The following is a 51,504-nucleotide window of genomic DNA, read 5'->3' as shown; positions in this document are numbered from 1 at the left end:
TGACGACGACGGCGCCATGGTGCTGCCGCCCGAAGGCGCCCGCCTGACGGTCGCATTCGGGTGGGCAAAGGGCGCGGGCGTGACGCTGGGCCTTGTTAACAAGGGCTCCTTTGTCGTTGATGAAGTGCGGTTTTCCGGGCCGCCGGATACGGTGACCATTTCGGCCCGATCCGCCGATTTCGCGGGTGCCTACCGCAAGCGGAAGAACCGCAGCCATCACGGCCAGACGCTCGGCGCCATTGTCGCGCTCGTTGCCAGGGACAATGGCCTCAAGGCCTCATGCCACGCCGATCTGGCCGCGGTCGTCGTCACCGCAGCGGAACAGGCCCACAAGAGCGACATGGAGTTTCTGCGCGATCTGGGGCGCCGCTATGACGCGATTGCAACCGTGAAGGCCGGGACACTGATCTTTGCCCCCGTCAACGCCCGGACGACGGCCAGCGGCAAGGCCATTCCTTCCTTCACGCTGACACGGCGCAAGGCCGATCACGTGGACTATCACCGCGCCGCGCGCGATGGCGCCCAGGACGGCGCAGAGGCGCAATATTACGACCAGGACAGCGCCGCCCGCAAAACGGTGTCGACACCCGGAACGCATCGCAAGAGGCTGAAAAAGGTCTATGCCAGCCAGGCCGACGCCCGCGCGGCGGCCAATTCCGAACGCAACCGTCTGGCTCGCGCGGCGGCCACCATGAGCTTCACGCTCGCGCTGGGGGATGCCAGGATCGGCGCGAACACCTCGGTCACCGTCACAGGGTGCAAGTCGGAAATCAACAAGCGCGCCTGGCGGGTGACCTCGGTGCGGCATGAACTCGATGGGCAGCGCGGCTTTACCACCGCGCTCGAAATGGAAGGGGTGTAATACACCCATACGTGTATGGGTGTATACGTGTCAGAACCTGCGCAACATCCCGATGACTTCGCCCAGGATGCGCAATTCGCCGGGCTCGACCACCTCGTCGGCAATCGTGGGGTTGTCGCAGATGATGCGGACACCTTTCGAGGTCGGCCGAAGCCGGGCAATCATGCCCGCCCCGCAATACAGGATCGTCCATATCTTGTCGGCGCGGTCCAGCGTGGTCCGGGTCGTGTCGACCAGCAACAGGTCGCTGTCCAGCAGGGTGGGCTGCATCGTGTCCCCGATCCGTTGCACGACCATGATCGCCTTCGGGTCGGTCGGGGTATAGGCGGCTAGCATCGCCCGGCTGAAGAAATGAGGCCGGACCTTGGCCGGGATCTCGTTGTACATGATCCCCTGCGATGCTCCCAGGTCGATTTCCCGCAAGCATACCATGTCATGCCGGGATAGTTCCTTCTGGACGTCGTCGTCCTCGATGACGACGAGGGACACGCGGGCCTTCCGAAATTCCTCTGACGCCATCATTTCCGGCAGGATTTCTTCAGAAATCGGGTTTCCGTCGAGATCGCGCATATCGATGCGCTCGTTTGTCTCGGCCAGCAGCCAGGGCAGATTGACCTGAAGCACCCGCGCGATGGCCCCGAAGTGCTGCGTGCGGCGGATTTTGCGGCTCATCATCTGGTTAATCAGGCTGACCGACGCCCCGATGCCGTTCGCCAGATCGGTTTGGCCAAAGCCCAGGTCGGACATGCGCGCCTTGATGCGCGTCAGCCGCTCGACAGTGATTTCCAGTGCCTTCGCCTTCACGGCCTTGCGAGCCGTTTGCAACTTTATGACATTTTCCGTTCCCATGGTTCCAATCCGCCTTGTGGTATTAATTAAAAAGCGCCATGCAGATTTCGCCATGTTTTTACGCGACTTATCCTCCCGTCACGCGCCAACTGTTTGGCGAAAGCCGATTCGGCACTGGCTTGGGCACGGCATAATCGCCCGGATGGGCACAGCACAGTCTAATCTCACTGAAATCAGACTCAGGTTTCCGCCTTAATAATTCAGTGGCGCCTGTTTCCGACCAATGCGGCGACGGTTTCAGTGCCGTCTATGCACAGGCCATTAGCCAGATTGGTCCCAAAATTATCACGGATTTAAATCTTCATCCGCTTGAGGGTTTACCATGAATCGTTTGCCGTCCGATATTGTCATCCCGCTTGCCCCCACGCGCGATGGCAATTTGCGCTGCCCGCACTGCAAAATGCCGGGGCATCGGCGCACCAGTGAAGAAGTCTCGATCACCCTGCGCTCGATGCTGTTCGCCTGCTCGAACCCGCATTGCGGGCATACATGGCGCGCGTCGCTGTCCTACGATTACGGCATTTCCCCCTCGTGCGTGCCCGACCCGGAAATGGCGGGCCTCGAACTGCGCACGCCGCGCCGGGAAGACGTGATGGCCGCCGTGCGCGTGGCGATGCGCCGGGAAGCCCCCGACCCGAACCAGTTCGAAATGTTCGCCGCCTGAAAGGATCGATCATGCGCGCGCAAGCCTCCCTGCCCTCCCGCCAGATGCCAGCCCCTCCTCACCGTGCCCGCAAGTCGGGCATGACGCCATGGGAACTGGCTTACGAAACCGTAGCCCAGGATCTCGCCCGGTACGGCGCGGCCTTCAGTGCGTCCGCGACTGCCGAAGAGATCGGCGTGCCCCCCGATATGGTCCGGCGCCTTGCCGCGCTGGCCATGGTCAAGCGCGATATGGTCGCGCTGGGGCTGCTCGATTTCGAGGATGCGATCCGCATCGGCAGCGAGGGCCTTGCCGCCTCGCTGCGCCTTTCCGGCAAGGACCACGGCAACCCCGATGCACCGGCCACCGTGCATCCGCGCTTTGCCCAGGCCAGCGCCTTGCGCCGGTCGGCCATCGGCGCGCCGGATACACGCCATGTGGCCGCGCCGCGTACATCCTGCCCTCGTTGCGGGACTCGATCGGATTGGGGCTGTGTCCATCAGCACGTTGAAATTGCTGAATAAGGAAGCCGCAATGCTTGGCGAATTCGTTAATCTGGTTGATCTGCTGAAGAAGGACTGCCCGTGGTTTGATGAGGCTGCGGCCCTGTTCCCCGATGTGAACATGCACGCGCTTGTCGCCATGGGATGCCGCATGGAGCTGGTCGGGAACGCCCTTCTCCTGTCGGCGGATTGCCTGCATATCATGCCGCTTCTGGGCGGGGTCGACGCTGTCATGGCGGACCCGCCCTATTCGAGCGGCGGCCTTCATCAGTCCGCCCGTTCGGCAGCGCCCTCACTCAAGTACCAGTCGCCCAGCGGTCGCGGCCTCTATCCCGAATTCTCGGGCGATAACCGCGATCAACGCTCTTATGCCTATTGGTCGACGCTCTGGCTCGGGGAAGCCCGCGATGCGGTGAAGCCCGGCGGCCTGCTCGGCATGTTCACCGACTGGCGCCAGTTGCCGGTTTCGACCGATGCGGTCCAGTCCGGGGGATGGACCTGGCGCGGGATCACTGTCTGGGACAAGACCGAAGCCACCCGCCCGCGCCGTGGGGGCTATCGCAACCAGTGCGAATATCTGGTCTGGTGCAGCAACGGCGCGATGGGCAAGGAAGGCCACTGCGCGCCGGGCGTCTTCCGCCGCGCCACCCAGAGCGAAAAGAAGCACCATATCGCGGGCAAGCCTGTCGGTCTGCTCGAAGACCTGCTGTCGATCTGCGGCGATCTGGTCCTCGATCCGTTCATGGGCAGCGGAACCACCGGTATCGCTGCGGTGAAGACGGGCCGCCGGTTCATCGGCATTGAAATGAACCCGGACTATTTCGAGGTCGCCCGCCAGCGGATCGCGGAGGCGCAGGGCCTGACCGTGGAGGCACTGGCCGCATGATGCCGGGCGCGCCCTTCCCGCCACCGCAATCGAGCGCAAGCGTCCTGCTCTGGCATCCCCGTGCGGGCGCCTACCTGCGCCGTGGCGGTGAAGGCTTCACGCGGCGCCTGACGCATGCGGCGCGCGTGACGCGCGAAGAGGCGCGCCAGATCAAAGCCAGTGGCCATCTGGGCCATCTGGAAATCGAACCCTGGCCGGAAGGCCCCCAACCGATCAGGCCGGGCGCAGTGCCCGGCCTGCGCCGGGCGGCATGGGCGGATCTGACAGATGAAGACTTATTGCGCCGTGCGGTGCTGGCCCTGCTCTCAGGGGGGAAGCGGCCAGCCTGGACGGTGGTGATGGATGCGCTGGTGCTCAACAGCGCGGCTGCCGTGAAGCTTTGCAGGCGGCTGAATATCGAGCAAATCGAAAGGACGGATCGTTGATTTTCAAGACCCTTCTGGGGGCGTGTGCATGTCCCCCCTTGCCTGTGCAATCGAATCCCGATAACGCTAATCCCGTCGTCACGAAAAAGGTGACGCTGCGGGTTCGAAGCCGCAAGAGTTTTTCCAGCGCCTACCCGCGCCACCAGTCCGATTCTGGTGCGCTTTTTTATGGTCGGGCGTACCGCGGGGGCGTTGAGCCCGCCGGTAAAGCTGTGACTCCCGGTCTTCGAACCCGGTATCGCCCGACCGCCAAAAAATCCTTTGATTGTCGGGCTTTTGCTGGGGGCACGAGCCGATGACCACGATGAATAATGAGCCGTTCACGAGCGAACAGACGCTCGAACTGGCCGTATCCTCAAAAGTCAGCATGCCTGAATCGACGAAGCTTTCGCTCGATAACCTGTTCGAGGCGCTCGACGTGATGGCCACCATCACCAGCGTTCCCGAAGAGGATCGCGGCACCGAACACGAAGCGGCGGAATTCGCGCCGATCTTCAGTGCCTTCGCCGATCTGGGCAAGCGCCTGATGACCGATGCCCACCTCGAATTCACCCGGAAATCGGCATGACACAGCCCACGCCAAAGATCATTCGCTTGCCCGAAGTGCGCCGCGTTTCCGGTCTTAGCACCACGTCGATCTACCGCCTGATGAGCCAGGACAAGTTCCCGCGCCAGCGTTTGATCAGCGTGGGCGCCGTGGGCTGGCTCGCCGCCGAAGTCTTCGAGTGGGTATCCACGCGACCGAAGGTTCAGACGTAACTTCAGGTGGCTTTTGTGGGGGCGTCATGCCCCCACCACTTTTTCAAAACGCCCGGTTTTTCGCTTAAAAGGTTCAGAAGGTTGTCGGACACCTCTTCCGCCAACAAGCCGTGCCAGTTAATCTGCAAATGTCTTATTTACAGATGCTTGCGGCCAGTTTTTCCGGTTTTGCGTCCACAGTTGTCACTGTTTGTTCTCATGCATCGCCTCTGCCATATGGCTTAGCCTATGGTATGTGATTCTGAGGATATGGTATGGGCATGCTGAGCGACACCAAGGTTCGCGGGGCCAAGGGCACAGGCAAGGCCTACAAGCTTTCGGACGGCGAGCAGCTTTACCTGCATGTTTCGGCTGTCGGCGGCCGGGTCTGGCGCATGAACTACCAGTTCGGCCGCAATGCTCAAGGCAAGCCGGCGCAGAAGACGCTGACGATCGGCCCCTACCCTGCCATTTCGCTGAAGGACGCGCGGGACGCCCGCGATCTGGCCAAGTCGATGCTGGCCAAGGGGATCGAGCCCAGGCCTGGGGATCTGTTCGAACGGGGCGCGGGGCATGATACGCGGCCCACGTTCAAGGGTGTTGCCATGGCATGGCACAAGCTCCAGATGCAGCGGTGGTCGAAGGTGCATGCCAAGGATGTCCTCGACTGCCTTGAAAAGCTTGTGTTTCCGGTAATCGGCGATCTCGCCATCGAGGATATCCAGTCGCCCGAGGTGCTCAGGCTGCTTCAGAAGATCGTGGATGGCGGCGCGATCGAGACCGCACACCGGACGCGCCAGCGGATCAGTGCCATATTCGTCTATGGTATCGCCACGAATCAGACCGTGCGCGATCCGGCGGCCAGTCTGGCCATCGCCCTGCCCCGCAAACCCAAGGCCAAGCCACAGCCGGCCATCACCGACCTGCCGGCGCTTCGCCAGATGCTCGTCGACTGCGAGGCGGAACGGTGCCGCGCGCACACCAAGCTGGCGCTGCGCCTGCTGGCCCTGACAGCGGTCAGGCCGAACGAGATCCACGGCGCCCGGTGGGATGAGTTCGAGGATCTCGATGGCGAGGAACCCTTGTGGCGGATCCCCGCGCACCGGATGAAGGGCGACGTGGACCGCAAGGCGGAAGAAGATGGCGACCACCTCGTCCCGCTGGCGCCTCAGGCGGTAGACGTGCTGAAGGCCATGATGCCGCTGACCGGCGACCTTGAACTGATTTTCCCGTCCGACCGCCATGTGCATCGGCCCATGAGCGAGAACACGCTGCGCGCCCTGCTGATCCGGGCCGGATACTACCAGCGCCACGTTCCCCACGGGTTCCGCTCGGCGTTCTCGACGATCATGAACGAGAGGGTGGAGCGCGCATGGCGTGAGGCCGGGCATGCGACCGCCTCCCCCGACCGCGCGATCATCGACCTGATGCTGGCCCATGTGCCCACGAACCGGGTGGAAGGCGCCTATAACCGCGCGGCCTACATGCCGCGTCGGAGAGAACTGGCGCAGGAATGGGCCGACATCCTGCTGGCAGACATGTGGCCGCCGGCGATCCATATCGGCCAGCCCATGCGCTATGGTGTGGCCGGGGCAGGACGCCCCGGCCACTGATCCGTTACGTGACGCTGCCGCGCGCCCAGGCGTCGACCTCGCTTTCCCGCCACCGGGCGCACTTGTGGCCCAGCTTGCGCTGATCGGGGAACTCCCCTTTGCGCATCAGGGCATAGATATAGGAGCGCGACAGCGACGTGCGGGCCATCACCTCGCGGATGGTCAGGAGCCTTTCGGGCGGCGGGGCGCTCATGTGCCCTTCCCCCGCCCCTTGAGGTGGCTGCATTCGGCAGTGTCCCATGGGGGCATGTGCTTCTGGCACTGCGCGAGGGCGCTGTAGCGCTCGATGCAGCCGGACAGGAGCAGGCACAGCACGGCCATGCGGGCCGCGCGCCAGTGCTGATGGGCCGGACGGTGGATCATACCCGCCCTCCTTTCAGGCCAGCCAGCGCCTGGGCGACGAGGAACGGGATCGCGATCAGCGAGGCGAGCAGGATCAGGGCGCGCGAGGCGCTCCTGATCGTGAGGCCGGCGCGGTGCCTGTGGGGGGCGACGGGCGCGCAGGCCCGGCATGCGCAGCCGAACGGATGGACGGCGTTCGAGGGGCGAGCGGCCATGGTCAGTCGAGCCCCAGCGCGTTCTTGTAGATATCGGTGATGCTTTCCATTTCGCGGCGGTCGTCGGGGCGCATCTTGCGCAGGCGGACGATGAGCCGCATGACCTTGGTGTCGTAGCCGGTGGCCTTGGCCTCGTTGTAGACGTCGCGGATGTCGTCGCTGATCCCTTTCTTTTCTTCTTCAAGCCTTTCGATGCGCTCGATCAGGTGGCGCAGTTGCTCTTCGGTGGCGTTTGGCTGGGACATGGGATGCTCCTTGGAAGGTCAGGCGGCGATCTGGTGGCCGCGATGGGGTGTCTGGGTGGAGTGATCGGGCAGGCGCGGCGTGAACACGCGGCGGCCGGTCTGCGCGCAGAGGGAGCAGATCCGCGGATCGGCCTGCGCCCATGTGCAGTCGAAGCCCTCGACATCGAGCTGCGGGGTCCATTCGTCCCACCCGCAGGCCCGGCACAGGCGCGGGTGCCGGTCGGCCGGGGTGTCGCAAAGCTGGCGGTAGACCGTCAGGCTGAGCGGGAACGCGCGGGTCATGGACCACAGCCGCTTCATGCGGATGCCGACCGTCTCGATGCGGCGGAAATTGCGCTCGACATCGGCCTGGTGCTCGCCATGGTGCCAGAATGGCCGGGCGGCCTGCGCGATCGAGAGCCCGGCGGCCTCGCGGCGCATGCGGATATAGTCCCAGGGCATGACCGCCGCCCAAACGGGATCGGGATCACCGATCATGGACAGAAGGGAGGGAACGCTGCGCATGGTCGTCCTTTCGCTTTCAGGAATGGGAGGCCGTCGCGCGCGAGCGATCGTGGAAGACCCAGCAGCGGACCGGGGGCACGCCCTCGTTCCGCGAATTGACGGCGGTCTGCTCGACGAAGCGGCGGTTTTTGGAGGTCTTGAGGGCGCGGATCAGCTCGGCATGGGTGGGCAGCTCGAGGCGCTTTTCGGCGCAGCGGGCCTCCATTTCGTTGAGGCGGACCGCGATGATGCCCTCGGCATGGCGGCGGTGGTGGTTGATGTGGCCGCTCGCCGCTGTCGGATCCTCGTTCTCCTCGAGGTAGTCGAACCGCTCCCAGAACAGGGTGACGATGGGGTCTTCGCTGTTCACGGCCAGTTGCCGCTCGGTCGCCATCTCGACGATGAACCTGGCCGTGGCGGCCTGCTGCTCGTCGGTGATCGGGAGCAGCGCGCGCAGCGCATCGAGGAAGGCGAGCAACTGCCCGTGGGTCTTGGCGAGGCGGTTGGTGCGGATGCCCGGCATGGCGAGCAGCTCCTCCTCGTATTGCGCAAAGGCCTGCCGGAAGCGGGCCATGACCTCGTTCTCGCGCTTGGCGGCGTGGACGATGAAGCCCGAGACGGTCTCGATCGGCCACTGCTCAAGCCGCTCGGCCGAGGCCTTGGTCTGGGCCGACCAGCCCGTCATGTCGAAGCCGAGCGACATGATGCGTTCGAGCACGGCCCGGCTCGCATTGACCGGCTCGTTCTGTTCGATGACGATCGCGCCCCGGAACGGCGGCTCGAAGGTTTCCATGCCCCCGTTGCGCACCCCGCGTGCGCGCACGGTGCGCCCGTTGTAGGCGGTCTTGAGTTCTTCCCACTCGAACTTGCGGGCGTGGCTGGCTTCCTCGCGGCGGTCGCCCTCGATCAGCACGACCGGCAGGTTGCCCACTTTGCCCAGGTTGCGCGCCATGGCGGCGGGCGTGGCCTTGGCCGGGTCAAAGCCTTCGTAGTTCTCGCGGCCCAGCAGCTTCCAGAGGAACTCGACCAGCGTGGTCTTGCCGGTGCCGGGCAGCCCGTGCATTTCGAGGAACGGGAAGCTCTTCATTTCGGTGCGGACCTGCTCGGCAAACAGCGATCCGAAGAAGAAGCTCAGGCACACCAGCCCCTTGGCGCCATAGGCGGTCCACAGATCGGCCAGCCAGCTGGTGTCGAGCCGGTCGGCGTCATACTCGATGTCGAGCAGCCGTTCCGAGGTGCCCAGCTTGATCGCCTGCTTGCCGATCTGGAAGAAATCGTCGTCGTTGGGCCGGAACACGCGGCCATTGGCGACCGCCAGTTGCCCGAAGACATAGGCCTTGGCCTCGCGGCAATAGCCGGTGAAGCCGAGCGGGCGCACGTCGGGCAGATCGGGGGTCTGGTGCTGGAGGATGCGGGTCAACTGGGCGACGTTGCCGGTCCACACCCCGCCAAAGGCGAACAGCCGGTCTTCGAAGTTCGAGGACTTGCGCAGCTGGGCGGCGGTAAAATCGCCCTTGACCGGCGCGCGCTTGCTGCTCGGATAGCGGATATCGAGGAAGAACTTGGTCTCGTCGGTCGCCTCGTCACGCTGGCGATAGAGGACGCGGAACGCGCAATTGGCGATTTCCTCGACGCCCAGCGCCTCGCGCGAGGCCTCCATGCGGATGATCGCCTCTTCCCGGCTGTCGATGTCCTTCAGCTCGCGGGTGCGCCCGCGCCGGTATTCGTCGATCTTTTCCTGCACGACCGAAATGTCGATCGAGCACCAGTAGGTCCGGTTTCCGAAATTGAAGTGGAAGCTGTTCCAGCGGTGCTTTTCCCAGATCAGGTAGGCCTTTTCCTGCGCGCTCCGGGCCAGCAGCACCTGCCCGTGCCACAGGTAGTCGGCACGGTGGCCCTCGCCCAGGCGGTCGAGCCGGAGCAGGTCGTTCCAGTCCAGTTCCTTGCCTGTCTCGTCCTCGCCCATGGGCAGCGCGGCGCTGGCGTCCCAGCGGTCGTTGCGGGCCTGCTTGACGAAGTCGCGGTTGCCCTTGGTGCCGGCGGGGCCAACGTCGAAGGCAAAGATGATCTTCGGGCTGCGGTGCGGCTTGTCCGAGGCGGCGATATGCGTGCGCAACTGGCGCAGGAACTCGGACGGATAGTTGTTCGACGACATCGTCGAGGCCGCGCGCTGGCCCGCCTGTTCGAGCGCCCAGGCATTGAAGATGCCCTCGGCAAACCAGATGCTGGCCGCGTTGGCGAAGTCTTCCATGGTGAGGTCGGGCCGGAACCACGCCTGCCCCTTGTAGGACTTGCGCGGGGCGAAATGGGCCTTGCGGTCAAACCGGCCTGGCTGGTCGATCAGGCGTTCCCACCAGCTTCCGCCCGGCAGCGGGAAGCGGACGGTGGCCGAGCCGATGCCCCGCCCCTCGTCGCGGAAATATTCCTGAGAATAGGCATCGCGCATGCCCATGAGGTTGAGGCCGCGCGCATCGGTCAGATAGGCATCGGCGGCGGCATGGGGGTTTTCAGGCGTTTTCTTGAAGCGCTTGGACCATGTGTCGAAGACCTCGGGATAGAGGTCGCGAATGGAGGCCTCCCAGCCACAGCGGTTGGCCCGGCCACACTTGAGCACCCACGGGCTTTCTGCGCGGGCATAGACCTCGCGCCCGTCGCATTCGGGGCACTTGCCGCCCTGAAGCCACTCGCCCTGGTCCTTCTTCCACTGGAAGTCGGTCTTCAGGAGGGGCATCAGTTCGCGGCGAATGTCGTCTCGCATCTGCATGGAAATTCTGGTCTTTCTGGAGGGATCGGGCGCGGCGCGCGCTTATGCCGGCAGCATGATCCACAAGGCGGCGAAGAGGGCGAACAGGGCTGGCAGGGCGGCCACGAGCACGAAAAACTCGGCTCGCTCGGCACGCGGCAGGGCCCGCCAGAAGCCCCACCATGCGGCGAAGGCAGAAGGCGGGGCCCGGAATGGACTGGATGGGGTGGGCAGCATGGGGATGCTCCGGTCGAAGGGGCGGAAAAAGGCAAAGCGGGGGCGTGCCCGGAAGCGAACCGGGTCTGAGGTGAGCAGGCGGGAGGGTGTCAGGCCGCGCGGGCGGCCTGATGTTCGGGCCGGATCAGGGGGTGATGGCGGCGGTGTCGGGTTCGCTGGGGGGGCCGTCGTCGTTGGCGGCGCGGTCGTTGGCGGCGCTGTGCCATTGGGTCAGGGGCAGCTTGTGGCGGGGCATGGGGAAGCGGGAGGGCCGGGTCGTGCGGATGGCCTCCATCGACACCACGAACTGGTGCCCGCAGGCATCCGGGTTGCGGCAGTGATAGTAGACCTCGCGGTAGACGAGGCTTTTTTTGCCGACCGAGCGGGCAAAGGCGCGCCCGCCGCAGGCCGGACAGCAAACGTGTGGAAGTTGGACAGGACGCCCGGACATTATCGCATTTCCCCAGTGGCTTCGCGTCCGGCCCCAGTGCCGGGCAGAAGGGCTTTGAGCCGACCGAGAAGGCGCGGGAACAGCGCGTCGGCTTCTTCGGTCTCGGCAATCGCGCGATAGATCTGCGCGGGCGTGGCGCCGGGATGCAGCGCCTGGATGCAATGGCTGATGGCGTCGCCCGTCTCGCGGGTGGTCGCGGCGATGTCTTCGGCCAGCGCGGTGCGGCAGGCCACGGCATCGACCAGCGCGACATCGAGTTGCAGGCCATAGCTGGACAGGATCGGGCCATGATCGCCCCCGGCGGCGATGAACGCGCGGTCGAGCGCCAGCGCCTGATCGAGCGTGGGCGTGCCATGGCGGTCGCTCTCGCTCCAGTGGCGCACGGTGCGGACCGAGCGCCCGGTGACTTTGGCCGCAGCCTCCCACCCGATGGCGGCGGCAATCGTGGTGATGGCCCGCGAAAACGAGAGCGGCGTGCGCAGCTTGGTCATGCCGCCACCTTCGCGCGTTGCGCTTTGCCGGGCTGATCGCAAACGACGGCAGCGCCCCCGTTCGCTACATCAGGCGCAGGGCGACCAAGGGGAAAGACGACGTGTTCGGCGGTGAGCGGGAGACCTTGGGCCAGCCCCTTCTCCAGAACTTTGGCCTGCGTTTGCGCCGGAATATGCCCCGCGCGCTTCCACGCCATGACCTTGCTGGGGCTCTCGCCGAGCGCCCGCGCCATGGGGCGGATGCCGCCGAACAGGGTGAAGATTGAGCAAAGCTGTTCCATGGACAGCTTTGTCTAAGATTAATGTACACATGTCAACATTTAAAACGGACATAAGGTGTCCAGAAAACATGTACGCAAGGGGTATGTCATCCGTAGCCCCTCTCTTGAAGCAACTGCGACTCACCGCCGTTCCGTCGATTTCGCTGCGAAAGACGGCCGAAAAGCTTGGCGTTGGGCCATCGACCTACGCGGTCTACGAAAACGCGAACCTGTACAAGAAACCCCACCTCCCGATCGATCTTGCCCGTAAGCTGGCGGCAATTTTTGCGGATCATGGCATTGAGCCTGCGGAGGTTATGAAGCTTGCGGGCCTTGTCGGAGAGGAAGTCGCCCCCGAAGCTGCCGCCGTCGAAGCTGCCCGCCCGACGATTCAATATGTTCCGTTGCAGGTCGCCCTGCCTAGTGAAGGTGCGCTGCGCGATATGTTCCATAGCCTGCTGGCTCTGGTTCCAGAGGGCGCATCGCGGGCCGAAATCGCCGAAATTCTAGCTCGATGGCTGCCAACTGGCTTCGCAGGGATCGGCCCCTATCTCCCCGATCCTTCGGCAAACGCCCCGACTGTGCCCGAATTTCGGCCTCCAGCAGCCCCCGCAAACGATCACGCATCGCCACAAGCGTAGCGCACCCCACAGTACAAACCGGACACCCACACGCACACCCAGGCATAAGCCGAACCTCAGCCGCACCCACTCTGTCTCACCTCGATTCGTTCACATTATGTTCTATCTGGCGCAATATGCGACTGTAGGAAAGGGAAAAAATTCCTAAAGCGTAAATCATTGTGAAGACCCGGTCCCGAGCATGGCCAGCCAAACAAATCTCCCGCCTGCATAGTGGGCTATGGGGCATTGGCAGCCATTCTTCCCTGTGGTGCATATCGGCAGCTTCCGCCCAATAGATGCCGTTGCCTAAATTTGGCAGGCTGCTAGGCCAAGAACATGAATTACATGTTCCTCGTAGTTGCGATCATTGGTGAGGTCATCGCCACCTCGTTTCTGAAACAATCCGAAGGCTTCACGCGCCCTGTCCCTACGCTGATTATGGCCGCAGGGTATGTATGCACTTTCTACTGTATGTCCCTCGCTCTGCGCACCATTCCCACTGGTATCGCTTATGCTATCTGGTCCGGGGTTGGCATCGTTCTGGTCACCATGATCGCATGGGTCGTTCAGGGGCAAAAGCTGGACGCCGCTGCGCTCGCAGGCATGGCCCTCATAGTCTGCGGTGTTCTCGTGATGAACTTGTTCTCTTCTACCGGTGCCCACTGACCCTGAAGCGAGAGAACGTCCGCTTTCCACCAAATTTCGACGATAAGCGCCCATCCGGACACGACCTCATTGCGGACATTCGGCGTGGCGCTAGATTGGGTGAATGACCAGCATCGCGGACCTCATCCCTGAGCTTAGCCTATGGAACAACGGCGCGGGCATTTCTCCCGATGGCTGGATTTTCAGCGAAGGCCGGGCCGACCACGCATTGGGATTCTGCTCCTTTCTATGGCCGAATTTCGAGGTATTCGGGGATTATGTCCTTCGTGCGCCGGTTGACGTTGAGCGACTGCGTGGTTGGGAGAAGGTCAGCGACATTTCTCGCGGAGACATAGAGACCGCGATGAACGCATACCTTCTGGACGACGTGTTCCCTCAAGATCAAACCAATGGCGAATTGAAACAGGCGCAATGCGAACGCCTTGCCGGCATCATGGCCGAAATGCTCGCGGCGAAGCTGGCTCGTGAGTTTCCTGACCGCCGCTTCTCTGCGTTTGCTATGGGGGGGGATGACTTCGGTGTTTCGTTTCACCAAGTCTGACGTCCGCTCACCCGCCCTTTCTGCCACAGTGACTGTCACGCGGGAAGGTCGATAGCCACCCTTTGTACATGAGAGCCCGGAAGGGCAGCTAACCACCAAAATTGGCTCGTCCCCCCCTACCCCGCCACCTCCATCTTCAACTCGGTGATGAAGCCGCCTGCGTTGTCGAGGCGGTGGGTTACTTCGGTGATCAGCCATGGGGTGGCGTCGATCTCGGGTTTGAAGCCGGTGAGGGTGACGCGGGCTTCGGGGATGGCGTCGGGGCGGCCCAGGGCGAGGCGCATGTCGAGGGTGGCGGGGGCGCGTTTGAGGCGGGTGTGTTCGGCGGTGGCGGCGCGGCGGGCGGTGGCTTCGTCGGGATAGGTCTTGCGCAGGGTTTTCGCGCCTTCGGCCTTGCCCATGGTAACGGCCCGGTGGCGGGCGGCCTTGCGGTCGTGCCAGTGGGCGGTGACACCGGCCTGCCCGTCGCGCGTCTGGCGCTGCCATGAATGCCCATCGCCGCTGCAGCGGGTGAGCGCGAGGGTCGGCAGGGGCTGGCCCGTGCTGGTGGTGCCCGCGCCCTTGCGCGCGAAGATCAGGGTGCCGGTCTTGATGGTGGCGACGGCATCGTTCTCGCGGCCGAGACGGCGCAGGAAGGCGGTGTCGCTCTCGCGGCTCTGGTGGAGCGCGGGCAAGGCGATGGCGGCCAGATCGGGCGCGATGCGCAAGGCCAGGGCGTTGCGCCCGGCGATGTCCTGCAAGACGGTGCCCAGCGTGGTGTTCGCCCAACTCTGTTCGCGGCGGTTGCGGATCGCGCTGGTAAAATCGGCGGCGCGCGCGCGGATGCGGATCTGGTCGGGCGGGCCGCTGTGGTTCACCTCGTCGACCTTGAAGCTGCCCTTGTGGACGAGGCCGGGGGCCACGTCGCGCCCCTGTTTCCACCCCAGCATGACCAGCAGGCGCGCGCCCTCGGGCGGGATCGCCAGCAGGCCATCGGCATCGTCGAGCACGATGTCGAGCTGGTCGGCCTCGTCGCCGCGCTTTTCCGAGATGGCCAGCGAGACCAGGCGCGGGCGCATGCGTTCGGTCAGGTCGATGCCGTCGAGGGTGACGCGCCAGTCGGGGATGTTGGTGAGGGCTTGGATCATGCCATGCTTCCGGCGGGATCATCGACGCGCAGAAGGTCGATGGCAAAGTCGATCCGCAGCGGGCGGCCATCGGCCATGAGCCCGGCGTGGCGCTCGTCGATCGCCTCGATCACGAAGCTGCCGAAGACCAGCCCGCTGCCATCGAGCAGGGGCAGCGCCTCGCCCTGATCGGCCATTTCGCGCAACTGGTCGAGCGAGACGCGGCCATCGGTAATCTCGGCATAGACCGAGCCCGAGAGGCTGATTTTCTCGTCCCCTGCCCCCAGAAACTGCACCGCATCGCGCGCGCCCACGCGGGCCGAGCGGGCAAAGCGCCAGTCGGTCTTGCGCTGCAATTCGTCGTGGGCGAGCGTGGGGATCTGGAAGAGGAACAGGCCAAGGGCCATCAGGTGCATCGCGGGGCCTCCTTATCCATCACCAAACCCGCGCCCGCGCCGCTCGCGCTCGATGTCCTCGATGGCCTTGCGCACTTCGCGGGCGATGTCGGGCGCCGGGGCGGTTCCGGCGTTGATGGTGATCGTGTAGCTGGCCGGGGCGGCACTGGCGGTGGGCGCGCCCGGCCCCGGTGCGGGCGCGGGCATCGCGGCGGCAGGCACAGCCGCGCCGAGGGCCACCGCGCTGGCAATCTGGCCCGAGGCATCGCCGATGCGGCCCAGCATGGCCCCGCCATCGGCGCGGAAGCCCGCGGTCATCGCGTCGGACAGGCTGGCGATGCGCTGGAGCGGCCCGGCGGTGTTGTCGGCCAGCCCCTGATCGAGCCCGGCCATCACAAAGCCGCCCAGCCCGGCAAAGACCCGCGAGGGCGAATGAATGCCGAGCTTCGCCTTGAGCAGGGTGACCAGCGAACTGCCCACGCCCGTAATCGTCGCCGCCACCGCGCCGAGCATCGAGGTGATGCCGTTGATCAGCCCCTGAATGAGGTTGCGCCCGATCTCGGTAAAATTGAGCGATTGCAGATAGGCCAGCGCGGGCGCGAAGGCCTGAACCAGCAGGCCGAGCGGCGTGAAGGTCAGGAAGGCATTGACCAGAAACGCCAGCGCGCCCGAGGCCATGTCCTTGATGCCCTGCCAGATCCCGCCGAACCACGCGCTGATCGGCCCCCAGTTGTCGTAGACCAGATAGGCCGCCGCCGCGAGGGCCGCGATGCCCGCCACGATCAGCAGCAGCGGCCCCAGCGCAATGCCCAGCGGCGCGGCAGCAGCCGTCAGCGCCCCAAAGGCCAGCGCCAGCCCGCCCAGCAGGACCAGCAGCCCGGCCCCCACCCCCAGAAACAGCATGATCGCCTTGGTCATCGCCGGGTGTTCCTGCGCCCAGTGGCGCATGACATTGGCCGCCTCGGTCACTTTTCCCGACACGGCAACGACCGTAGGCAGCAGCGCCTGCCCCATGGTGATGTTGAGGCCCGAGAGCGCATTGGCGGCAAGGCCGGTCGCCCCTTGCGTGGTGGAGACCGCCGACAGGTATTCCTGATTCATCGACCCGGCGTACTGGCTCTTGTCGCCCACCAGCGCGAAGTTCTTTTGCAACTGGTCGAGGCTGGTGAGCATCGGTGCGATGGCCGCGACGCTCTCCGACCCGAACAGGTCGGTCAGCGCCCCGGCCTGTGCCTCCTTGGGCAGGGCCTGAAGGCGCTTCATCACATCGGTGATCGTGCCGCCCGCGTCGCGCTGCATGTCCTTGGCCACCTGCTGCGCATCGAGGCCCAGCGATTTGAAGGCATCGCGCTGCGATCTGGTCGCCGCCGTGCCCTTGGTGAGCGCCAGCATCATGTTCTTGATGCCCGTGGCGCCTACTTCGGATTCCACGCCCACGCTCGACAGAACCTGACTCATCGCCGCGATCTGCGAGGCGGCCAGCCCGCCGACCTTGCCCAGCGGGCCGATCCGCGTGACCATGTCGGTCACCGCGCCGACATCGCCGCCGAAGCTGTTGGTGAGCGCGTTGATCTGGTCGGCCAGCGCGACCACGCCGGACTGGGGCAGCTGGAAGGCGGTGCGCCACTTGGCCATGGTCGTCCCGGCCTCTTCGGCGGTGCTGTCGAAGGCGACGCCCATCTTGGCGGCATCCTCGGCAAAGCCCAGCAGTTCCTTGCGCGGCACGGCGGCCCGCCCGGCGGCGGCCACGATCTGGGCGATCCCCTCGGCCGACATCGGGATGCGCGTGCTCATCTCCAGAATGTCGTCGGACATCTGGGCAAAGGCCTGGGGCGTGGGGAAATTGACGACCTTGCGCACGTCGGCCATCGCGCTCTCCAGCGTCATCGCCTGTTTGGTCGCCACCACCAGCGGCGCGGCAGTGGCCGTGCCGGCGGCGATGGCCGACAGGCCCATGCCGGTGGCCTTCGAACTGATCTCGCCCATCTTCTCCGACGCGCGGCGGGCGGCGTTGACCTTGTCGAGCTGGGCGGTCTGCTGGCGCAAGGTGGCGTTCGCCTCCTGCGTCTGGGAGGCGAGGCGTTCCTCGTGCCGGGCAAGGTCAAGCACGTCGATCCCGGCGGCGCCGAGCCCGGCGGACAGCTTTTGCAGCGCGGCCCCGCCCTGCTCCAGCCTCTGCGCGGTCTGGCCGGTCTGGCGCTCGACTTTCTCGAACTCGGCCCGCAGCTTCTTCGTGGGGGCTTCGGTCGCGTCCAATTGCTGGCGCAGGGCGGCGAGCCTTGCCTGCAAGGCCTCGTACTGGCGCGCGTCCTCCGCATAGCGGGTTTCGGCGGCCTTGTAGCGGCCCACCTGCTGCTGCTGCGCATCGAGCGCCTTGAGCTGCTCGTGCGTGCGCGCCAGATCCTGACGCGCGGCGGCCGAGGCGCCGGTGATCGACCGGAGCGGGCTGGTCAGCCTGTCCAGCCCTTCGAGGATGACTTGCAGGCGAAGGTTACGGTCGGCCATCAGCGTCTCGTTCGGGTTTCCGGGGAGCGAGACCGACGGGCGGCATGATCACGCCAGCCCATCAGGTCGGACAGGGCCATCGCCTCCATGGCGGCGGGCGGCCAGTGGAAGACGACCGCCACGTCGGCCATGGCATCGTCTACTGTGCGAGGGCATCCGTGCGCCGCGCTTTCTGCAACAAAAAACTGCCGATCTCGGCCCCGCAGGCGAGCAGGTCCGCCGGGTCCATGTTGGCCACCTCGGCCGGGCTGAGCGGGGGCAGCGTGATGCGCGGCAACAGCACGCCGAGCGCATCGACCTTGAGCTGGCCCAGATCGACCAGGGCCAGCCCGCGCAACTCGCCCGCCCTGGGCTTGCGGATCTGAACGGTCTCGATGGTCTGTTCGCCGCGCTGGATCGGGGTGTCGAGCGTGACGGTGCGGAGCTGGGGGGTATCGGTCATCGGGGTATCCTGTCAGGCGAGAAAGGGAGAAATCAGAACAGGCCGAGCGCGCTGCGCTGCTGCGCCATGAGGTCGACGCCATCGACGATCTGGACCATGTTGAGCGGGTCGATCTCGATTTCCGTGCGGCCGTTCCAGATGAGCTTGTAGTAGGCGAGCGCCGAGGTGACCGTGAAATCGGCCGCCGAGCCCAGTTCCTGATCGCCCATCTCGATCTCGGAATGGCGGCCGCGCACGACGATCTCGATCGAGTCGCTCTGGCCGGTGTCCTGCTGCTGGTAGAAGCCGACGAACCGCAGGTAGACACCGTTGACGCGCACCACGCCGAACTGGCGCAGCATCGCGCGCTCGGGGCCGCCGAAGACGGATTTCATCTCCAGCGCCTCCATGCCCATGTCGAGCTTGACCGGGGCGGACATGCCCCCGCCCCGGTATTCTTCGAGCTTGCGGGTGAGCGTAGGCAGGGTGACCGTCTTGACCTCGCCCACATAGGACTGGCCTTCGTTGAACAGCATCAGGTTCTGGAGCGTGCGGGGCAATCCCATCGGGGGTTCCTATGCAATGGGGAGGGAAGAAAACGCGGCGGCGGGCCTCAGCCCGCCTGCGAGAGCTGGCTGGCAAAATCGGCGAAGTAGCTGTCGGTGATGCGCTGGTTGAAGCCGAGGTCTTCGAGCGGCGGGGGCACCGCATAATCGTAGTCGATCCGCAGCTTGCCCGCCTTGAGGCTGTCGACGGGGTTGTCGGTCTCGTCGAACCAGGCCTTCGCGCCCAGGATCACGCCCGCAGTCTTGAGATCGAGGAAGAAGCCGTTGACCGTCTCGACGATGTCGCGCGCGAGCGAGGGCGTGAGATCCTTGTCCATCGCCCAGACCATGCCGCGCGCCACGGTATCGGCCAGCAACTGGGCCACGCGCACGGTGCTCTCGAACACGAACAGCGGATCGTCGGCACAGGTGCGGTTGCCCCAGAAGCGGAAGCCGCTGTCCGAGCGGATCAGCGCGGTGACTTGCGCGGCGTTGAGCACGCCGGCATCGCTGGTCATGTCCTCGATGTCCCAGTGGATGTCCTGCGTAAGGCCGACCACGCCCGAGACGGCGACGTACGACAGGGTCTTGTGCGGGCCGGTCTGCTCGTCGATCAGTGCGCGCAGGCCCATGGCGCGGGCGGCGGCATAGCTGGTCACGTTGGCATTGGCGGCGGTGTCCCAGGCGAGGAAGTCGGGCATCAGCAGCATCAGCTCGCGCTCGCTGAAATTGGCGCGATAGGCGGTCGCTTCGGTGATCGTCGCGCCCAGCGCGCGGGCATAGACAAACCCGCGCAGCTTCTTGGCGATCACCGCGAGCGCGGCGGTGACGGCCTGTGTCTCAAGGCCGGGCGTGCCCAGGATCTTCGGCTTGACGCCCAGCTGCGCCTGCGCGGCGAGCAGGGCCTGCATGCCGGTCTTCGTGCCCTCGGCGGTGGTCGTGCCGATCACGTTGCTGGCGGTGGCCGCATCGTCGGCCCCTTCGGCCACGCGCACCACGACCAGGACCGGGCGGGTCTGGTCGGCAATCGCGCGCAGCGAGCGGGCCAGCGTGCCAGCAAGCCCGGCCTTGCCGATGGCGGTCTCGATGTCGGTCACGAGCACCGGGCGGTCGAGCGGGAACGTATCGGCATCGGCGTCGGGCGCGGTGGCGACAAGGCCGAGGATCGCGGTGGAAACAGCGGTCAGCGTCCGGGCGCCGGTGCTGATCTCGGTCAGGGTGATACCATGTTTGAAGGGCATGAACGGGTTCCTTGAACGGGCCGGGAGCGGAATTGGCGTTACAGGGTGAGCGGGATGGACAGGCGCACGAGGGCATTGGCCGAGGCGGTGTCGGTGCGCCGGGCATCGAGCACGACTTGCGCGGAACCGGGCCGCTCCCCGACGACCAGGCCGACACGGCGCAGGCGCAAGCGGTCTTCCCAGCGGGTGAGCGCGACAGCGGTGGCGGCATAGAGGCGCAGGATATTGGCGGGCGTCATGGGCTGGTCGATCAGCTCGGGCACCAGCGAACCATAGTCGCGGCGCCCAACGCGCGTGCCCATGGGCGTCGAGAGAATGTCGGCAACCGACTGGCGAATATGGTCGAGGCCATCGAGTGATGCGCCAGTGGTGCGTGCCATGCCCGCCATCAGTCGCAATCCAGCCCGGAGCCGAATTTGAACCACTCACGCGGATGTCTCAGTATCCAGATCAGGCCACCATATCGGCGGTTGCGAACGGAATAGGCCGCCCAGACGAACAAGCGGCAGTAGCAGACGCGCTTGGTCCAGCTGATTTTGTAAAGGCTGCTCATACCGGCGCCCCGGTCTGGCCGCTGCCGCCCTGTACGCCGGAATGCCGGTGCCCCTTGAGGGAAACCCCCTCCCCCACGACATCGCCGCTGGCAGTCAGGGTGCCGTTGACGGTAACATCGCCATGGATGGTCAGCCCGCCGGGCGCATCGAGCGCAGCCGTGCCCCCAGCGGGCAGCGTGACAGCCAGCGCATGGCGCACCGGATCATAGCCGATCCAAGCCCCGTCGGCGAAAGCAAAACAGACAAGATCAGGCTGATCGGACGGCGCCGGGAAAGCATCGCAATAGAGCCCCGGCAATACAATCCCGTTGCCCAGATCCCCCTCGGGCGAAAGCACCAGGCACTGCTCGCCCACCGAAGGCGGCGCCCAGACCCGCAAGCCCCCGGCCCGCCACGCCACCCACGGCAAAGGCCCGGCCACCACACCCCCGCCCTCCACCATGCAGGTCGCCCCGGCCGCATCAACAGCCGCCACCACGCCAAGGCGCAGGATGTCACCAGTAAGGTGTTCAGGATCGGAAGTGGTCGCCATGGCCAGACCATGGCGCGGGTTCGCTCAGGTTACGCGGGGGGTGTATCGGGTTGGCTGGCTGGCCAAGTGCTGGTAGCCGAGCGAGGGGCGACCGAGTCTGGGACGTTCCTGCCGATCGGAACGGCGGCAGGTAGCGTCAGACTGCGCCTAAATCCGTCATTTATCCAACCTTGGTTGCCCGCTCACCTTCGGCTAGGTCGGAGGACACTCCGGAACGGCGGCTTCACGGCCGCGTAAGCGAGATAGCGAACATTCGATTGCGTCAATGCTGGCCGACAGCATGCTCGACAATTGATCCTCAAGGATCTGTTGCGAGAAGCCTAACGACACCAGGCCTGCGGCGAGACGTAGTGCTCAAAGGTGATGGCAGCTCACTTTCTTTGAGCTCGCTACAGACCGTTTTTTACAATTTTTCAGATTATTGAACGTCAAAACTCTTTCGCACTGGTCGAGTAACAGATAGGTGTTTGAGCTATCTATCGGATGGCGCGCTAGAGGAATCGCCTTTTATGTACCCCGTCTTCTTTTCAGTTGCATCAAGCGATATCTCTTTCGCCGAAAAAATTTTCGACAGGATTCCAGATGGGCATACATACTTGTACTCTAAGACAGGAGTAGATGGTGCCCACCTTTGGGATGAAATTTCTAAGGAAGAGCTCCCTAAATCACGCCTACTGATCATTTTTTGGTCCGAGCGATACGTCCATGCTCAAGGATGTGTACAAGAAATTTTGCAAGCTCGGGAATTGGTTCAACAAGAACGTATTAGACCACTGGTTTTAAGGCTTGATGATTATCCCATCATCTTCGACGAGACCATGGACCCCAAGCTTGAGCCCGTATTTGAAGCTTTGAAGGCAATGCTGGGATACCGCACTTCCCCCGCATCAATCGATTTCATCCATGCGACAGACCTAGTTCAGCGTGCCGTTGAGCCCCTTCTCCGTGCAGATCATCCGCAATTTCCTAGACTTGACCTTGACCCAGTTTGGCGGACCGCCATTCAGAAGGGGCGTTTTGACTGCCTACCTGTAATGTGGATCACTGGCTTCAACGGCGTCGGTCGAGAGACTTTGGTCAGAAATTTCAATCGAGCATTCGTTCCCAACGGACGAGGTGTTCTTGTTGAGATCAATGAAACTTCTCTACCTAATCAGGTTCTTCTAAGAGTTGAGAGCGAAGCATTTGGGCTGTCCCGAGACGACCTCAAGGATATCAAGGTTTCGACGTCTGAGACGGAAATTAAGGCATTGGCTGATGCTATTGAGCGAGTTTTTGCCGCCGGAGACTATGTTATTCTCAAGCATGCCAGAGTGATTGAAGAAAATGAAGAGCTCCCTCGCTGGCTGGATGACCTGTCCAACCTGCTGGCCCCCTCTCGCCGCCCAAAGATGTTTGTTATTTCTCAGACACCGGTATTGGGAGAGCGTCGAATCGGGATATCTGATTCTGCAGCAGTTCAGCGAGTTCCTACTATATCGGAATATGAGCTAAATGAATTTTGTTATCAATTGATTGGATATTTCGATAAAAATCCAGCACGTTGGTCTGATCAAGATGTTCAAGGTTTAGTTAAGTCTGCTGGAGGTACTATAGGATTTCTTGTTTCTCTGGTGCGTTCATCTGCAAATGTCGAGGATTTCGATACAATAGATCAGCTTATTGCGCGCGATACCCGCTCAATGTCGACTTCTATCACCGCCTATGCGCGCTGGGCATTCAATCAGTTGCGCGGCGATGAAGACGAGCAACGAGTTCTAGGCCGTAGACTCATAAACACGGAGCCACAGCCGCATTGAGGCCAGTTGGACCATGGCGAGGAAGTTTTCTGCCAACTTGTCATAGCGCGTTGCGACACGGCGGAAGTGCTTCAGCTTGGAGAAGAAGCGCTCAATCAGGTTCCGCTCGCGGTACAGCCACGTGCTGAAGTACGGTTTCGACCTCCGATTGGCCTTGGGCGGAATGTTGGCAAACGCTCCCTTCTCACGCAGTGACGCCCGGATGCGATCAGCATCGTAGGCCTTGTCCGCCAGCACGATTGTTCCGGCACCGACATGTTTGAGCAGATGGTCGGCAGCTTGGCCGTCATGGCTTTGTCCTGCGGTCAGGCTCAGCCGGATCGGGAGGCCTTGCCCGTCGACGACCGCGTGGATTTTGGTTGTGAGTCCACCCCTGGAGCGACCGAGACAATGATCTCGATCCCCCTTTTTGCCGTCGCAGCCTGCTGGTGCGCCCGGATAGATGTGCTGTCGATCATCTGAATGTCGCCGTCGTGGGCGGCGGTAATGGCGTCCATCATCCGATCCCACACTCCTGCTTTCCGCCATCTTACAAAGCGGTTGTAGCAGGTGGTGCGCGGGCCATAGCGCTCGGGCAGATCGCGCCAAGGCGCGCCGGACCGCAACACCCAGAAGATGCCGTTCAGCACGCGGCGGTCATCGACGCGCGGCACACCTCGGGGCTTATTCGGTAACAGCGGTTCGATCACGCGCCACTCGAAGTCGGTCAAGTCATATCGGCTCATGCCAAGCCTGAATCAGATTTTGACGGAAGAAGAAAGTTCGAGCCAATGCCGCTATGCCGCTCGGCTGAGCAGGTCTGCAACGATCTGCCCCAAAGCCGAGGCCGAATTAGCAGATGGAACCGCTATATCCGGCTCCGGCTCAAAGCCCTCTTTGCTACCCAAATTGCGATAGGGGGTGACTTTGAGCAAACTCCCGTCGCTCACGACACTGACATGCTTGGACAATTTCATGAACGTGGTCCACGAACGAACGCCGGCGGCCGCCAGCAATGGCTTGTCGATGTGTGCATCGGGCGGCGGCGTCGGGACGCCTTCCTGCGATCGAGCCAAAGCCTGTTCGATGGCGCGACCCAACTCATCATGCGAAGGCTGGCTGAGGCAAGCCACTTGCTCATCGTCGATCCAAAAACCCGCCGCCGTCTTGTGCGACGCCGTCACAAACAGTTGCCCCTTGCGTTCATAGATGGCGGCCAGCTTCTTCATGCCTGCACTTTGCGCTCGAAGGGCGTGCCTGTCCACACGGTGGCCGCTGGTAATCTAGCATCACAGATTTATGGGTTCACGGCCTAATTTTCCTAAATGATGTTTCCCCCTGCGATCTGGTTGATATCGAATCTGTCGTAAAGCCACAAAAGCCAATTCTTCGTGTCATTGGAAAGCTCTTAGAGCTTGGAGTGATCGAGCGCGAGGGGGATAGTCTGTACAGGCTGACGCCGCTGCTTGCGAATCGCCTGAGCAGGGACCTTATTAGAGTCGATTTGTTGACCTGGCTTCGCAAGGCTCTTTACGGATTTGTTCGAGAACCCATCGAATTTGAAACATCTCAACACGAGTATATTCGCATTGAGTCTCGAATTCAGGCTTCTTTGCTTGGTGAAACAGAGCATATCCCTAAAGGGGTATTGGAATTTGTGTCGGCTTCGCATTGGTTCCAAGCGGGTGTTCGCCTGTACCACGCACGACGTCGAGGACCGGCGTATCGTGTCTTAAGGAAGGCGTACCAGGCGCGCGATGAGTTTAGAGCAGAATCACGTGTGGAGTTGACGCGATATTTTTGCCTTAGCGCTATTCGAAATCACAAATATGATGAAGCTGATGCGTGCATTAAATTGTTAGATGGCGTCTATAATAACAAGGGAATAGCGGCATTCTTGAAGGCTGATTTACTTCATCACCAAGGTGCATTTCGCGATGCAATCGAACAGTATGAGATTTCTCTTGATTTAAATAAGGGAAAAAATAGCCGTATCGAGCGCACCTATCGACCACTCATTCAATGTATAATCTTGTCTCCACGCCCAGATTTTCGGCTAGCTGAAATTTATGCAAAGAAGTGGCTGGAACTGAGACATACCGTTTTCAGTTTGATGGCGCTGCCGCGGGTCTATTTGAATTGGAAGTATAGGGCAGACCCCAGAAATTCTGCACCGAGCGATATCGATGCTCGACTGGAAGCAGCGAGAGCAACTCTCGAGAATGACCCGGGCGTTGGAAGTGCTGCGTTTGAATTAAGGGCGGAAGAGGCCGAGCTTACGGGGGACTACACCAGCGCTATTGAATATATGGACAGGGCAATCGGTGTCGATCCACGGTTCGAGCTGAGAGCCGAACGATGGAGATTTTTGGCACGTTCAAGGATCCCGGATCTAGTTATGAAAGCAATTTCCGAGCTAGATGCCGCCCGTGTGAATCAAGATTATCAAAGCAATTGGTTGGCATTTCTTCCAGGGTTGGCTGAAACCTACGGTATCGCATTGTTAATTTTAGGGAGCTCTTTCAACGCATTAAATACGTTTGCCCCACAGCTTTCTACCGCAGAAATTGCATCAATCATAACCAAAGTTCGGAAGAGAAGGCTTTAAGCGAAAATCACATGCGTTAGCTACGACCAATCGGCCGGTGGCCAGGAGAAGTGGCCCGGTTATCCTAAACGGCATTTGGCTATGGATAAGTGGATTGCCTGCCGGTTGTCGTTTTCACATGCCTGTGCGGGGCGTCATGGCAGAAAGGTGTAGTCCAGAACTGGGCGGGGTTTGCTGGAGGGCTTTTCGAAACAGATGAATGACGGACTGCCCCTGAGGAGGCGGACAGAGGCGCTGAATGGGTAGTTTTCGGCGGCAGCGAACAACGAAGCCCGGCGCGTGGAATGGCCGATGTTGGCGTAAGCTGACCTTCCCGGCACTACGCCTGAACGGCAATGTCTGGTCGCATTCGGCCTTGGAAACGTCAGGAATGAGGGAGACGTTGCGCGGGATGTGCTCGATTGCTTGTCGTTTGATAATAGGCCAAATCTACGAACTCTAATTCGGAGTTCTACATGTTCGGGGACTTATCGTCGGTCATCCTTGGGTTGAAGCGCAGGTTCATTGGGCCCGAACGCGATGCTGGCAGTTACCGGGTTTTCACGACGGCATTCGATGAGGTGCTGGGGAAGGACGAGCTATCCGCTTTGAACAAAGCTATGCCGTCTGACCAGAAGCGCAGTTTCCAAGAGGCCAATCAGCGGTTTGACACCCTGTTCATGGCTGAGAGGGTCGAGATCAGCGCCGCTGGCGCTGCGCTTGTTCGCGAGCTTCGACAGGGGCTGACCGAAGAGAACCGCTTGGAAACGGTAGTTTCCTTCCTGATCGACCATTCCGGCTCAATGCGGGGGCTGCGGATGATGGCCGCAGTGCTGGCGGTCGAAGGGGCTGTAGACGCGTTGGCGCATGCTGGGGTCACCACGGAAATTCTCGGCTTTACCACCGCAAGCTGGCGGGGAGGTAAGTCGCGTAAAGCTTGGCGTTGGGCAGGAAGGCCGCGCAACCCTGGCCGCCTTTGTGACTTGCGGCATATTGTTTACGGCGAGGCCGAGCGGATTGACAGTCGGCCATGGCAGCTGCGCATGGCTTTGCGTCAGGATCTGCTGCACGAGAACATCGATGGCGAAGCACTTGCTTGGGCTGCCGGCAGGCTTGATAGACAGGCATGGTCTCGCCGTGTCATCTGCCTTGTCTCCGATGGTTGCCCTGTGGATGACTCCACGCTCCATGCGAACGAAGATAGATCCCTATTGGCCCAGCATCTGGAAGAGACGGAGCGGCGTCTCGCCGCCGAGGGCTACACCATCGCAACGCTGGTCATCGGGGATGAAGTTACCCCCCGATCGGCACTGTTTGAACGGGCCGTAGAACCTGAAGCCGCAGGTCTGGGACTGATCCGTCTATTGCACAGGGCGTTACTAACGACGGGTGATGGCTTAAACTGACATTCCTCGAAGTGCGCTGGAACGGCGCATTCTGGTCGATACCTGCCCCCCCCGCGCGCCCGTTCCCAAGCGCGCGGGAGCCCTGCCTCAGTTATCGTTTCCGGGGAGCGGGAAGTTGCTGATGAGCAGTTCTCGGGCCGGGCGGGACTTGGCGCCAACGGTGTAGGTCGTGGTGATGGGGGTGAGGTTGAAGGGGGCGAAGGTTTCGCGCACGCCCTGGGTGTCGTTGAGGGAGACCAGGAACTTGCCCTTGATGGTGGCGAGCTGGCTGGCGAGCGCGGCGAAGTCCTCGCGGGTGAAGACGTCGGGGCCGTAGTCGCGCTCGCAGGCCCAGTAGGGCGGGTCGAGGTAGAACAGGGCGCCGACGCGGTCGTAGCGGCGGATGAACTCGGCATAGGGCAGGCGCTCGATCACCACGGATTGCAGGCGCTCGTGGATCTCGGCCAGCATCGGTTCGAGCTTGCCCACGTCGAAGCGCGCGGGCGAGGAGGCGTCGACACCGAAAGTGCGGCCCGAGACCCTTCCGCCGAAGGCCAGGCGCTGGACGTAAAGGAAGCGTACCGCGCGTTGCAGGTCGGTCAGGCGTTCGGGAGGCTGGGCCAGCAGGCGCTCGAACTCGGCCCGGCTTGCCACGCGGAAGCGCATGACCTGCCCCCCGTCAGTCCCTCGATCATAACGAGAGTCCAGCAGTTAAATACGATGCCCCCTGCGCCTGCACAAGCGCGTCGTGCGTGATGGCTTCGTCCTGCTCGAACGCTCGACGCGCTTGTGCAGGCGTTCGATTTCCCAAAGATGAGTGTGGCCGGACGTGGTTGTAATCGTAGCGCCAGATGGCCAGCTTCCGGCGGGCATCGGCCAGGCTGTCGAACAGTTCCTCGTTGAGGAATTCATCGCGCAGCGAGCCGTTGAAGCTCTCGATGAACCCGTTCTGCTGAGGCTTGCCCGGGTCGATGTAATGCCACTCGATCCCATTCTTGCCGGCCCATTCGAGGATGGCCCGACTGGTGAATTCGGTGCCATTGTCGCTGACAATGCAGGCCGGTTTGCCATAGAGCCGCACCAGCGTGTCGAGTTCACGCGCCACCCGGGCACCAGAGATGCTGGTATCCGCGATCAGGCACAGGTTCTCGCGGAAGCAGTCATCATTGATGGCCAAAATCCTGAACTTGCGTGATGCGCCGAAGGTGTCGGACACAAAGTCCATCGACCAGCGTGCCCCCGGTGCCAGCGGCACGGGCATCGGCGTGCGGCTGCCCCGCGCCCGTTTGCGGCCACGCCGCCGCCCCACTGACAAGCCTTCCTCCCGATAGAGCCGGTAGAGCTTCTTGTGGTTCATGATCATCCCCTTGCGTTCGAGCATGATGCCGATCCGCCGGTAGCCAAACCGGCGGCGCTTGCCCGCAACCTCCTTCATGGCGGCACGGATGGCGCTATGGTCAGGCGGGCGTTCGCGCCGAACCGTCTTGGGATCGACACCAATCAGCACGCAGGCCCGGCGTTGCGAGATATCATAGTCCCGCAACACCCGCCGCACTGCGTCCCGCCGCTGGCCCGGTGTCGTCAGACTTTTCCCAGCAAGTCCTTCAGGATCGCGTTGTCGAGCATGCTGTCGGCCAGCAGGCGCTTCAACTTGCCGTTCTCGTCCTCAAGCTGGCGCAGGCGGCGGGCGTCGGATACCTCCAATCCGCCGTATTTGGCCTTCAGCTTGTAGAACGTGGCCGTGCTCAGCCCATGTTTGCGGCAAACCTCCACAGTCGGCAGCCCGGCCTCCTGCTCCTTGATCATCCCGATAATCTGCGCCTCGGTGAAACGGCTCTTCCTCATGCGTCTGCTCCTTGCAGTTGGCAGACTCTACATCAGAATGAGGGATCTTTCGGGGGGCAGGTCACGCAGCATGTCGATCAGGTAGGGATAGTGTTCGGCAAGGCAGCGGAACAGGGTGACGACGTCGCCGGAAATGTCGTTGATCGCCTCTGCCCTGGGGCGCCGCGCACGGCGCAGGAAGATGCCGCCCATGCCCACGAAGGGCTCGGCATAGCTGGTGTGGGGCGTGGCCTCGATGATGGCGCAGATGCGGCGGGAAAGATTACGTTTTCCACCGATATAACCGGCCGGGGGAGAAACGGGGCGAACGAGAACAAAAGGGGTAGACATGGAGGGTATCCTGCACGATGTCCCTTCCGCGCCTGAGACGCGGAAGGGTGCTCGAAGGGACAGGCGCGCTGCCCGGAGAGTGCGAGTGCAGGCTCGCTGGTTTCGAGATGCGGGAACATCCGAGACCCCCTTCCGTAAAGGGGGAACAGGGCGGCGTGAAGGGCCGCCGCAATCTTACACAGCAGCGGGGCCTGCCGGATCGGGCGCCGGTTCGGGCACCGACTCGGCGATCACGCCCAGCGCGATCTTGTGGGCGACGCCAAGGGCGACCTGCTCGACACGCGCCCTGGTCGCGGCCTTGTCGTAGGCCCTGCCCTCGTCCAGCACCGCGTTGACCTCGCGCGTGTGGCGGATCGCGCCGCTGGTGAAGGTGACGGGCACCGTGCGCTTTTCGGCATCGTAAGCGCCGATCGTGGTGGTCAGTTCGGTCATGCCGGATCCTTTGGACTGGGGGAGACCGGCCAGGCGATGCTGGCCGGGTCGGTGATGGTTTCGGGGAGGGTCCGCAGGGCCTGACGGTATTCCGCCCAGGCGCTGCGGTCGGTGGTGGAGATCGGGCTGTCGCTGGCCTGCGTCCAGTCGCAGGCGGCCAGCAGGGCATTGCGGCGACGGCGGACCACGGCCAGCGCCTCGTCCCGCGCGAGCGTGGCGGGCGCGACCACCGGCCTTCCGCCCTCCCCGGCGACGATCCGGTGACCGGGGCGCAGATCGGCCAGCGCGCGGTCGCGCTCGTCGGCGGTGATCGCGATGGCATCGGGCGGGGGCGCGGCGCCCTGTCCGTCCTCGTAGAAACCGCATGTCGAGGGGCTGAAGTAGATCATCGTTCAATTTCCGATTGCGATGTAGGGGAGCGTGACATTGGAGATGTCGGCGGCCTGAAAGACGGTGAAGCCGTTTGCGGTCCGGGCTGTCAGTATCGTGTTCTGTTCAGAACTGTTGGAGACCGTCGCAATCGTCGGAAAAACAACCGCCGGGGCATTTTCGAAGGAAATCGGAAAGGTCGCGTAGCTGTAGGCGTCCTGCGTCAGCGGAACGGTCCCGTAGACGATCTTCAAGCCGTTGCTCAGGACCATATACCCGGTGCTGCCAATCGACTGGGCGGTGATGCGCGCGAAGGCATCGGCCTGAAAACCGTCGAGTAGATCCGCGTCGAGGCCTGAACCGGAACCATCATTGTCCGGGCCCCACAAGTGGTTGTTGTTGCGCTGCACATAGGCGGCATTCACGTTCAGGGTCGAATTCGCCAGATTGGGCTCGGTGACGATGTTGCCCTGGTCGGTGGCGTCGACAGTCAGCTGTAACTTGCTGCCGTTCCAGCCCATCTTGATAGCATTGGGCAGTTGGCCGATACCGGTGCCCTGTTGCACCGGGGTAAAGCCGAGGCGAGCCGCAATGTCCGCGTACCAGCTGCCCTGCTGCCCATCGAGCAGATCGGCATCCAGGCCGGAACCGGCGCCGTCGTTACCCGCGTTCCACGTCAGCGAATTGCTGGGACCACTGTATATCTCGCATTCGTTGAAGTAAAACCGTGACCCATTGTATTCTATGTAACGCGCATTGCTGTCACCGAAGCGCAATATGCCGCGATCGGGTCCTGTACGGGTGTGCAAGTCGCCGCTGGCGCGTGCCTCCGCCCGGTTCCCACCTGCCGTTCCGAAAACAAAGGTGCCGGTAACGTTGTCCCCCGCCTTGTTGACCGGGGTGTATCCCAGACGCGCCGGGATGTTCACGAAATAGCTGCTGTCCAGACCATCGAGCAGGTCAGCGTCGAGCCCGCTTCCGGCCCCATCGTTGGTCGGCCCCCACGGCACATAGCCGAGGCGCGCGGCGATGTTGGTGTAATAGGAGCCGTGCTGGCCATCGAGCAGATCCGCATCGACACCAGACCCGGCGCCATCCTGCGCCAGCAGCCACCCGAGGATGGCCGAGCGCGCGGCCTGCGGCGTGAGGGCGCGCAAGGCGTCGATCCCGGCCTGTGCTTCGGCCACGGTCGCCAGTTCGACCACACCCTGCCGCTCGGTCGTCGCGGGCGGGTTGAGGAAGTTCGTGTCGCCAAAGGTGATGGTGGTCGCGTCCACGTCCTCGAAGCGGATGTCGATCGCCAGCAGCATGAGCGCCTGGGCGGACTTTTCGAGCAGCACGTCGGCCTGACCGTAGATCGCGAAAAGCGTGCCGTCGGCAAGGTAGAGCGCGAGGCTGCGCACGGTGAAAACGTCGGCGCTCTCGTCGCGCACGATCAGGTGGATCGTGTCGTCGGCCACGACATCGCCCGAGAGCGTGGCGATGGTCTTGAACTGGCCGGGCAGGACGGTGGCGCCAGCCTTGGGCGTGAGGGCGGTGCCGCTCAGCCCGACTTGCGCAATAGTGACGGCGCGGGTGCCGGTGTTGGCGGCATTGACCAGCGCGGCGCGGCCCGCATTGGTGACGATGGCGGTAAGGCCCATGGGTTCCTCTGCTCAGGAAATGCCGGGCGCCGTGCAGGACAGGCGCGCGTAGATGGTGGGGCGCAGGGCGGCGGCAAGGCGGATGCCCGCCTGCGCGGTGAGGCCCTGGGTGAAGGTGAACGTGCTGCGCGCGGGCTTGGCGCGGTTCACTTCGGCGATGACCTGATCGACGAAGGCGGCCGAGGCGGGCGCGCCCGCGCTGTCGAGGTTGAGGATCAGGCTGAAGGTGTGCGGCAGGCCCCTCGGCTCGCTCTGCCACCATTCGCGGATCGCCACCGAGCCGCCGAAGCTGGCGACGACCGAGCGCACCGATTCTGCCGTGCCCTTGCGCCGCGCGATGGCGATGGCCTTGCGCACGCGTTCGCGCTTGATGTTCTCGGGCCAGTCGGTCGACCAGTTGTCGAGGCTCAGCCCCCAGGCCAGCCAGGGCAGCAGTTCGAGCGGGCAATCGTCGGGCGACCAGACAGCGCGGATCGCCACCTCGACATCGAGCAGCCGCGCGGCAACCTGTTCGAGCGCCTTTTCCAGAGCCGTGGAGCCGGGGGGCAGGATCGAACGGACGGTCACTCCCCTACCCCAGCATAGGCGACCGACATGCCCGTGCAATAGGGGGCCTGCTGGCGGGAGATCACGATGTCCTGCGCCGGCTCGCGCAGGATGACGTTCTGCACGCCCTCGACGCTCAGCGCGGCGAAGATCGCCGAGCGGGTGATGTCGCGGCCGAGGCGATGGCTGGCTTTGGTATAGGCGTCGAGACTGGCCTGCGCCGCCGCCAGCACCACGCCGCCATCCGGGCCGCTGAACGTAGTGAGCGTGGCATCGACCACATAGGGGACGATCCGGGCCGATTGGACCGTAACCCAGTCGGTCAGCGGGCGGCGCGTCTCGTCGGAGACATAGGCGGCGACGGTGTCGATCAGCGCGGCCGGGGCGGTTCCGTCGCCCGTGCGCGCGAGGACCGAGACCACGACCGATCCGGGCCAGCGCGCGGTGTCGAGCGCGCTGGTCATGGCCGCGACCAGATCGGCCGGAGCCGCATGGTCGGCCAAAACGCCCAGCACGAGGGCCTTGATATCGTCGGGCTGCGGGCCGGTGGCGCTGGCATCGAGCACGTTCGCATCGGCGGACAGCGTGTGGGAGATATAGGCCCCTTCCGGCCCGGCCACCGAATAGCCCTCGGGCGCGAGGACCATGCGGCGGCGGAAATCGGTGTCGTCCTCCATCACGGCGGGCGTGCCGGTGGCGGGGTTGGCCGGGGTGATGGTCAGGCGGGTGATGCCGAACAGGGCAGCGATATGGTCGAGGTCGGCCTTGACGGCATAGGCGGGCATGACCGCGCGCGCGGCATCGTTGATGCGCTGGCGCAGCATCTGGGCGTAATAGGCGAAGACCTGAAGGAGCTTGGTGGCCGGATCGCTGTCGCGGGTCTCGAAGGTCAGGCCGCTTTTGGCCATCTCGTCGCGCATCTGCGCGACAGCCCCGGCCAGGATCGTCTCGAAGTCGAGAGCCTCGATGATGTCAGGCGCGGGCAGGCGCGAGAGATCGACAGCGGTGAAGGTAGCATCGGCCATGCCCGCCATCTCGCCGCGACCACCGGCCCAAGGCTATGGCCCGCATTGGGATGGCGGGCTGGCCATATGCCCGAACGGCATGTCGGGAAAACGGGTAACCTGCATTTTCTGAACTTTTAAAGATGCATATTACTTGCATCATCATCTGCCGCGCAATATTCGGCATTTCAGATGCATCATTATGAGTCGGAAAGGTGCCCTCATCTGCCACGCCCTCCGTCCTCAGCCATGAAACACTCGATTGAGCGGTATCTCAAGGAAAGGATGGCGCAGGTCGTTCATCCTTTCGCCTCTCCCCAAATCTATTAACGAAATTGCTCCCGGATCCACAGATGCGTTTCTTACTCGCAAAGCTGCTGCCACATCAGACGAATGGCACTCATCCGATCCGATCATCGATTGGAGCGGGCTTGGCCATTGGGTTAAGCCTTGTCGTAGGATTATGGATTGCACACAGAACGGGCCTTTCTCCAGCCTTAATCGCACCTATCGGGGCATCAGCGGTGTTGGTATTCGCTGTGCCTGCCAGTCCTCTGGCGCAGCCCCGTGCGGTCTTGGGGGGAAATCTGGTCTCGGCGATCGTCGGGGTGCTGCTGTCAAGAACGGGGCTATCGCCATTTGCCATGGACGTTATGGCTGTTGGGCTGGCGATCATGATGATGCACTTGTTGCGTTGCCTGCATCCTCCAGGGGGGGCTGTGGCCTTATCTGTAGCGATAGGCGCGCAATCTGGGGCTTGGCCTTGGAGTTTCTTGCTATTCCCCGTCGGGGTAAACTCCTTGACGCTTTTAGTTATAGGTTGGTTATTCAACAATATGACTGGAAGCAGATACCCGCATCGTCATGAAATTTTACACAAAAACAGCACGCCCATTGCGTACGAATATGATCGTCGAGACCTCGAAGCCGCGCTTGATAAATGCGTTGATCGCCCGGACATATCTATCGAAGACCTCGACGAGATAATTCGCTCCATCCTTATTCGCCGAAAATAATTTGTATATTGAATGGTCGAGCTGAATTATCGTCCAACATGGCGATCCGCTTTGAGAAGACCTTCGGAATTTCGGCGTATACCCTGATGCGGACGCAGGCGGCCTATGAACTGGCCTGCGCCCGCGCGCATAAAGACGAGATCAGGGGGCAGCCGATCGCCAAGGCTGCGTGACGCCTGCCGGTTCCCGCCGGTGGGGTCAGGTGTCGGCCAGTTGCTCGTAGAGCAGGTCGAGCAGGTGTTCGCGGTCGGTGGGGGTTGTGCCGAGCAGTTCGCGGCGGGGATATTCGATGGCCCTGGTGCGCAGGGAGGGTTTGTCGCGCAGGCCGTTCTGGTGGATGCTGGCGATCTGCGAGACTTTGCCCGAGAAGCCCACCCAGAAGCCCTGGTCGTCGGCCTGGGCCTTGAGGTAGCGGGCGCTGGCGAGTTTGCGGAACATGGCCTTGCGGCGCAGGCTTCCCCGGCGGCGCAAACGGCCACTGGTGCGGTTGCGGTATTCGGGCGGGACCGGGAGCCATTGGACCACTTTGGCGAACTCGAAGGTGCGGATGCCACCGGCCTCGATGTCGAAGCCGGTCATCGAGCGGCCCGTACCCCATGTGAAGCTTTTCATGATCACCCGGCGCGGCGGGCCGCTGCCGCCGGCGGGGTAGAGGAAGCAGGCGGCGCCCCTGCCCGTTACCGGCTGCGCCTTTTGCTTGCGCGGCGCGAAGGCGCTGCCGTCGGGCTGGTGCTGGGCGGCGATGCGCTGGCGCTGGCTGGCGGCAAGGTCGCGCGCCATCTTGCGCAGGAGCTTGCGGCGCTGGCCCGCAGACAAGTTGCGCAGCAGGGCACCGGCCAGACGCTCGATTTCGGCCAGATCGTCGCCGGTCATGCTTCTGGCGACCCGAGACTGGGCGACTGCACGAGCTTGTCGGCATTGCCGAAGCCTTGCAGGAACGTGGCCGTGCCCTGGGTGAACATCGGCGGAAACGTCGGCTCGGGCGGGTGCTCGATGTCGAAGCCCGATCCGTCCGCGCGGGGGAGGACGAGGACCGGTTCGGTCAGCTCAATCGACAGCTGGAGGTCGTAAGTGTCGCTGTCGAGCAGTTCGGCCTCGAACTGGAAGGGCGTGTTGTCTGCGGTCTGGAGCAGCTGGGGCTGCTCTTTCTCGATCCATGCGAGCGTCGCCACCATGACCGTGTCGGGATCGCCCGCAAAGTCGGTGATGAGCGCCTTGACCGTGTAGGCATAGGCGAAGGACAGCGTGGCCGACCGCCGCGCGCTGATCCGGCCGCCTTCGAGATAGACCTGAAGGCGGTCGGCCTGCTTGCGCAAGTCGGGCAGAAAGGCGGTGAGCCAGCGGCGCAGGCTATCGGCTTTGCGCATGGGCGGGATCCTGTGTCAGGCGCAGTTCGGCTTGCAGTTCAACGAGGGTCGCGCGGATCTGGCCGGCGATGTCGTAGAGCGCGGTGAGGCTGGCGAGCGCCTCGCGTCCGGTCATCTGCCCGCTGCTATCGCGCCGGGGCTGCGGAAGGCTGGGCGGCGGGGCCAGCAGGGTCGGGTTCACGCTGGCCGTTGGCCGTGGCGGCGGCGCGGTCGAGCAGGCGCACGCCATCAGCGTCAATGCAGGCAGCGCCATAGACCGGGCGATCGATGATCTTTTCGCTTTCATGATAGATGTCCCTGACGGTGGTCTGGCGGGCATATTCGCGGGCCTGATGGGCCTGCGCCGAAGTGTCGATGTGGCCCTGTGCCTGCTGGCGCAGGGTTTCGCGGGCATCGTCGCGCGCCTTTTGCGCGGCCTGTTCCTGCGCGGTGCCGACGTGGACGCCATAGGCATAGCCGCCGATCCCGGTGAGGCAGGCGGCCAGCGCGCTGGCAAGCGCGAGAGAAGGCAAGCCCGCCATCAGGCCCAGCCCCCCTCGCCCAGCGCCGCGGCAATCGCATCGGCATGGGTGGCGATATCCTCGGCCCGGTCGGTGCCGTTGATGATCCTGCGGGCCTTCACGAACTGGGCGTGGGTGCCCGTGCCGGTGATGCAGTCGGCCAAGGCGAGCCCGGTGAAGGCCCCCTGCTCCATGCCCTTGACCAGAATGGCGACGGCCAGATCGGGCTTCAGCGCGAGGTCGAAGTTCCTGAGCAGCGCGCCCTTCAGGCCAAGCGTGCGGTCGGCCCATTCGTAATTGCGGTCCCACGTCAGCTGGACGAGGCCCCGGCCATATTGCGCCTGACCATAGCGGCCCGGCTGCGCATAGGCCCTGCCCCGACCCCGGCCCCATTCGGCCTGCGGGGTGAAGCGCGCCTCGTGCCAGGCGGTGGCCAGCGCATAGGCCAGCCACCCCACCGGCCAGAGCGCGGCGGCGGTGAGCAGGGCGTTGACGATCCCGACCTGCCCCTGATCGAGCGAGCCGGTCAGGCGGCGCAGGCGCGCGAAGAAGCGCGCGGGATCGGCCAGAGTATGGGCCATGACCGGTCAGTCCTTCTTCGGGAGAAAGCGGTCGGCAAGGCGACCGGGCAGGCTGGCGAGCGCATCGGTCGCGGCCCTGAGGACGCGCGGGGTGGCATCGAAGGCCAGCAGCGCGATGCCAAAGGCAATCGACTGCGCGACAAAGCCGCTCCAGTGGGTGACCGCGACGATGGCGAGCGTGGCGTAGTAGCTGACGACCGAGCCCACCGCCCACTGCACGAAGCGTTGCCGCCACGAGAGGTGCGGCTTCCACGCCTGGGCAGCGGCCGAGCCGATCAGCGAGGGCGAGATCGACCCGATCAGGTCGGCGCTCGCGTCAACAAAAGTGCGAAAGTCCATGGGGGATCAGCTCCAGAGTTGGACAAGGGGAAGGACGGGCGTGCCGGTCGCTTCGGGCGCTGCCGGCACGAGGACGCGGGTGCCGAGCGGCAGGATCACGCCCAGATCGGCAAGGCCGGGATTGGCATCGAGCACGCGGGTCAGATCGCGCGGCCCCAGCCCGCTCTCGCGCCAGAGCAGCTGGTCGAGCTTGTCCCCCTGCCGGGCGGTGAGGGTTTGCGCGGCGGCCATCAGATCAGGTCGACCACGGTGCGCGTGCGCCCAGTCAGGTCGCGCACGGCGTGCTGGGCATCGCGGCGCAGCTCGTCGATGGCCGGGGCGAGATCCTCGGCCTGATGGGTGCCCGCCGAGGTCAGGTCGTAATCGCGGTGGCGCTCGATCAGCTCGGCCTTGGCATAGAGCGCAACCGCGCGCGTGTAGCGCAGGATCTGGACGCTCTGCCCGTCGAGCTGCGGCGCGGGCACGGCGGCCAGCGTGGCATGGCCCGCCGCGATCTGCGCGGCGGCATAGGCGCGCAAGTCCAGCTCGACGGTCATGATCGCGCCCAGGATCGCGGCGCGCAGGCGCGGCCATGTGATGCTGGTGGGGATGCGCGCGGCTTCGCGCAGATGGGCCGGGTCGATATCGGGGAAGAAGCCGTCATTGGTCACCGGGCTTTCCGGCTCGGCAGGCTGCGCGAGGTCGGATGGGGTCGGCAAGGACAGGAACGTCGACAAGGGGCTTCTCCTTTTCGGCCCGCCGGCCAACAGGGGTGAGGATCGGGACCGATGCGGCCCTGCGGCCCAAGGCCTCCCGCATCGCGCGATCCGCCCCTGAGCGCCGGGGGCGAGCGGGTCAGGCGGTCGAGGGACCGCCGGTGTTCGGTTCGGCAGCTTCGACGGCGGCCAGCAGCTTCTCGGCGCGTTTGACGCGGTCCTTCACGCCGATGCGGTCATGCAGGCGCTGGGCCTCGCGCAGATGGACGAGCGCGCTGCGCAGGACGATGGCGCTGTCCTCGGCCGGCATGTCTTCGGCGGTGCGCAACTGCTCGATGCCGATGGCCTTGAGCAGCTTGGCGCGGACCTGATCGTGGATGTCGAGGCCGGATGTCAGGGCGTCGGCGGTGTCGAGCACGGCCTGGTCGAACCGCTCGCCCGCGTTTTGCGCTCTGGCGGCGGCATCGGCGATTTCCTCGACGACGATCGTGGCCACGTCGCGCTCATAGCGGCGGGGCATCTCGACCCGGTGGCGCAGCAGGAAGGGCACGAGGTCGAGCGCCTCGCCATAGGCGCCGACATCGATCAGCCAGACCATGCAGGTGGGCACGACATCGGCGGCGGTGCCGCTGCCCACGCCCGCGTCGGCGGCGACCACGCCTTCGACCCAGGCCCTGTACTCGGGCAGCATGGTGCGCTTGGCCTCGATCTTGCGGTCGATCGAGCGGATTTCTTTCAGGCGGCGCAAGTCGTGGGTGAGGCGCAGCGCGATCTGCGCGGCGGCGCGCTGCGCCGGGGTGGCGCGAACAGAGGCCGGGCGAATGGAGGCCCCTGCTGCCGGGGCGGGATGGCTGGTGGCAGCAGGGGCCCCCCCGCACGAAAGGACAGGCGCTGCGGTGATGGTCTGGGCAGCGAGCGTGCGATCCCGTTTGCGACGAGCAAGGCTCATGGGGGAACGTATCCTTCGGCGGGGGAAGTCAGGAGGTGGGGCGCTCGGATCAGGCGCCGGGCTTCTTGCCCATCACCACGTTCTCGACGAGGGCGGTGCGGCCATAGTCCTCGACCACGTAGTCCTCGTTGACCGATTCATAGTTCTCGATCTGGTCGAGCGCGGGCTCGTCGCGGATCTGGCGGCGGCGGGTTTCTTCCTGCCAGTAGACCGAGAGGTTATCGAGGCTGGTGATCAGCAGCGAGGTCTCGGGGAAGAAGGGCACGATGACCGCGCGCTTGCCCGCCAGCTGCTTGGGCAGCGTGAGGATGCGGTGCGCGGCCTCGCGCTCGGTCGCGGTGTCGCCGGCGGCCTGAAGCAGGTTCAGGTACTTGTCCTTGACCAGCTTCCACCCGACGATGACCACAAGGTCGGTATCGCTGCGGTGCCAGGGATCGAGCAGGTCGAGCACGTCGAAGGCCAGCGCGTCGAGGTTGGCATAGTCGGCCTGCGCGGTCGCGACATTGGTGGCATCGCTATCGACCACCTCGACCCCGGCGGCAACATAGACCGCGCTGGTTCCTTGCGCGCTGATCTCGCCATCGGACAGGACGCGCTCCGGGGCATGGGTGCGGATCTTGTGCAGCCAGCCCTCGTTGACATCCTGAAGCAGCGGATTGGCGACGCGGTCGGTCTGCGCGGCGACCGAGGTGCCGTTGAAGCCGATCATGATCCGGTCGCGGCCCTGCTGCTTGAGGATCACGTCGCGCAGCAGCGTCTGGAATTCCGGCTTGTGTCGCCACGCGTCGAGCTTGGCATAGCCGATGGCGTGGTCGAAATTGGTCTGGCGGCAGAAATAGCCGCCATCGTCGGTGGTGTCGGTCGGGTCGGCGGGCGTGCGGCGGTTGCCCGCAGCGGTGTTGGTGCGCCCGGCCAGCGGGCGGGTGACGGTCACCCCCACTTTGGCGCCCTGCTGCTGGGGCACGCCCACGACGTTGATCTGCTGGAGGAAGTCGCTCGATTCCTGAATTTTTTCTTCCAGCGTCTGCTCGACCACCGGGGCCACGCTGAACTTGGCCACCGTGTCTTCGGGATCGATCCCGTTCAGGAGGGCGATCTGGCTGACATAGGACTTGAACTGCTGGCGGGTTTCTTTGCGCATGGGCGGAAGGCTCCAGAAAGGACGCGGATCGGGGGGAAGCGGAAGGGCGCGGGGCTCAGCAGTCGGTGACGATCGCGTGGTTGCCGCCGGTGGCCGGGGAACGCCGGAAGGTCTGCGGGCTTTCTTCGGTGGCCAGCTTCGTCTCGATCACATCGAGGCGCGCGCCCAGCGCGGTGATCGCCTCGTTGCCCGGCTTCAGGGCCAGGGCGACCTGCTCGCCCATGAGCGAGGCGAAGCGCGCGATGTCGAGGGTGTTGTCGTTGGCGGGCGCGGGGATGGACGCGGGGGCCGGTTCCACGGGCTGCGGCACCCCGTCGCCGCTCTTGTCCGCCTTGAACAGCGCGGTGAAGGCCGCCAGAAAGCCCGACTTCGTGGCCTCGGCCAGCGCCGGGCCATCGAGCGCGGCGTCAAGCTCCACCACGGTCTCGCAGGCCGACGAGAACAGGTTGCCCCGCGATCTGACCGCGAACTTGAGCGGCTCGGTGCCCAGCGAGGCGGGCGTGTCGGTGATCGCCAGACCCACGAGATAGGCCTTGCCCTCGCCCGCGAAATTGGGATGCAGCTCGCAACTGGTGAACAGCTTCTGCCCGGCCTTGTTCAGCTCGACCAGCTGGTCGTTGGCCTCGATCTCGGCGACAAGGCTCAGCAGCTTCTTCTTCGCGCCGTTGACGGTCAGCTCGATCTCTTCGGTGCGCAGCGAGCGCACCGTGCCATAGCAGTTGAACGGGCGGTCCGGGCTGTAGCCGGCAATGTGTTCGCAGTTGATGCGCGCGGTGTAGGTGTCGGGCTCGTAGCCGTCGGCGGCCTCGACGAGCATCTGGCGCTCGATCACGCGGCCATCGACAGTGGGGCCTTCGACGGCAACGCGGAAAAACTTGCTCTTGGCCATGATCGGTCCGGTTCCCTTGGGGCTGCGGGGGAGTGAAGCGGGGGTGTCGCAGGCCAAAAGGGACGCTCGGCCCGCTCTTCTCAAGGGGGCGCACTTGGCTGGCCCCCCGGCCAAATGCGCGGGCGTGATCGGCGGCAAAAACGCGGGCCATGGTGCCGATCATGCCGGTCCCCACGCAGCGCCCCACGCCCCCGATGCCCCATCCCGATGCCGTGAGCGCGGCGTGGAAGTTCGATCCCCGCCGCCATGCCCGCAGCCTCTACTGGCGCGGATGGGGCGTGACCCAGATTGCAGACGAGTTCGCCCTGCACGCCGTGACCGGCGACAAGGGCACGCCGATCCCGCGCCCGACAATTGAATCGTGGCGCCAGCGCGACAAGTGGGACGAGGCCCCCTCGATCCGTAAAATCGAGGACGGGCTGGAGATCCGCCTGCTTACCCTGATCGCCAAGGAGAAGAAGACCCCGGCCGATCTGGTTGAGATGGACGCCCTCGCCCGCCAGATCGAGAGCCTCGCGCGCGTGCGGCGCTTCGAACAGCCCGGCGGCCACAGCGGCGATCTCAACGACAAGGTCGGCAATCGCAACGCCGGGCCCCGCAAGAAGGCGAAGAAAAACCACTTCACCGCGGACCAGGCCGCCGAGCTGAAGCGGATCTTCCTCGACGGATGCTTCGATTATCAGGTGCGCTGGTGGGAAGAGAAGGATCGGCGCACCCGCATGATCCTGAAGTCGCGCCAGATCGGCGCGACCTATTTCTTCGCCTTCGAAGCGCTGATGGACGCGATCGAGACCGGGCGGAACCAGATTTTCCTGTCCGCCTCCAAGGCGCAGGCCCACCAGTTCCGGTCCTACATCGTGGGCTTTGCCAAGCTGGTCGGCGTGGCGCTGGCCGGCGATCCGATGCTGATCACCTCGGACTTGCGCCCACCGGAGGAAGCCGGGGCCGAACTGCATTTTCTGGGCACCAACTTCCGCACCGCGCAGGGCCGCAGCGGCAACTTCTACTTCGACGAGTTCTTCTGGGTCCACTCGTTCGAGGAGCTGAACAAGGTCGCCTCGGGCATGGCCACGCACAAGAAGTGGCGCAAAACCTACTTCTCGACCCCATCCACCATCGCGCATCCCGCCTACCCGTACTGGACGGGCGAGCGGCGCAACCGGCGGCGCAAGAAGGAAGACCGGGTCGAAATCGATGTCAGCCACGAGGCGCTTGCCGCTGGCAGCCTCGGGCCGGATCGGGTGTGGCGGAACATCGTCAACATCCGCGATGCGGATCTCGCGGGCTGCGACCTGTTCGATATCGAGGAGCTTGAGGACGAGTACCCGGCCGACGAGTTTGCGAACCTCTACATGTGCGAGTTCGTCGACGACAGCCTGTCCGCGTTCAAGTTCAACGACCTGATCGCCTGCGGCTGCGACAGCCTGATCGAGTGGGAGGACTTCACCCCCGAAGCTGCGCGGCCCTATGGCGCCCGCGCAGTCTGGGCCGGATATGACCCGCAGGAGAGCGAGACCGGCGACAACGCCGCACTGGTGATCGCCGCGCCCCCGCTGCGCGAGGGTGCGCCCTTCCGCATCCTTGAACGCCACCAGCTGCGCGGGCTCGACTTCGAACAGCAGGCCGAGTTCATCAGGGCGGTCCTCGCCCGCTATACCTGCACCTATCTGGGCATCGACGCCAAGGGCGTGGGCTCGGGCGTCTACCAGCTGCTTGCCAAGCCCGGCGCGATGCCCGGCTGCGCGGTGGCCAGGATCGAATATTCGCTCGAACTCAAGGCCCAGATGATCATGAAGGCCCAGAACGTGGTGCGCCGCGCGCGCCTCGCCTTCGACAGCAGCTTCCTCGACATCGTCTCGGCCTTCGTCTCGATCAAGAAGACCCTGACCACCAGCGGCCGCAACGTGACCTTCAAGGCCGGGCGCGGCGGCAACGACGGCCATGCCGACCTCGCCTGGGCAACCATGCACATCCTCATGAACGAACCGCTCGACGGCAAGGAAAAGCCCAGGGGCACGATGGAGATTATCGAATGAGCAAGCGAAAACGGGCACGCCGCACCGATCTGGCCGTCGCCAACGAGACCCGCGCGGGCGTCTCGGCCTTCACCTTCGGCGATCCCGAGCCGGTGAACAGCCGCGCCACGATGCTCGACATGCTCGAATGCTGGCACAACCAGCGCTGGTACGAACCGCCGATCTCGCTCGAAGGGCTCTCGCGCTCGTTCCGCGCCTCGCCCCACCATTCGAGCGCGATCATCCTCAAGCGCAACATGCTGGCGTCCAGCCTTGATCCCACACCCCAGCTCTCGCGCCGGGCCTTTGCCGGGATGGTGCAGGACTACCTCGTCCTCGGGAACGCCTATGTGCAGGAAGTGCGCAATCGCCTCGGCCAGTTGCTGCGCCTCGACCATGCGCTGGCCAAGTTCACCCGGCGCGGGCTGGAGCCGGGCCAGTTCTGGTGGGTGCCCGGCTTCCGCAACGAGGTGGCCTTCGAGCCCGGCACCGTCCACCAGATCATGGCCCCCGACATCAATCAGGAAATCTATGGCCTGCCCGAGTATCTCTCGGCGCTGCAATCGGCCCTGCTCAACGAGAACGCCACCCTGTTCCGCCGCCGCTATTTCGAGAACGGCAGCCACGCGGGCTATATCCTCTATGCAACCGGGGCCTTCGCCGATGGCGACGTGGACGCCATGCGCGAGGCGCTCAAGCGCTCGAAGGGACCGGGCAACTTCCGCAACCTCTTCGTCCATGCCCCCGATGGCAAGGAAAGCGGCATCAGGATCCTGCCGATCGCCGAGGTGGGCGCCAAGGACGAGTTCCTCGGGATCAAGAACACCACCCGCGACGACGTGCTCGCCGCCCACCGCGTCCCGCCCCAGCTGCTGGGCATCGTGCCCGCCAACGCAGGCGGATTTGGCGACGTGACCAAGGCCACCGACGCCTTCTTCGAACTGGAGATCGCCCCGCTCCAGTCCGTGTTCCTCGAACTGAACGAAGCCCTGGGCAGGAACGTCGTCCGCTTCCGCGAGCGGGTGAAGGCGGCCGCTTAGGCCGCCGCTTCAATCCGCATCTTGAGGCCGAGCGCCGGCAGCACCTTCAGCATGGTTTCCAGCGTCGGATTTCCGTCTGGGCCAAGCGAACGGTAGAGTTGCTGGCGCTTGATCCCGGTTTCCTTCGCCAGTTCCGTCATCCCATGCGCGCGGGCGACAATGCCAATCGCCTTGGCAATGACGTGTACGTCGCAGGTTTCCAGAGCATCCGCGAGCAGTTCGGCCTGGTCTTCCGGTTCGGTGAGATACTCGGCAGCGTCGAAAGGCGTGAGTTCGATAGTCATATCCATTCCCTTCTCGGGCTATGCAGAGATGGTCACATTTCCATGATGGCGGTTCAGGGTATCTGAGCCGCCATTTCCTTTGCCTTCGCGATGTCCCGCTGCTGGCTGGACTTGTCCCCGCCGATCAGCAGGATGATCAACTGCGTGCCCCGGCGCGTGAAATAGAGGCGATAGCCGGGGCCGAAGTCGATCCGGGCTTCTGACACTCCATCGCCAACCGACTTCACGTCACCCATGAGGCCAAGTTCGAAGCGAGCAATGCGGCCCGCGATCTTCGACTGGGCTTTCACATCGCGAAGCGCGTTGAACCAGTCTTTGAAAGCGGGCGTCTGCTGCGTTTCCATGCGTCATTTATATGTGACTATGGGTAATTCTGTCAACATAAAAGAGACATTCCCGTCGCGGGGAACAGGTGCTCGAAATCGCACAACTTTATTGCGCGCCTTGCCAGTCCACCGCCCGCCACCGACCGGCCCTCTCGCTTGACGGAACCCCAGCAAATCCGCAGGCCCGCCGCCCCCGGCCGGGCCCTCGGCGCTGCCACCCCTCAAAACGCGCTTTTCCCCCCGCCTCGCCCGCGCGCTTTTCGTGTCGGTTTTGATGCATCCACCAACCCTGCGAAAAATGGCGGGCTTCCTTGGCCGCGCGGGCGTGATATAGAGCGAGGCGCTGATGCATTTTGATGCACCCGGAACGCCCGTTTCGCGAACGCCCGACGCGCAAAATCGCAAACAATCCGCTCAAAGTTGCCCAGGGGATAGGCGGAAGCATGTAACTTCTGCCGGGCTGAGCCGTCAAATCCACGCTATTTATATGAAATTGCACGCTATTTTGGCGTAGTCGCACGGACGTAATCCGACGCAACCCCAGCGCCCGAAAAATGTAATCCGCCCGGAAATCCTAGGGTTCTCTCTCTGAAAAAATTACACTTCTCTGATATAATCTCATCATCTCGATGTTACGTGAGCGGTTACGTCAAAAACGGCGGATTTCCGCCGATGTTACGCAGGTTACATTTTTTCCGGTACGACCCACATGAGATAGAAGGTCGCGCAGTAAAAGTGCATGGGGCGGTGCGTGGCTCACATACGCCTTCGATTTCTACGATGATAGCAGGTTAAGGCCGCCGGTTCGCTGCACGGGATCAGCTAGCTGGCAGGCATCGCGTATTGCCGTTCGGCCCTGGTCAGGGTGCGTGTGCCCTTCAACCCATAGAGCACACCGATTCCAGGGTAAAGCAGCATCTTAACACGCCTGAAGAACGCAGTCCGAGCGGGTACGAACCATCCTGTTCTCAGCAAGGGTATCAGGTTGACCCTGATACCTTCCGCTGGGGGCACCCCCTTTTAGGCCGTAGACTCATAAACACGGAGCCAGAGGCGCATGGAAGCCAGTTGCACCATGGCAAGGAAGTTTTCGGCTAACTTGTCATAGCGGGTCGCGACGCGGCGGAAGTGCTTCAGCTTCGAGAAGAACCGCTCGATCAGGTTCCGCTCGCGATAGAGCCATGTACTGAAGTAGGGTTTCGACCGCCGGTTGGTCTTGGGAGGGATATTGGCGAACGCGCCTCTGTCGCGGAGGGATGCGCGGATGCGGTCGGCATCGTAGGCTTTGTCCGCCAGCACGATTGTTCCGGCACCAACATGATCAAGTAGTTCGTCAGCGGGCTGTCCGTCATGGCTTTGTCCGACGGTTAGGCTCAGCCGGATCGGGAGGCCTTGCCCATCGACAACCGCGTGGATTTTGGTCGTGAGCCCGCCTCGGGAACGACCGAGACAATGATCTCGATCCCCCTTTTTGCCGTCGCGGCCTGTTGGTGGACGCGAACGGAAGTGCTGTCGATCATCTGGATGTCGCCATCGTGGGCAGCGGTGATGGCGTCCATCATCCGATCCCACACCCCAGCTGTTCGCCAGCGAGCGAAGCGGTTGTAGCAGGTGGTGCGCGGGCCGTAACGCTCAGGCAGATCACGCCATGGCGCACCAGAGCGCAGCACCCAAAAGATGCCGTTTAGAACACGGCGATCATCGACGCGCGGCACACCTCGCGGCTTATTGGGCAAGAGCGGCTCAATCACGCGCCACTCGAAGTCGGTCAGGTCGTATCGGCTCATGATGAGCTTGAATCAGAAATCAGAGCGATACGAAAGGGCAACTTGCGGTGGGTAGTTGCAGTCCGACACCTTCCACTACAGGATAAGCGGCATGTTCTATTACTATCTGATCTCGCCGGGTGAGCGGCCAAAATCCATCTCTGTCGCACGCCACCTCTGGGGTAACGACTCCGACTTCGATTCAGATGGAAATGATGATGAAGCGCCGGTTGGTGGCTGGACGGAACTGACCGTTGCTCTCCGCCCAGAATGTGAGAACCGCGTCGATGTCGATCCTATCGACGACAACGAGCCGCTTGTGCTCGCAATTCGTTCAGAATCGGCTGATCTCGCAAAGAAAGCGGCTCTGTTTCTCCAGTTGCATTCTGGCGGAGAGCTCAGCGAACAAGCGCCTCGCTAAAGCGGTTTCGTCCCATCAATTTTATGGGTTCACGGCCTAGCATCACAGATTTATGGGTTCACGGCCTAACAGGCTGCGGAAAAAGGCCCTTGCGCGCAGGCACTATTGCTGATTCCAGGATCGCGTAGCGTGATGTTGAAGGGACGGTGATGCGGGGCGGGGACGAACGGAGCGAGGGGCTGTTTTCTTACGTGAGTTGCGAAGCCCGGGTACCGCCCAATCATCCGCTGCGCGCGATCCGGGCCATTGTCGATGAGGCGCTGGATGTGCTGTCGGCAGATTTCGACGGCCTGTATTCCCGCATCGGCAGGCCCTCGATCCCGCCTGAGAAGCTCCTGCGCGCCTTGCTTTTGCAAGCCTTTTATTCGGTCCGCTCGGAGCGCCAGTTGATGGAGCAGATGGATTACAACCTGCTGTTCCGCTGGTTCGTCGGCCTGGCGATGGATGCGCCGATCTGGGATGTCACGGTCTTCACCAAGAACCGCGAGAGGCTGCTGGCCGGCGACATTGCGGCCAGATTTCTGTCAGCGATCATTCGGCATCCGCGCGTGCAGGCGCTTATTTCTGATGATCATTTCTCCGTGGACGGCACGTTGATCGAGGCCTGGGCCAGCGTGAAAAGCTTCCGCCCCAAAGAGGAAGGCGGCCCCGGGAATGACGGTGGCGATGGGCCGAGCGGCCGCAATGCCGAACGCGATTTTCGCGGCGAGAAGCGCAGCAATGCCACCCATGCCTCGACGACCGATCCCGATGCCCGGCTGTTCAAGAAGGCGCGCGGCCAAGCGGCCAAGCTGTGCCACATGGCCCACGTCCTCATGGAAAACCGCAATGGCCTGGTGGTCGATACAGAACTCACCCATGCCACCGGCACCGCAGAGCGCGAGGCCGCGTTGACCATGCTCGAGCGCATGGAGGGGCGCCACCGGATCACGCTGGGGGCGGACAAGAACTATGACACGGCCGCCTTCGTCGCGGCCTTGCGCGAAATGGATGTCACCCCGCATGTCGCGCAGAACAACACCAACCGGCGCTCGGCTATCGATCGGCGCACGACGCGCCATCCCGGCTACGGCCTCTCGCAGAAAATCCGCAAGCGGATCGAGGAGGTGTTCGGATGGGCAAAGACCTGCGGCACCATGCGCAAGACACGCCATCGCGGACGGCAACGCGTCGGGTGGTCCTTCACGCTGACCGCCGCCGCCTACAACCTCGTCAGACTGCCAAAGCTGCTGGCAGCGGCCTAGCCCTGCGCCTCACAGCGCCCAGAACGGCCAAACCCGGCCCGCCTTGGGAAGGGTGCCTGCCAGAATGACTGTCGGCATGGTCTGGAAGCGGTGAAAACGGGACCAATGGCGAGCTTTGACATGCCTTTTTCCGCAGCCTGCTAAATCAAGGTAGCGTTCGACCGTTGTCTCAGTCATCACCGACCAGCATTTCACTCGACTGTCAAAAAGCTTGCTGACTCTTGATGGTGATGCATCTTCAACTTCGGGAACCATTTTACACCTTTCAGCCCAGATCGTTGCCCCTCGAATCAGCCTTTCTTATCCATGTCGAGCGTCGTGATCCATTCATATTGAATGGTCAGTCCCATTATTTCGCTAACCCGCCGCGCTTTGCCAGGGCTCGATACTCGCCCATTGTGGGGTGGACGTGATCCGACCCCGTGTGCCTGATCCATACCAGGGCGTCGCCATGTCGGGCTGCCTCGGCCTCAACGGCTATGGCGGCCCGTGGATTGCAGGCCGGGACGACCCAGACGACCTGCCTTGCCTTCACCTGCTTTCTGATCGCTGCGATCTGGCTGGCGGTGTCGCCCCGGCCATCATTGCTGCCTAGGCTGATCAGCACGCGGTCTGCGGACAGGGTGATCTTCGAATAATGCCTATGCCACCGGGCCGATGACCACCCCTTGTGGGCCATGGAGGTGCAGGCGGGCGCGTAGTGGTGGATGCCGGCACCGATGCTGTCTCCGGCGGTGATGCACGACATCAGTGGCCCCCTTCCCCGTTGTCGGTGGGGCCTGCCACGGCGATGCCCTGGGCTATCCACTCCTGCCCGACTTGATACAGTTGGGCGCGGAGAGCGGCTTCGGTGTTGAGCTTTTCCCAATCGGAGCGGGCAACGGAAACCATGAGGGCAGATCCGGCCTGGCCGTCATCGCCTTGGGCAGCCGGATCGGTTCCGGGCACAGCGGCTCTGCCGCCTGGACCTTGAGCGGCGCCGGGGTGCAGGCTGCCGTCATCATGACGAGGATCGCCAGAAACAGCACAAGTGCCGGGCGCTCCAGAATGATCATGAGCGAGTAGAACAGGAACAGCATGCACAGCCGCAGCACGTTCAACGATTGCATGATAATCGGCAGAACCGGCATCGGAAGTCCTCGCAATTTCGGCTGATCTGGCCGCAGGTTCGTGATTTGCGTCAGCCTGGGCTTGGCCAGCCTGGGCTTGGGCCTTTTCCACCTGCGCCAATGCGGATTCGGCGGTGGCGGCCCGCTGGCGCAGGCCGGTGAGGTTGACGACGTGCAGCGAGATCGGGCCGACCTTGACGCCAAGATGAAGCCCCTCGATCCGCACGGTCTGCGCGCCCAGGGCCAGCACGGCGGCAACCAGGGCCATTCGGCAGGCATCCGCGGTCAGCCATGCGAGGATCTGCCCGGCCCGCTTTTTGAGCGCGGCCAGCGCCTCAAAGAACAGCGCGCTCATGCGGCGGCATCCTTCAGGCACAGGGCCTTTTCGCGGCTGCGCCGATTCACGAGCCCGGCGACCACCCGGCCACCGGCCTTGTTGAACCAGGTCAGCGAGGTGCAGCTGGCCGCGATCTGGCCCGCGTTGATCTGGCGGCGCATGGTCGACCGGCAGTATGTCGGCCAGCCCACGTTGTAGGCCAGACTGACTGCCGCCCCCCGCACGTTATGGCGGCTCGTGGATTGCAGGCCGGGACGACCCAGACGACCTGCCTTGCCTTCACCTGCTTTCTGATCGCTGCGATCTGGCTGGCGGTGTCGCCATGGCCATCATTGCTGCCCAGGCTGATCAGCACGCGGTCTGCGGACAGGGTGATCTTCGCATAATGCCTATGCCACCGGGCCGATGACCACCCCTTGTGGGCCATGGAGGTGCAGGTGGGCGCGTAGTGGGTAAGCGCCCGATTGCTACCGCGGGATATGAGCCTTGACGCTTTCGAGGGCCTGTGGATCATCGATGACGGAGTGGAGGAAGTCATCCCATTCATGGGGTGAGCGGCGGAGGTCAGCGATGAGGTCACGCAGTTCGCTGATGCCATTGTCGGTGATTGCGATGCGGTGGTCATCGGGTCCGGCGCTGACGGTGATGATCGCCCCGTAGGAGAGGTTATCGTCGTTGCTGACGATGGCGTCGACGAGATCGGGATGCTCGCCGAGGATTTCCGCGACATAATCGAGCATAAAGACATGACTGACGGCTGCCATCAGGCGGCCTCGGCCATTGGAGCGAGTGGCGTCCAGTTCCAAGGGAGCAACTCGTCGATCCGGCTGATCTTGTGATCGTTGATACGCCCGATCACATCGGTGAGGTAAGCCTGCGGATCGAGGCCGTTCATCTTGGCGGTTTCGATGATGGTCATGGCGCGGGCGAGGGTTTCAGCGCCGGTGTCCGATCCCGCGAACAGCCAATTTTTTCTCCCGATTCCAATAGGTTTGAGCGCCCGTTCGGCGGGGTTGTTGTCGATGGCAACACGGCCATCCTCGAGGAACAGGCAGAACGCCGGCCATCGCGCGAGCGCATAGCGGAAGGCATTGGCAAGGTCGCCCTTGGCGGGGAGCCTGGTGAGTTGTGCCTGGGCCCATGCATGGAAGGCCTCGACTCTGGGCTTGCTCTGGGCCTGACGCGCGGCGAGACGGTCGGCGGCGCTCTTGCCGCTGATCCGGGCCTCGATGTCGTAGAGCGCGCCGATGTGATCGAGGGCCTCGCGGGCGATCGGCGACTTGGCGCCGATCCACAGATCATGGAAATCGCGGCGCAGATGCGCCCAACACGCTGCCTCGCGGAACGGTGCGGTGCCATCGGGGCCTGGCGCGTAGAGCTTGGCATAGCCCTTGTAGGCATCGGCCTGAAGAATGCCGCGGGCATCGCGCAAATGCGCGAGCACGTGTTCCTGCTTCCAGTCTGCGGCGAACTTGTAGGCGATGCCTGGCGGAGCCAGCCCGGCCCACGGCCGCTGGTCGAGGACATAGGCCCAGATGCGCCCCTTGCGCACGCCTTTGCCGAGTTGCCCGCCAACCCCGGCGGTGCGCAGGCTGCGATTGAGCACCCGTATCGGCGTATCATCCGCATGCAGCAGGTCGTGCGCCAGCACGTGACCCTCGATCCGCTCGATCAACGGCAGAAGCAGCTTCATGGTGCGCCCGCACCAGTCGGCCATCGTGCTGTCGGGGATGTCCGCGCCCATGCGGGCGAATATCTCGTTCAACCGGTACAGCGGCAGGTGATCGTCGAACTTGGAGACCAGAATAGTCGCCAGCAACGAGGCGGTCGCCATGCTGCCGGGGATCGGCCGGCTCGGTGCCGGCGCCTGCACCATCCGCTCGCAGGCGCGACAGGACTTCTTGATCCGCGCGATCTCGATGAGCTTCAGCCGGGCGGCGATCAGGTCCAGCATCTCGCTGACGTCCTCGCCGACCACGCGCAGGGTGCCGCCGCAATCGGGGCAGGCCGCACCGGGATCGAGTTCACGCCGCTCGCGCGGGGTCTCGGCCGAGACGCGGGGCCGGCGGCGCGGCGCGCGCTCTGGCGCAGCGGCGGGCTGGGCCGGTTCTGGCGCGTCGTCGTCATCGCTTGCCGGGGCCGGACTGGCCTCGGCCCTGGCGATCAGCAGGCCTTCAAGCGCGAGTTCGAGTTGTTCGATCTCGCGCTCGACTTTCTCGGACCTCTTGCCGAACGCCTGCCGCTTGAGTTTGGCGATCCGCAATTGCAGGTCGGCGATGTGTTGTTCGAAGACGCGTACGGTGGCCGACAGAGCGCTGTTCTGCGCCTGCAAAGCGGCCACCATCGCCTTGAGCGCGATCGGATCATCGGGCAGTGATGCGGTGATCGATGGCATGCCCACGGGATAGCAGAATCGTCGTCAATTCGACAGAAAAACACCCAAAATCAGCCTGATAAATCACCCGACGCGGG

At 63.7% G+C, this 51,504-nt stretch carries 70 protein-coding genes and 1 pseudogene (2 of these 71 running past the window's edge); 20 read left to right on the top strand and 51 right to left on the bottom strand.

The window, feature by feature from the left end:
* On the top strand, positions 1–862 hold the 3' portion of the coding sequence (locus SBI20_RS03175) for a contractile injection system protein, VgrG/Pvc8 family (protein ID WP_317973679.1). Its footprint begins 149 nt before the window's first position; the window shows 862 of its 1,011 coding nt (coding positions 150–1,011); the start codon falls outside the window, past its left edge; its stop codon occupies positions 860–862.
* Positions 863–892: 30 nt separating this feature from the next.
* Here the strand turns inward: SBI20_RS03175 and SBI20_RS03170 are convergent, their stop codons facing one another.
* Positions 893–1,765, bottom strand: coding sequence for a helix-turn-helix domain-containing protein (locus SBI20_RS03170; RefSeq protein ID WP_317973678.1), 873 nt, complete (start codon positions 1,763–1,765; stop codon positions 893–895).
* A 268-nt stretch (positions 1,766–2,033) separates the two neighbouring features.
* Here SBI20_RS03170 and SBI20_RS03165 point away from each other — a divergent pair, with 268 nt between their 5' ends.
* The 7 genes from SBI20_RS03165 to SBI20_RS03135 all read left to right on the top strand — a co-directional run bounded on the left by SBI20_RS03165 (position 2,034) and on the right by SBI20_RS03135 (position 6,519).
* The gene (locus SBI20_RS03165) at positions 2,034–2,375 is read left to right on the top strand and encodes an Ogr/Delta-like zinc finger protein (RefSeq protein WP_317973677.1); all 342 of its coding nucleotides are present in this window, start codon (positions 2,034–2,036) and stop codon (positions 2,373–2,375) included.
* Between the two features lie 11 nt (positions 2,376–2,386).
* Complete coding sequence (locus SBI20_RS03160; RefSeq protein ID WP_317973676.1) at positions 2,387–2,878, top strand: hypothetical protein; 492 nt, start codon at positions 2,387–2,389, stop codon at positions 2,876–2,878.
* Between the two features lie 10 nt (positions 2,879–2,888).
* On the top strand, positions 2,889–3,743 hold the full coding sequence (locus SBI20_RS03155) for a DNA-methyltransferase (protein ID WP_317973675.1): 855 nt from the start codon (positions 2,889–2,891) through the stop codon (positions 3,741–3,743).
* The gene (locus tag SBI20_RS03150) at positions 3,740–4,168 is read left to right on the top strand and encodes a hypothetical protein (RefSeq protein WP_317973674.1); all 429 of its coding nucleotides are present in this window, start codon (positions 3,740–3,742) and stop codon (positions 4,166–4,168) included. The genes SBI20_RS03155 and SBI20_RS03150 overlap by 4 nt, the downstream gene beginning before the upstream one ends.
* A 295-nt stretch (positions 4,169–4,463) precedes the next feature.
* Positions 4,464–4,736 (top strand): hypothetical protein, encoded by a 273-nt coding sequence (locus SBI20_RS03145; RefSeq protein WP_317973673.1) that lies wholly within the window; start codon positions 4,464–4,466, stop codon positions 4,734–4,736.
* Positions 4,733–4,927 (top strand): helix-turn-helix transcriptional regulator, encoded by a 195-nt coding sequence (locus SBI20_RS03140; RefSeq protein ID WP_317973672.1) that lies wholly within the window; start codon positions 4,733–4,735, stop codon positions 4,925–4,927. Before SBI20_RS03145 ends, SBI20_RS03140 begins: the two co-directional genes overlap by 4 nt.
* 260 nt (positions 4,928–5,187) lie before the next feature.
* On the top strand, positions 5,188–6,519 hold the full coding sequence (locus tag SBI20_RS03135; protein ID WP_317973671.1) for a tyrosine-type recombinase/integrase: 1,332 nt from the start codon (positions 5,188–5,190) through the stop codon (positions 6,517–6,519).
* Between the two features lie 4 nt (positions 6,520–6,523).
* Here SBI20_RS03135 and SBI20_RS03130 read toward each other — a convergent pair whose 3' ends face one another.
* From SBI20_RS03130 to SBI20_RS03085, 10 genes are all read right to left on the bottom strand, one after another.
* Positions 6,524–6,712: a helix-turn-helix transcriptional regulator gene (locus SBI20_RS03130; protein WP_317973670.1), complete on the bottom strand. Its 189-nt coding sequence runs from the start codon at positions 6,710–6,712 to the stop codon at positions 6,524–6,526.
* The gene (locus SBI20_RS03125; RefSeq protein WP_317973375.1) at positions 6,709–6,882 is read right to left on the bottom strand and encodes a hypothetical protein; all 174 of its coding nucleotides are present in this window, start codon (positions 6,880–6,882) and stop codon (positions 6,709–6,711) included. The genes SBI20_RS03130 and SBI20_RS03125 overlap by 4 nt, the downstream gene beginning before the upstream one ends.
* Positions 6,879–7,076 carry a hypothetical protein gene (locus tag SBI20_RS03120; protein WP_317973669.1) on the bottom strand — a complete coding sequence of 66 codons (198 nt, stop codon included), beginning with the start codon at positions 7,074–7,076 and terminating at the stop codon, positions 6,879–6,881. The genes SBI20_RS03125 and SBI20_RS03120 overlap by 4 nt, the downstream gene beginning before the upstream one ends.
* A gap of 2 nt (positions 7,077–7,078) precedes the next feature.
* Positions 7,079–7,321, bottom strand: coding sequence for a DUF2312 domain-containing protein (locus SBI20_RS03115; RefSeq protein ID WP_317973374.1), 243 nt, complete (start codon positions 7,319–7,321; stop codon positions 7,079–7,081).
* 18 nt (positions 7,322–7,339) lie between these two features.
* A complete protein-coding gene (locus SBI20_RS03110) occupies positions 7,340–7,825 on the bottom strand; it encodes a hypothetical protein (RefSeq protein ID WP_317973668.1) in 486 nt (161 codons plus the stop codon).
* A gap of 16 nt (positions 7,826–7,841) precedes the next feature.
* Positions 7,842–10,568: a toprim domain-containing protein gene (locus SBI20_RS03105; RefSeq protein ID WP_317973667.1), complete on the bottom strand. Its 2,727-nt coding sequence runs from the start codon at positions 10,566–10,568 to the stop codon at positions 7,842–7,844.
* 42 nt (positions 10,569–10,610) lie between these two features.
* A complete protein-coding gene (locus tag SBI20_RS03100) occupies positions 10,611–10,784 on the bottom strand; it encodes a hypothetical protein (RefSeq protein ID WP_317973666.1) in 174 nt (57 codons plus the stop codon).
* A 124-nt stretch (positions 10,785–10,908) separates the two neighbouring features.
* Positions 10,909–11,214 (bottom strand): ogr/Delta-like zinc finger family protein, encoded by a 306-nt coding sequence (locus SBI20_RS03095; RefSeq protein ID WP_317973665.1) that lies wholly within the window; start codon positions 11,212–11,214, stop codon positions 10,909–10,911.
* Positions 11,214–11,705, bottom strand: a complete 492-nt coding sequence (locus SBI20_RS03090; protein ID WP_317973664.1) for a hypothetical protein — start codon at positions 11,703–11,705, stop codon at positions 11,214–11,216. Before SBI20_RS03090 ends, SBI20_RS03095 begins: the two co-directional genes overlap by 1 nt.
* Entirely contained in the window at positions 11,702–11,986 is a 285-nt protein-coding gene (locus tag SBI20_RS03085) for a carph-isopro domain-containing protein (protein WP_317973663.1), read from the bottom strand. Before SBI20_RS03085 ends, SBI20_RS03090 begins: the two co-directional genes overlap by 4 nt.
* Positions 11,987–12,090: 104 nt before the next feature.
* On the opposite strand from SBI20_RS03085, the gene SBI20_RS03080 reads away from it, so the two are divergent.
* The 3 genes from SBI20_RS03080 to SBI20_RS03070 all read left to right on the top strand — a co-directional run bounded on the left by SBI20_RS03080 (position 12,091) and on the right by SBI20_RS03070 (position 13,795).
* Positions 12,091–12,606, top strand: a complete 516-nt coding sequence (locus SBI20_RS03080) for a helix-turn-helix domain-containing protein (protein WP_317973662.1) — start codon at positions 12,091–12,093, stop codon at positions 12,604–12,606.
* A gap of 318 nt (positions 12,607–12,924) precedes the next feature.
* Positions 12,925–13,254, top strand: a complete 330-nt coding sequence (locus SBI20_RS03075; RefSeq protein WP_317973661.1) for a DMT family transporter — start codon at positions 12,925–12,927, stop codon at positions 13,252–13,254.
* A gap of 103 nt (positions 13,255–13,357) precedes the next feature.
* Positions 13,358–13,795: a hypothetical protein gene (locus SBI20_RS03070; RefSeq protein WP_317973660.1), complete on the top strand. Its 438-nt coding sequence runs from the start codon at positions 13,358–13,360 to the stop codon at positions 13,793–13,795.
* A gap of 116 nt (positions 13,796–13,911) precedes the next feature.
* On the opposite strand, the gene SBI20_RS03065 is transcribed toward SBI20_RS03070, so the two are convergent.
* The 9 genes from SBI20_RS03065 to SBI20_RS03025 all read right to left on the bottom strand — a co-directional run bounded on the left by SBI20_RS03065 (position 13,912) and on the right by SBI20_RS03025 (position 21,094).
* On the bottom strand, positions 13,912–14,922 hold the full coding sequence (locus SBI20_RS03065; protein ID WP_317973659.1) for a contractile injection system protein, VgrG/Pvc8 family: 1,011 nt from the start codon (positions 14,920–14,922) through the stop codon (positions 13,912–13,914).
* On the bottom strand, positions 14,919–15,317 hold the full coding sequence (locus SBI20_RS03060; RefSeq protein ID WP_317973658.1) for a phage tail protein: 399 nt from the start codon (positions 15,315–15,317) through the stop codon (positions 14,919–14,921). The genes SBI20_RS03065 and SBI20_RS03060 overlap by 4 nt, the downstream gene beginning before the upstream one ends.
* Positions 15,318–15,329: 12 nt before the next feature.
* Positions 15,330–17,801 (bottom strand): phage tail tape measure protein, encoded by a 2,472-nt coding sequence (locus SBI20_RS03055; protein WP_317973657.1) that lies wholly within the window; start codon positions 17,799–17,801, stop codon positions 15,330–15,332.
* On the bottom strand, positions 17,801–17,932 hold the full coding sequence (locus tag SBI20_RS03050; RefSeq protein WP_317973361.1) for a GpE family phage tail protein: 132 nt from the start codon (positions 17,930–17,932) through the stop codon (positions 17,801–17,803). Before SBI20_RS03050 ends, SBI20_RS03055 begins: the two co-directional genes overlap by 1 nt.
* A gap of 8 nt (positions 17,933–17,940) precedes the next feature.
* Positions 17,941–18,243: a phage tail assembly protein gene (locus SBI20_RS03045; protein ID WP_317973360.1), complete on the bottom strand. Its 303-nt coding sequence runs from the start codon at positions 18,241–18,243 to the stop codon at positions 17,941–17,943.
* Between the two features lie 32 nt (positions 18,244–18,275).
* Positions 18,276–18,788: a phage major tail tube protein gene (locus SBI20_RS03040; protein WP_317973656.1), complete on the bottom strand. Its 513-nt coding sequence runs from the start codon at positions 18,786–18,788 to the stop codon at positions 18,276–18,278.
* A 47-nt stretch (positions 18,789–18,835) separates the two neighbouring features.
* A complete protein-coding gene (locus SBI20_RS03035) occupies positions 18,836–20,008 on the bottom strand; it encodes a phage tail sheath subtilisin-like domain-containing protein (protein ID WP_317973655.1) in 1,173 nt (390 codons plus the stop codon).
* A 38-nt stretch (positions 20,009–20,046) separates the two neighbouring features.
* The gene (locus SBI20_RS03030; RefSeq protein ID WP_317973654.1) at positions 20,047–20,388 is read right to left on the bottom strand and encodes a GPW/gp25 family protein; all 342 of its coding nucleotides are present in this window, start codon (positions 20,386–20,388) and stop codon (positions 20,047–20,049) included.
* A gap of 169 nt (positions 20,389–20,557) precedes the next feature.
* Entirely contained in the window at positions 20,558–21,094 is a 537-nt protein-coding gene (locus SBI20_RS03025; RefSeq protein WP_317973653.1) for a phage baseplate assembly protein V, read from the bottom strand.
* A gap of 467 nt (positions 21,095–21,561) precedes the next feature.
* Here SBI20_RS03025 and SBI20_RS03020 point away from each other — a divergent pair, with 467 nt between their 5' ends.
* Positions 21,562–22,893: a toll/interleukin-1 receptor domain-containing protein gene (locus SBI20_RS03020; RefSeq protein WP_317973652.1), complete on the top strand. Its 1,332-nt coding sequence runs from the start codon at positions 21,562–21,564 to the stop codon at positions 22,891–22,893.
* On the opposite strand, the gene SBI20_RS03015 is transcribed toward SBI20_RS03020, so the two are convergent.
* A protein-coding gene (locus SBI20_RS03015; RefSeq protein ID WP_317973651.1) for an IS5 family transposase occupies positions 22,852–23,618 on the bottom strand; the annotation gives its coding sequence in 2 pieces (ribosomal slippage) (positions 22,852–23,306 and positions 23,306–23,618; 768 coding nt in all). The genes SBI20_RS03020 and SBI20_RS03015 overlap by 42 nt on opposite strands.
* A gap of 51 nt (positions 23,619–23,669) precedes the next feature.
* Positions 23,670–24,101, bottom strand: a complete 432-nt coding sequence (locus tag SBI20_RS03010) for a hypothetical protein (RefSeq protein ID WP_317973650.1) — start codon at positions 24,099–24,101, stop codon at positions 23,670–23,672.
* Positions 24,102–24,292: 191 nt separating this feature from the next.
* On the opposite strand from SBI20_RS03010, the gene SBI20_RS03005 reads away from it, so the two are divergent.
* Complete coding sequence (locus SBI20_RS03005; RefSeq protein WP_317973649.1) at positions 24,293–25,480, top strand: hypothetical protein; 1,188 nt, start codon at positions 24,293–24,295, stop codon at positions 25,478–25,480.
* A gap of 455 nt (positions 25,481–25,935) precedes the next feature.
* On the top strand, positions 25,936–26,865 hold the full coding sequence (locus SBI20_RS03000; protein ID WP_317973648.1) for a cobaltochelatase CobT-related protein: 930 nt from the start codon (positions 25,936–25,938) through the stop codon (positions 26,863–26,865).
* Positions 26,866–26,952: 87 nt separating this feature from the next.
* Here SBI20_RS03000 and SBI20_RS02995 read toward each other — a convergent pair whose 3' ends face one another.
* From SBI20_RS02995 to SBI20_RS02960, 8 genes and pseudogenes are all read right to left on the bottom strand, one after another.
* Positions 26,953–27,510: a DNA adenine methylase gene (locus tag SBI20_RS02995; protein WP_317973647.1), complete on the bottom strand. Its 558-nt coding sequence runs from the start codon at positions 27,508–27,510 to the stop codon at positions 26,953–26,955.
* Positions 27,511–27,535: 25 nt separating this feature from the next.
* Positions 27,536–28,689 (bottom strand): IS3 family transposase gene (locus SBI20_RS02990; protein ID WP_411911489.1). Its coding sequence is split into 2 segments (ribosomal slippage): positions 27,536–28,431 and positions 28,431–28,689, totalling 1,155 coding nucleotides; the frame shifts between segments, so codons are not numbered across the junction.
* Between the two features lie 63 nt (positions 28,690–28,752).
* A pseudogene (locus SBI20_RS02985) lies at positions 28,753–29,019 on the bottom strand (DNA adenine methylase); the annotation flags it as partial.
* 174 nt (positions 29,020–29,193) lie between these two features.
* Positions 29,194–29,451 (bottom strand): hypothetical protein, encoded by a 258-nt coding sequence (locus tag SBI20_RS02980; RefSeq protein WP_317973645.1) that lies wholly within the window; start codon positions 29,449–29,451, stop codon positions 29,194–29,196.
* Complete coding sequence (locus SBI20_RS02975) at positions 29,448–29,840, bottom strand: tail fiber assembly protein (protein ID WP_317973644.1); 393 nt, start codon at positions 29,838–29,840, stop codon at positions 29,448–29,450. The genes SBI20_RS02980 and SBI20_RS02975 overlap by 4 nt, the downstream gene beginning before the upstream one ends.
* A gap of 3 nt (positions 29,841–29,843) precedes the next feature.
* The gene (locus tag SBI20_RS02970) at positions 29,844–31,463 is read right to left on the bottom strand and encodes a gp53-like domain-containing protein (protein WP_317973643.1); all 1,620 of its coding nucleotides are present in this window, start codon (positions 31,461–31,463) and stop codon (positions 29,844–29,846) included.
* 12 nt (positions 31,464–31,475) lie between these two features.
* Positions 31,476–32,030: a phage tail protein I gene (locus tag SBI20_RS02965; RefSeq protein WP_317973345.1), complete on the bottom strand. Its 555-nt coding sequence runs from the start codon at positions 32,028–32,030 to the stop codon at positions 31,476–31,478.
* Positions 32,027–33,034 (bottom strand): baseplate assembly protein, encoded by a 1,008-nt coding sequence (locus tag SBI20_RS02960; protein ID WP_317973344.1) that lies wholly within the window; start codon positions 33,032–33,034, stop codon positions 32,027–32,029. Before SBI20_RS02960 ends, SBI20_RS02965 begins: the two co-directional genes overlap by 4 nt.
* Positions 33,035–33,366: 332 nt before the next feature.
* Here SBI20_RS02960 and SBI20_RS17590 point away from each other — a divergent pair, with 332 nt between their 5' ends.
* Together SBI20_RS17590 and SBI20_RS02955 are read left to right on the top strand one after the other, a co-directional pair.
* On the top strand, positions 33,367–34,029 hold the full coding sequence (locus SBI20_RS17590) for an HPP family protein (RefSeq protein WP_411911482.1): 663 nt from the start codon (positions 33,367–33,369) through the stop codon (positions 34,027–34,029).
* Positions 34,030–34,067: 38 nt separating this feature from the next.
* Positions 34,068–34,202, top strand: a complete 135-nt coding sequence (locus SBI20_RS02955; protein WP_317973343.1) for a plasmid maintenance system antidote protein — start codon at positions 34,068–34,070, stop codon at positions 34,200–34,202.
* A 25-nt stretch (positions 34,203–34,227) separates the two neighbouring features.
* On the opposite strand, the gene SBI20_RS02950 is transcribed toward SBI20_RS02955, so the two are convergent.
* From SBI20_RS02950 to SBI20_RS02900, 11 genes are all read right to left on the bottom strand, one after another.
* Complete coding sequence (locus SBI20_RS02950) at positions 34,228–34,902, bottom strand: phage virion morphogenesis protein (RefSeq protein WP_317973642.1); 675 nt, start codon at positions 34,900–34,902, stop codon at positions 34,228–34,230.
* Positions 34,899–35,396 carry a phage tail protein gene (locus SBI20_RS02945; RefSeq protein WP_317973641.1) on the bottom strand — a complete coding sequence of 166 codons (498 nt, stop codon included), beginning with the start codon at positions 35,394–35,396 and terminating at the stop codon, positions 34,899–34,901. Before SBI20_RS02945 ends, SBI20_RS02950 begins: the two co-directional genes overlap by 4 nt.
* A complete protein-coding gene (locus tag SBI20_RS02940; protein WP_317973640.1) occupies positions 35,380–35,511 on the bottom strand; it encodes a hypothetical protein in 132 nt (43 codons plus the stop codon). The genes SBI20_RS02945 and SBI20_RS02940 overlap by 17 nt, the downstream gene beginning before the upstream one ends.
* 10 nt (positions 35,512–35,521) lie before the next feature.
* Entirely contained in the window at positions 35,522–35,917 is a 396-nt protein-coding gene (locus tag SBI20_RS02935; RefSeq protein WP_317973639.1) for a hypothetical protein, read from the bottom strand.
* On the bottom strand, positions 35,917–36,477 hold the full coding sequence (locus SBI20_RS02930; RefSeq protein ID WP_317973638.1) for a lysozyme family protein: 561 nt from the start codon (positions 36,475–36,477) through the stop codon (positions 35,917–35,919). The genes SBI20_RS02935 and SBI20_RS02930 overlap by 1 nt, the downstream gene beginning before the upstream one ends.
* A gap of 6 nt (positions 36,478–36,483) precedes the next feature.
* Positions 36,484–36,816: a hypothetical protein gene (locus tag SBI20_RS02925; protein ID WP_317973337.1), complete on the bottom strand. Its 333-nt coding sequence runs from the start codon at positions 36,814–36,816 to the stop codon at positions 36,484–36,486.
* 6 nt (positions 36,817–36,822) lie between these two features.
* On the bottom strand, positions 36,823–37,047 hold the full coding sequence (locus SBI20_RS02920) for a tail protein X (protein ID WP_317973637.1): 225 nt from the start codon (positions 37,045–37,047) through the stop codon (positions 36,823–36,825).
* A complete protein-coding gene (locus tag SBI20_RS02915; protein WP_317973636.1) occupies positions 37,047–37,532 on the bottom strand; it encodes a head completion/stabilization protein in 486 nt (161 codons plus the stop codon). Before SBI20_RS02915 ends, SBI20_RS02920 begins: the two co-directional genes overlap by 1 nt.
* Positions 37,533–37,650: 118 nt before the next feature.
* Positions 37,651–38,460, bottom strand: a complete 810-nt coding sequence (gene gpM / locus SBI20_RS02910; protein WP_317973635.1) for a phage terminase small subunit — start codon at positions 38,458–38,460, stop codon at positions 37,651–37,653.
* Positions 38,461–38,509: 49 nt separating this feature from the next.
* A complete protein-coding gene (locus tag SBI20_RS02905) occupies positions 38,510–39,601 on the bottom strand; it encodes a phage major capsid protein, P2 family (protein ID WP_317973634.1) in 1,092 nt (363 codons plus the stop codon).
* A 55-nt stretch (positions 39,602–39,656) separates the two neighbouring features.
* Positions 39,657–40,490: a GPO family capsid scaffolding protein gene (locus tag SBI20_RS02900; RefSeq protein WP_317973633.1), complete on the bottom strand. Its 834-nt coding sequence runs from the start codon at positions 40,488–40,490 to the stop codon at positions 39,657–39,659.
* Positions 40,491–40,651: 161 nt separating this feature from the next.
* Here SBI20_RS02900 and SBI20_RS02895 point away from each other — a divergent pair, with 161 nt between their 5' ends.
* Complete coding sequence (locus SBI20_RS02895) at positions 40,652–42,526, top strand: terminase large subunit domain-containing protein (RefSeq protein ID WP_459349868.1); 1,875 nt, start codon at positions 40,652–40,654, stop codon at positions 42,524–42,526.
* Positions 42,523–43,545 carry a phage portal protein gene (locus SBI20_RS02890; protein ID WP_317973632.1) on the top strand — a complete coding sequence of 341 codons (1,023 nt, stop codon included), beginning with the start codon at positions 42,523–42,525 and terminating at the stop codon, positions 43,543–43,545. Before SBI20_RS02895 ends, SBI20_RS02890 begins: the two co-directional genes overlap by 4 nt.
* Here the strand turns inward: SBI20_RS02890 and SBI20_RS02885 are convergent.
* The 3 genes from SBI20_RS02885 to SBI20_RS02875 form a co-directional block, all read right to left on the bottom strand.
* Complete coding sequence (locus SBI20_RS02885) at positions 43,542–43,829, bottom strand: addiction module antidote protein (RefSeq protein WP_317973631.1); 288 nt, start codon at positions 43,827–43,829, stop codon at positions 43,542–43,544. The genes SBI20_RS02890 and SBI20_RS02885 overlap by 4 nt on opposite strands.
* Positions 43,830–43,882: 53 nt before the next feature.
* Positions 43,883–44,173: a type II toxin-antitoxin system RelE/ParE family toxin gene (locus tag SBI20_RS02880; RefSeq protein WP_317973630.1), complete on the bottom strand. Its 291-nt coding sequence runs from the start codon at positions 44,171–44,173 to the stop codon at positions 43,883–43,885.
* A gap of 1,002 nt (positions 44,174–45,175) precedes the next feature.
* A protein-coding gene (locus SBI20_RS02875) for an IS5 family transposase (protein WP_317973629.1) occupies positions 45,176–45,942 on the bottom strand; the annotation gives its coding sequence in 2 pieces (ribosomal slippage) (positions 45,176–45,630 and positions 45,630–45,942; 768 coding nt in all).
* A 91-nt stretch (positions 45,943–46,033) separates the two neighbouring features.
* Here SBI20_RS02875 and SBI20_RS02870 point away from each other — a divergent pair.
* Positions 46,034–46,342 (top strand): hypothetical protein, encoded by a 309-nt coding sequence (locus tag SBI20_RS02870; protein ID WP_317973628.1) that lies wholly within the window; start codon positions 46,034–46,036, stop codon positions 46,340–46,342.
* 149 nt (positions 46,343–46,491) lie between these two features.
* Complete coding sequence (locus SBI20_RS02865) at positions 46,492–47,586, top strand: IS5 family transposase (protein ID WP_317973627.1); 1,095 nt, start codon at positions 46,492–46,494, stop codon at positions 47,584–47,586.
* 9 nt (positions 47,587–47,595) lie between these two features.
* On the opposite strand, the gene SBI20_RS02860 is transcribed toward SBI20_RS02865, so the two are convergent.
* The 7 genes from SBI20_RS02860 to tnpB all read right to left on the bottom strand — a co-directional run.
* The gene (locus SBI20_RS02860) at positions 47,596–47,841 is read right to left on the bottom strand and encodes a hypothetical protein (RefSeq protein WP_317973626.1); all 246 of its coding nucleotides are present in this window, start codon (positions 47,839–47,841) and stop codon (positions 47,596–47,598) included.
* A 94-nt stretch (positions 47,842–47,935) separates the two neighbouring features.
* Positions 47,936–48,334 (bottom strand): hypothetical protein, encoded by a 399-nt coding sequence (locus SBI20_RS02855; protein WP_317973625.1) that lies wholly within the window; start codon positions 48,332–48,334, stop codon positions 47,936–47,938.
* Entirely contained in the window at positions 48,334–49,050 is a 717-nt protein-coding gene (locus SBI20_RS02850) for a hypothetical protein (protein WP_317973624.1), read from the bottom strand. Before SBI20_RS02850 ends, SBI20_RS02855 begins: the two co-directional genes overlap by 1 nt.
* Entirely contained in the window at positions 49,047–49,256 is a 210-nt protein-coding gene (locus SBI20_RS02845) for a glycoside hydrolase family protein (protein WP_317973623.1), read from the bottom strand. The genes SBI20_RS02850 and SBI20_RS02845 overlap by 4 nt, the downstream gene beginning before the upstream one ends.
* A gap of 243 nt (positions 49,257–49,499) precedes the next feature.
* A complete protein-coding gene (locus tag SBI20_RS02840) occupies positions 49,500–49,796 on the bottom strand; it encodes a hypothetical protein (protein ID WP_317973622.1) in 297 nt (98 codons plus the stop codon).
* Positions 49,796–51,427 carry an IS66 family transposase gene (tnpC, locus tag SBI20_RS02835; protein WP_317973621.1) on the bottom strand — a complete coding sequence of 544 codons (1,632 nt, stop codon included), beginning with the start codon at positions 51,425–51,427 and terminating at the stop codon, positions 49,796–49,798. The genes SBI20_RS02840 and tnpC overlap by 1 nt, the downstream gene beginning before the upstream one ends.
* Positions 51,428–51,490: 63 nt before the next feature.
* Positions 51,491–51,504 carry the 3' end of an IS66 family insertion sequence element accessory protein TnpB gene (gene tnpB / locus SBI20_RS02830; RefSeq protein ID WP_317973620.1) on the bottom strand. Its footprint extends 349 nt past the window's final position, so 14 of the gene's 363 nt are visible here — the last part of the coding sequence; the start codon falls outside the window, past its right edge — the gene reads right to left on this strand; the stop codon is at positions 51,491–51,493.

This window comes from Novosphingobium sp. IK01, from assembly GCF_033242265.1.
Classification (GTDB): domain Bacteria; phylum Pseudomonadota; class Alphaproteobacteria; order Sphingomonadales; family Sphingomonadaceae; genus Novosphingobium; species Novosphingobium pituita.
This window is presented reverse-complemented; position numbering and strand designations above follow the sequence as displayed.

Excerpts from the sequence above, each read along its gene's own strand:
- SBI20_RS03170 (WP_317973678.1), bottom strand. The coding sequence starts at position 1,765 with ATGGCGAAATCTGCATGGCGCTTTTTAATTAATACCACAAGGCGGATT.
- SBI20_RS03165 (WP_317973677.1), top strand. The coding sequence starts at position 2,034 with ATGAATCGTTTGCCGTCCGATATTGTCATCCCGCTTGCCCCCACGCGC.
- SBI20_RS03160 (WP_317973676.1), top strand. The coding sequence starts at position 2,387 with ATGCGCGCGCAAGCCTCCCTGCCCTCCCGCCAGATGCCAGCCCCTCCT.
- SBI20_RS03155 (WP_317973675.1), top strand. The coding sequence starts at position 2,889 with ATGCTTGGCGAATTCGTTAATCTGGTTGATCTGCTGAAGAAGGACTGC.
- SBI20_RS03150 (WP_317973674.1), top strand. The coding sequence starts at position 3,740 with ATGATGCCGGGCGCGCCCTTCCCGCCACCGCAATCGAGCGCAAGCGTC.
- SBI20_RS03145 (WP_317973673.1), top strand. The coding sequence starts at position 4,464 with ATGACCACGATGAATAATGAGCCGTTCACGAGCGAACAGACGCTCGAA.
- SBI20_RS03140 (WP_317973672.1), top strand. The coding sequence starts at position 4,733 with ATGACACAGCCCACGCCAAAGATCATTCGCTTGCCCGAAGTGCGCCGC.
- SBI20_RS03135 (WP_317973671.1), top strand. The coding sequence starts at position 5,188 with ATGCTGAGCGACACCAAGGTTCGCGGGGCCAAGGGCACAGGCAAGGCC.
- SBI20_RS03130 (WP_317973670.1), bottom strand. The coding sequence starts at position 6,712 with ATGAGCGCCCCGCCGCCCGAAAGGCTCCTGACCATCCGCGAGGTGATG.
- SBI20_RS03125 (WP_317973375.1), bottom strand. The coding sequence starts at position 6,882 with ATGATCCACCGTCCGGCCCATCAGCACTGGCGCGCGGCCCGCATGGCC.
- SBI20_RS03120 (WP_317973669.1), bottom strand. The coding sequence starts at position 7,076 with ATGGCCGCTCGCCCCTCGAACGCCGTCCATCCGTTCGGCTGCGCATGC.
- SBI20_RS03115 (WP_317973374.1), bottom strand. The coding sequence starts at position 7,321 with ATGTCCCAGCCAAACGCCACCGAAGAGCAACTGCGCCACCTGATCGAG.
- SBI20_RS03110 (WP_317973668.1), bottom strand. The coding sequence starts at position 7,825 with ATGCGCAGCGTTCCCTCCCTTCTGTCCATGATCGGTGATCCCGATCCC.
- SBI20_RS03105 (WP_317973667.1), bottom strand. The coding sequence starts at position 10,568 with ATGCAGATGCGAGACGACATTCGCCGCGAACTGATGCCCCTCCTGAAG.
- SBI20_RS03100 (WP_317973666.1), bottom strand. The coding sequence starts at position 10,784 with ATGCTGCCCACCCCATCCAGTCCATTCCGGGCCCCGCCTTCTGCCTTC.
- SBI20_RS03095 (WP_317973665.1), bottom strand. The coding sequence starts at position 11,214 with ATGTCCGGGCGTCCTGTCCAACTTCCACACGTTTGCTGTCCGGCCTGC.
- SBI20_RS03090 (WP_317973664.1), bottom strand. The coding sequence starts at position 11,705 with ATGACCAAGCTGCGCACGCCGCTCTCGTTTTCGCGGGCCATCACCACG.
- SBI20_RS03085 (WP_317973663.1), bottom strand. The coding sequence starts at position 11,986 with ATGGAACAGCTTTGCTCAATCTTCACCCTGTTCGGCGGCATCCGCCCC.
- SBI20_RS03075 (WP_317973661.1), top strand. The coding sequence starts at position 12,925 with ATGAATTACATGTTCCTCGTAGTTGCGATCATTGGTGAGGTCATCGCC.
- SBI20_RS03070 (WP_317973660.1), top strand. The coding sequence starts at position 13,358 with ATGACCAGCATCGCGGACCTCATCCCTGAGCTTAGCCTATGGAACAAC.
- SBI20_RS03065 (WP_317973659.1), bottom strand. The coding sequence starts at position 14,922 with ATGATCCAAGCCCTCACCAACATCCCCGACTGGCGCGTCACCCTCGAC.
- SBI20_RS03060 (WP_317973658.1), bottom strand. The coding sequence starts at position 15,317 with ATGCACCTGATGGCCCTTGGCCTGTTCCTCTTCCAGATCCCCACGCTC.
- SBI20_RS03055 (WP_317973657.1), bottom strand. The coding sequence starts at position 17,801 with ATGGCCGACCGTAACCTTCGCCTGCAAGTCATCCTCGAAGGGCTGGAC.
- SBI20_RS03050 (WP_317973361.1), bottom strand. The coding sequence starts at position 17,932 with ATGGCCGACGTGGCGGTCGTCTTCCACTGGCCGCCCGCCGCCATGGAG.
- SBI20_RS03045 (WP_317973360.1), bottom strand. The coding sequence starts at position 18,243 with ATGACCGATACCCCCCAGCTCCGCACCGTCACGCTCGACACCCCGATC.
- SBI20_RS03040 (WP_317973656.1), bottom strand. The coding sequence starts at position 18,788 with ATGGGATTGCCCCGCACGCTCCAGAACCTGATGCTGTTCAACGAAGGC.
- SBI20_RS03035 (WP_317973655.1), bottom strand. The coding sequence starts at position 20,008 with ATGCCCTTCAAACATGGTATCACCCTGACCGAGATCAGCACCGGCGCC.
- SBI20_RS03030 (WP_317973654.1), bottom strand. The coding sequence starts at position 20,388 with ATGGCACGCACCACTGGCGCATCACTCGATGGCCTCGACCATATTCGC.
- SBI20_RS03025 (WP_317973653.1), bottom strand. The coding sequence starts at position 21,094 with ATGGCGACCACTTCCGATCCTGAACACCTTACTGGTGACATCCTGCGC.
- SBI20_RS03010 (WP_317973650.1), bottom strand. The coding sequence starts at position 24,101 with ATGAAGAAGCTGGCCGCCATCTATGAACGCAAGGGGCAACTGTTTGTG.
- SBI20_RS03000 (WP_317973648.1), top strand. The coding sequence starts at position 25,936 with ATGTTCGGGGACTTATCGTCGGTCATCCTTGGGTTGAAGCGCAGGTTC.
- SBI20_RS02995 (WP_317973647.1), bottom strand. The coding sequence starts at position 27,510 with ATGCGCTTCCGCGTGGCAAGCCGGGCCGAGTTCGAGCGCCTGCTGGCC.
- SBI20_RS02980 (WP_317973645.1), bottom strand. The coding sequence starts at position 29,451 with ATGACCGAACTGACCACCACGATCGGCGCTTACGATGCCGAAAAGCGC.
- SBI20_RS02975 (WP_317973644.1), bottom strand. The coding sequence starts at position 29,840 with ATGATCTACTTCAGCCCCTCGACATGCGGTTTCTACGAGGACGGACAG.
- SBI20_RS02970 (WP_317973643.1), bottom strand. The coding sequence starts at position 31,463 with ATGGGCCTTACCGCCATCGTCACCAATGCGGGCCGCGCCGCGCTGGTC.
- SBI20_RS02960 (WP_317973344.1), bottom strand. The coding sequence starts at position 33,034 with ATGGCCGATGCTACCTTCACCGCTGTCGATCTCTCGCGCCTGCCCGCG.
- SBI20_RS17590 (WP_411911482.1), top strand. The coding sequence starts at position 33,367 with ATGCGTTTCTTACTCGCAAAGCTGCTGCCACATCAGACGAATGGCACT.
- SBI20_RS02955 (WP_317973343.1), top strand. The coding sequence starts at position 34,068 with ATGGCGATCCGCTTTGAGAAGACCTTCGGAATTTCGGCGTATACCCTG.
- SBI20_RS02950 (WP_317973642.1), bottom strand. The coding sequence starts at position 34,902 with ATGACCGGCGACGATCTGGCCGAAATCGAGCGTCTGGCCGGTGCCCTG.
- SBI20_RS02945 (WP_317973641.1), bottom strand. The coding sequence starts at position 35,396 with ATGCGCAAAGCCGATAGCCTGCGCCGCTGGCTCACCGCCTTTCTGCCC.
- SBI20_RS02940 (WP_317973640.1), bottom strand. The coding sequence starts at position 35,511 with ATGACCGGACGCGAGGCGCTCGCCAGCCTCACCGCGCTCTACGACATC.
- SBI20_RS02935 (WP_317973639.1), bottom strand. The coding sequence starts at position 35,917 with ATGGCGGGCTTGCCTTCTCTCGCGCTTGCCAGCGCGCTGGCCGCCTGC.
- SBI20_RS02930 (WP_317973638.1), bottom strand. The coding sequence starts at position 36,477 with ATGGCCCATACTCTGGCCGATCCCGCGCGCTTCTTCGCGCGCCTGCGC.
- SBI20_RS02925 (WP_317973337.1), bottom strand. The coding sequence starts at position 36,816 with ATGGACTTTCGCACTTTTGTTGACGCGAGCGCCGACCTGATCGGGTCG.
- SBI20_RS02920 (WP_317973637.1), bottom strand. The coding sequence starts at position 37,047 with ATGGCCGCCGCGCAAACCCTCACCGCCCGGCAGGGGGACAAGCTCGAC.
- gpM (WP_317973635.1), bottom strand. The coding sequence starts at position 38,460 with ATGAGCCTTGCTCGTCGCAAACGGGATCGCACGCTCGCTGCCCAGACC.
- SBI20_RS02905 (WP_317973634.1), bottom strand. The coding sequence starts at position 39,601 with ATGCGCAAAGAAACCCGCCAGCAGTTCAAGTCCTATGTCAGCCAGATC.
- SBI20_RS02900 (WP_317973633.1), bottom strand. The coding sequence starts at position 40,490 with ATGGCCAAGAGCAAGTTTTTCCGCGTTGCCGTCGAAGGCCCCACTGTC.
- SBI20_RS02895 (WP_459349868.1), top strand. The coding sequence starts at position 40,652 with ATGCCGGTCCCCACGCAGCGCCCCACGCCCCCGATGCCCCATCCCGAT.
- SBI20_RS02890 (WP_317973632.1), top strand. The coding sequence starts at position 42,523 with ATGAGCAAGCGAAAACGGGCACGCCGCACCGATCTGGCCGTCGCCAAC.
- SBI20_RS02885 (WP_317973631.1), bottom strand. The coding sequence starts at position 43,829 with ATGACTATCGAACTCACGCCTTTCGACGCTGCCGAGTATCTCACCGAA.
- SBI20_RS02880 (WP_317973630.1), bottom strand. The coding sequence starts at position 44,173 with ATGGAAACGCAGCAGACGCCCGCTTTCAAAGACTGGTTCAACGCGCTT.
- SBI20_RS02870 (WP_317973628.1), top strand. The coding sequence starts at position 46,034 with ATGTTCTATTACTATCTGATCTCGCCGGGTGAGCGGCCAAAATCCATC.
- SBI20_RS02865 (WP_317973627.1), top strand. The coding sequence starts at position 46,492 with ATGCGGGGCGGGGACGAACGGAGCGAGGGGCTGTTTTCTTACGTGAGT.
- SBI20_RS02860 (WP_317973626.1), bottom strand. The coding sequence starts at position 47,841 with ATGGTTCCCGAAGTTGAAGATGCATCACCATCAAGAGTCAGCAAGCTT.
- SBI20_RS02855 (WP_317973625.1), bottom strand. The coding sequence starts at position 48,334 with ATGTCGTGCATCACCGCCGGAGACAGCATCGGTGCCGGCATCCACCAC.
- SBI20_RS02850 (WP_317973624.1), bottom strand. The coding sequence starts at position 49,050 with ATGAGCGCGCTGTTCTTTGAGGCGCTGGCCGCGCTCAAAAAGCGGGCC.
- SBI20_RS02840 (WP_317973622.1), bottom strand. The coding sequence starts at position 49,796 with ATGGCAGCCGTCAGTCATGTCTTTATGCTCGATTATGTCGCGGAAATC.
- tnpC (WP_317973621.1), bottom strand. The coding sequence starts at position 51,427 with ATGCCATCGATCACCGCATCACTGCCCGATGATCCGATCGCGCTCAAG.